Source organism: Bacillus methanolicus PB1 (assembly GCF_000262755.1).
Classification (GTDB): domain Bacteria; phylum Bacillota; class Bacilli; order Bacillales; family Cytobacillaceae; genus Bacillus_Z; species Bacillus_Z methanolicus.
The window spans coordinates 864,374-922,044 of the sequence record NZ_AFEU01000003.1 but is presented as its reverse complement, the minus strand read 5'-3'; the positions used below and the strand labels follow the sequence as shown (position 1 = coordinate 922,044).

At 38.3% G+C, this 57,671-nt stretch carries 55 protein-coding genes and 1 pseudogene (2 of these 56 running past the window's edge); 48 read left to right on the top strand and 8 right to left on the bottom strand.

The window, feature by feature from the left end:
* The 24 genes from dnaK to PB1_RS14160 all read left to right on the top strand — a co-directional run.
* Positions 1 to 231 carry the final stretch of a molecular chaperone DnaK gene (gene dnaK, locus PB1_RS14270; protein ID WP_004438012.1) on the top strand. The gene continues 1,602 nt to the left of window position 1, outside the view, so only the last 231 of its 1,833 coding nucleotides appear in the window; its start codon lies off the left edge, out of view; its stop codon occupies positions 229 to 231.
* Positions 232 to 422: 191 nt separating this feature from the next.
* Positions 423 to 1,559 carry a molecular chaperone DnaJ gene (dnaJ, locus tag PB1_RS14265; RefSeq protein WP_004438009.1) on the top strand — a complete coding sequence of 379 codons (1,137 nt, stop codon included), beginning with the start codon at positions 423 to 425 and terminating at the stop codon, positions 1,557 to 1,559.
* A gap of 20 nt (positions 1,560 to 1,579) precedes the next feature.
* Positions 1,580 to 2,518 (top strand): 50S ribosomal protein L11 methyltransferase, encoded by a 939-nt coding sequence (gene prmA / locus PB1_RS14260; RefSeq protein ID WP_004438007.1) that lies wholly within the window; start codon positions 1,580 to 1,582, stop codon positions 2,516 to 2,518.
* A gap of 93 nt (positions 2,519 to 2,611) precedes the next feature.
* Positions 2,612 to 3,361, top strand: a complete 750-nt coding sequence (locus tag PB1_RS14255; RefSeq protein WP_004438006.1) for a 16S rRNA (uracil(1498)-N(3))-methyltransferase — start codon at positions 2,612 to 2,614, stop codon at positions 3,359 to 3,361.
* Between the two features lie 8 nt (positions 3,362 to 3,369).
* On the top strand, positions 3,370 to 4,722 hold the full coding sequence (gene mtaB, locus PB1_RS14250; RefSeq protein ID WP_004438005.1) for a tRNA (N(6)-L-threonylcarbamoyladenosine(37)-C(2))-methylthiotransferase MtaB: 1,353 nt from the start codon (positions 3,370 to 3,372) through the stop codon (positions 4,720 to 4,722).
* Positions 4,723 to 4,884: 162 nt separating this feature from the next.
* Positions 4,885 to 5,550: a deoxyribose-phosphate aldolase gene (gene deoC / locus PB1_RS14245; RefSeq protein WP_004438004.1), complete on the top strand. Its 666-nt coding sequence runs from the start codon at positions 4,885 to 4,887 to the stop codon at positions 5,548 to 5,550.
* Positions 5,551 to 5,824: 274 nt separating this feature from the next.
* A complete protein-coding gene (gene rpsU / locus PB1_RS14240) occupies positions 5,825 to 5,998 on the top strand; it encodes a 30S ribosomal protein S21 (RefSeq protein ID WP_004435817.1) in 174 nt (57 codons plus the stop codon).
* Between the two features lie 15 nt (positions 5,999 to 6,013).
* Positions 6,014 to 6,460 carry a GatB/YqeY domain-containing protein gene (locus PB1_RS14235; RefSeq protein WP_004438003.1) on the top strand — a complete coding sequence of 149 codons (447 nt, stop codon included), beginning with the start codon at positions 6,014 to 6,016 and terminating at the stop codon, positions 6,458 to 6,460.
* Positions 6,461 to 6,606: 146 nt separating this feature from the next.
* On the top strand, positions 6,607 to 7,938 hold the full coding sequence (locus PB1_RS14230) for an NfeD family protein (RefSeq protein WP_004438002.1): 1,332 nt from the start codon (positions 6,607 to 6,609) through the stop codon (positions 7,936 to 7,938).
* 16 nt (positions 7,939 to 7,954) lie between these two features.
* Positions 7,955 to 8,953, top strand: coding sequence for a flotillin-like protein FloA (gene floA / locus PB1_RS14225; protein WP_004438001.1), 999 nt, complete (start codon positions 7,955 to 7,957; stop codon positions 8,951 to 8,953).
* Positions 8,954 to 8,995: 42 nt separating this feature from the next.
* Positions 8,996 to 9,478 carry a hypothetical protein gene (locus PB1_RS14220; protein WP_004438000.1) on the top strand — a complete coding sequence of 161 codons (483 nt, stop codon included), beginning with the start codon at positions 8,996 to 8,998 and terminating at the stop codon, positions 9,476 to 9,478.
* Between the two features lie 69 nt (positions 9,479 to 9,547).
* Positions 9,548 to 9,832 (top strand): sporulation protein YqfC, encoded by a 285-nt coding sequence (gene yqfC / locus PB1_RS14215; protein WP_004437998.1) that lies wholly within the window; start codon positions 9,548 to 9,550, stop codon positions 9,830 to 9,832.
* 15 nt (positions 9,833 to 9,847) lie between these two features.
* Positions 9,848 to 11,035 (top strand): sporulation protein YqfD, encoded by a 1,188-nt coding sequence (yqfD, locus tag PB1_RS14210; RefSeq protein ID WP_004437996.1) that lies wholly within the window; start codon positions 9,848 to 9,850, stop codon positions 11,033 to 11,035.
* A 2-nt stretch (positions 11,036 to 11,037) separates the two neighbouring features.
* The gene (locus PB1_RS14205) at positions 11,038 to 12,003 is read left to right on the top strand and encodes a PhoH family protein (RefSeq protein ID WP_004437994.1); all 966 of its coding nucleotides are present in this window, start codon (positions 11,038 to 11,040) and stop codon (positions 12,001 to 12,003) included.
* A 235-nt stretch (positions 12,004 to 12,238) separates the two neighbouring features.
* Complete coding sequence (locus PB1_RS14200; protein WP_004437992.1) at positions 12,239 to 14,431, top strand: HD family phosphohydrolase; 2,193 nt, start codon at positions 12,239 to 12,241, stop codon at positions 14,429 to 14,431.
* A complete protein-coding gene (gene ybeY / locus PB1_RS14195) occupies positions 14,428 to 14,898 on the top strand; it encodes an rRNA maturation RNase YbeY (RefSeq protein WP_004437990.1) in 471 nt (156 codons plus the stop codon). The genes PB1_RS14200 and ybeY overlap by 4 nt, the downstream gene beginning before the upstream one ends.
* A complete protein-coding gene (locus PB1_RS14190) occupies positions 14,876 to 15,265 on the top strand; it encodes a diacylglycerol kinase family protein (protein ID WP_004437988.1) in 390 nt (129 codons plus the stop codon). Before ybeY ends, PB1_RS14190 begins: the two co-directional genes overlap by 23 nt.
* Positions 15,266 to 15,506: 241 nt before the next feature.
* Positions 15,507 to 15,926 (top strand): cytidine deaminase, encoded by a 420-nt coding sequence (locus PB1_RS14185; protein WP_004437986.1) that lies wholly within the window; start codon positions 15,507 to 15,509, stop codon positions 15,924 to 15,926.
* The gene (era, locus tag PB1_RS14180) at positions 15,919 to 16,833 is read left to right on the top strand and encodes a GTPase Era (RefSeq protein WP_034645407.1); all 915 of its coding nucleotides are present in this window, start codon (positions 15,919 to 15,921) and stop codon (positions 16,831 to 16,833) included. The genes PB1_RS14185 and era overlap by 8 nt, the downstream gene beginning before the upstream one ends.
* 162 nt (positions 16,834 to 16,995) lie before the next feature.
* Complete coding sequence (locus tag PB1_RS17190) at positions 16,996 to 17,139, top strand: YqzL family protein (protein WP_004437981.1); 144 nt, start codon at positions 16,996 to 16,998, stop codon at positions 17,137 to 17,139.
* A gap of 31 nt (positions 17,140 to 17,170) precedes the next feature.
* Positions 17,171 to 17,926, top strand: a complete 756-nt coding sequence (gene recO, locus PB1_RS14175; RefSeq protein WP_004437976.1) for a DNA repair protein RecO — start codon at positions 17,171 to 17,173, stop codon at positions 17,924 to 17,926.
* Positions 17,927 to 18,216: 290 nt separating this feature from the next.
* Positions 18,217 to 19,599: a glycine--tRNA ligase gene (locus PB1_RS14170; protein WP_004437973.1), complete on the top strand. Its 1,383-nt coding sequence runs from the start codon at positions 18,217 to 18,219 to the stop codon at positions 19,597 to 19,599.
* 411 nt (positions 19,600 to 20,010) lie between these two features.
* Positions 20,011 to 20,643, top strand: a complete 633-nt coding sequence (gene ccpN, locus PB1_RS14165; RefSeq protein ID WP_162139929.1) for a transcriptional regulator CcpN — start codon at positions 20,011 to 20,013, stop codon at positions 20,641 to 20,643.
* Between the two features lie 37 nt (positions 20,644 to 20,680).
* Complete coding sequence (locus tag PB1_RS14160) at positions 20,681 to 21,499, top strand: pyruvate, water dikinase regulatory protein (RefSeq protein WP_034645676.1); 819 nt, start codon at positions 20,681 to 20,683, stop codon at positions 21,497 to 21,499.
* A 71-nt stretch (positions 21,500 to 21,570) separates the two neighbouring features.
* Here the strand turns inward: PB1_RS14160 and mprF are convergent, their stop codons facing one another.
* On the bottom strand, positions 21,571 to 24,153 hold the full coding sequence (gene mprF / locus PB1_RS14155; protein ID WP_004437967.1) for a bifunctional lysylphosphatidylglycerol flippase/synthetase MprF: 2,583 nt from the start codon (positions 24,151 to 24,153) through the stop codon (positions 21,571 to 21,573).
* 448 nt (positions 24,154 to 24,601) lie between these two features.
* On the opposite strand from mprF, the gene PB1_RS14150 reads away from it, so the two are divergent.
* The 8 genes from PB1_RS14150 to PB1_RS14115 all read left to right on the top strand — a co-directional run bounded on the left by PB1_RS14150 (position 24,602) and on the right by PB1_RS14115 (position 32,650).
* On the top strand, positions 24,602 to 25,036 hold the full coding sequence (locus tag PB1_RS14150; RefSeq protein WP_004437965.1) for a YaiI/YqxD family protein: 435 nt from the start codon (positions 24,602 to 24,604) through the stop codon (positions 25,034 to 25,036).
* Positions 25,037 to 25,081: 45 nt separating this feature from the next.
* Positions 25,082 to 26,884 carry a DNA primase gene (dnaG, locus tag PB1_RS14145; RefSeq protein WP_004437963.1) on the top strand — a complete coding sequence of 601 codons (1,803 nt, stop codon included), beginning with the start codon at positions 25,082 to 25,084 and terminating at the stop codon, positions 26,882 to 26,884.
* 40 nt (positions 26,885 to 26,924) lie between these two features.
* Positions 26,925 to 28,052, top strand: coding sequence for an RNA polymerase sigma factor RpoD (gene rpoD, locus PB1_RS14140; RefSeq protein WP_004437959.1), 1,128 nt, complete (start codon positions 26,925 to 26,927; stop codon positions 28,050 to 28,052).
* A gap of 90 nt (positions 28,053 to 28,142) precedes the next feature.
* Positions 28,143 to 28,673 (top strand): hypothetical protein, encoded by a 531-nt coding sequence (locus PB1_RS14135; RefSeq protein ID WP_004437957.1) that lies wholly within the window; start codon positions 28,143 to 28,145, stop codon positions 28,671 to 28,673.
* 96 nt (positions 28,674 to 28,769) lie between these two features.
* Positions 28,770 to 29,909: an acyl-CoA dehydrogenase family protein gene (locus PB1_RS14130; protein WP_004437954.1), complete on the top strand. Its 1,140-nt coding sequence runs from the start codon at positions 28,770 to 28,772 to the stop codon at positions 29,907 to 29,909.
* Positions 29,910 to 30,326: 417 nt separating this feature from the next.
* The gene (gene cccA / locus PB1_RS14125; protein ID WP_004437951.1) at positions 30,327 to 30,695 is read left to right on the top strand and encodes a cytochrome c550; all 369 of its coding nucleotides are present in this window, start codon (positions 30,327 to 30,329) and stop codon (positions 30,693 to 30,695) included.
* Between the two features lie 132 nt (positions 30,696 to 30,827).
* Positions 30,828 to 31,535: a tRNA (adenine(22)-N(1))-methyltransferase gene (locus tag PB1_RS14120; RefSeq protein WP_004437947.1), complete on the top strand. Its 708-nt coding sequence runs from the start codon at positions 30,828 to 30,830 to the stop codon at positions 31,533 to 31,535.
* Complete coding sequence (locus PB1_RS14115; protein WP_004437944.1) at positions 31,535 to 32,650, top strand: Nif3-like dinuclear metal center hexameric protein; 1,116 nt, start codon at positions 31,535 to 31,537, stop codon at positions 32,648 to 32,650. The genes PB1_RS14120 and PB1_RS14115 overlap by 1 nt, the downstream gene beginning before the upstream one ends.
* Before the next feature lie 92 nt (positions 32,651 to 32,742).
* Here the strand turns inward: PB1_RS14115 and PB1_RS14110 are convergent, their stop codons facing one another.
* Positions 32,743 to 33,696, bottom strand: a complete 954-nt coding sequence (locus tag PB1_RS14110) for a 4-hydroxy-3-methylbut-2-enyl diphosphate reductase (RefSeq protein ID WP_004437942.1) — start codon at positions 33,694 to 33,696, stop codon at positions 32,743 to 32,745.
* 131 nt (positions 33,697 to 33,827) lie between these two features.
* Complete coding sequence (gene vrrA, locus PB1_RS14105) at positions 33,828 to 34,409, bottom strand: VrrA/YqfQ family protein (protein WP_004437939.1); 582 nt, start codon at positions 34,407 to 34,409, stop codon at positions 33,828 to 33,830.
* Between the two features lie 208 nt (positions 34,410 to 34,617).
* Here vrrA and PB1_RS14100 point away from each other — a divergent pair, with 208 nt between their 5' ends.
* A complete protein-coding gene (locus PB1_RS14100; RefSeq protein ID WP_004437936.1) occupies positions 34,618 to 35,934 on the top strand; it encodes a DEAD/DEAH box helicase in 1,317 nt (438 codons plus the stop codon).
* Between the two features lie 14 nt (positions 35,935 to 35,948).
* A pseudogene (locus PB1_RS14095) lies at positions 35,949 to 36,843 on the top strand (deoxyribonuclease IV).
* Between the two features lie 84 nt (positions 36,844 to 36,927).
* Here PB1_RS14095 and PB1_RS14090 read toward each other — a convergent pair.
* Positions 36,928 to 37,182, bottom strand: a complete 255-nt coding sequence (locus PB1_RS14090; RefSeq protein WP_004437931.1) for a DUF2624 domain-containing protein — start codon at positions 37,180 to 37,182, stop codon at positions 36,928 to 36,930.
* Between the two features lie 153 nt (positions 37,183 to 37,335).
* Between PB1_RS14090 and PB1_RS14085 the strand changes: the two genes are divergently transcribed.
* From PB1_RS14085 to zur, 4 genes are all read left to right on the top strand, one after another.
* Positions 37,336 to 38,217: a YitT family protein gene (locus tag PB1_RS14085; protein WP_004437929.1), complete on the top strand. Its 882-nt coding sequence runs from the start codon at positions 37,336 to 37,338 to the stop codon at positions 38,215 to 38,217.
* A gap of 353 nt (positions 38,218 to 38,570) precedes the next feature.
* On the top strand, positions 38,571 to 39,362 hold the full coding sequence (locus PB1_RS14080; RefSeq protein ID WP_004437927.1) for a metal ABC transporter ATP-binding protein: 792 nt from the start codon (positions 38,571 to 38,573) through the stop codon (positions 39,360 to 39,362).
* Complete coding sequence (locus tag PB1_RS14075; protein ID WP_004437925.1) at positions 39,359 to 40,210, top strand: metal ABC transporter permease; 852 nt, start codon at positions 39,359 to 39,361, stop codon at positions 40,208 to 40,210. The genes PB1_RS14080 and PB1_RS14075 overlap by 4 nt, the downstream gene beginning before the upstream one ends.
* A gap of 5 nt (positions 40,211 to 40,215) precedes the next feature.
* Positions 40,216 to 40,644, top strand: coding sequence for a zinc uptake transcriptional repressor Zur (gene zur / locus PB1_RS14070; RefSeq protein WP_004437923.1), 429 nt, complete (start codon positions 40,216 to 40,218; stop codon positions 40,642 to 40,644).
* Positions 40,645 to 40,654: 10 nt separating this feature from the next.
* Here zur and PB1_RS14065 read toward each other — a convergent pair whose 3' ends face one another.
* On the bottom strand, positions 40,655 to 41,230 hold the full coding sequence (locus PB1_RS14065; protein ID WP_004437920.1) for a hypothetical protein: 576 nt from the start codon (positions 41,228 to 41,230) through the stop codon (positions 40,655 to 40,657).
* Positions 41,231 to 41,420: 190 nt separating this feature from the next.
* Here PB1_RS14065 and PB1_RS14060 point away from each other — a divergent pair, with 190 nt between their 5' ends.
* Positions 41,421 to 41,786, top strand: coding sequence for a YybS family protein (locus tag PB1_RS14060; protein ID WP_004437917.1), 366 nt, complete (start codon positions 41,421 to 41,423; stop codon positions 41,784 to 41,786).
* A 159-nt stretch (positions 41,787 to 41,945) separates the two neighbouring features.
* Here PB1_RS14060 and ispG read toward each other — a convergent pair whose 3' ends face one another.
* A complete protein-coding gene (ispG, locus tag PB1_RS14055) occupies positions 41,946 to 43,046 on the bottom strand; it encodes a flavodoxin-dependent (E)-4-hydroxy-3-methylbut-2-enyl-diphosphate synthase (protein WP_174269868.1) in 1,101 nt (366 codons plus the stop codon).
* A 133-nt stretch (positions 43,047 to 43,179) separates the two neighbouring features.
* Positions 43,180 to 43,497 carry a hypothetical protein gene (locus tag PB1_RS14050; RefSeq protein ID WP_004437911.1) on the bottom strand — a complete coding sequence of 106 codons (318 nt, stop codon included), beginning with the start codon at positions 43,495 to 43,497 and terminating at the stop codon, positions 43,180 to 43,182.
* Between the two features lie 89 nt (positions 43,498 to 43,586).
* Here PB1_RS14050 and PB1_RS14045 point away from each other — a divergent pair, with 89 nt between their 5' ends.
* Together PB1_RS14045 and PB1_RS14040 are read left to right on the top strand one after the other, a co-directional pair.
* On the top strand, positions 43,587 to 44,807 hold the full coding sequence (locus PB1_RS14045) for an MFS transporter (RefSeq protein ID WP_004437906.1): 1,221 nt from the start codon (positions 43,587 to 43,589) through the stop codon (positions 44,805 to 44,807).
* Positions 44,808 to 44,905: 98 nt separating this feature from the next.
* The gene (locus PB1_RS14040; protein ID WP_238533146.1) at positions 44,906 to 46,618 is read left to right on the top strand and encodes a methyl-accepting chemotaxis protein; all 1,713 of its coding nucleotides are present in this window, start codon (positions 44,906 to 44,908) and stop codon (positions 46,616 to 46,618) included.
* A gap of 18 nt (positions 46,619 to 46,636) precedes the next feature.
* On the opposite strand, the gene PB1_RS14035 is transcribed toward PB1_RS14040, so the two are convergent.
* On the bottom strand, positions 46,637 to 47,404 hold the full coding sequence (locus PB1_RS14035) for a DUF1189 domain-containing protein (protein WP_004437900.1): 768 nt from the start codon (positions 47,402 to 47,404) through the stop codon (positions 46,637 to 46,639).
* A 220-nt stretch (positions 47,405 to 47,624) separates the two neighbouring features.
* Between PB1_RS14035 and PB1_RS14030 the strand changes: the two genes are divergently transcribed.
* The 7 genes from PB1_RS14030 to PB1_RS14000 form a co-directional block, all read left to right on the top strand.
* On the top strand, positions 47,625 to 48,107 hold the full coding sequence (locus PB1_RS14030; RefSeq protein WP_004437898.1) for a DUF456 domain-containing protein: 483 nt from the start codon (positions 47,625 to 47,627) through the stop codon (positions 48,105 to 48,107).
* A 248-nt stretch (positions 48,108 to 48,355) separates the two neighbouring features.
* Complete coding sequence (locus PB1_RS14025) at positions 48,356 to 48,964, top strand: superoxide dismutase (protein ID WP_004437895.1); 609 nt, start codon at positions 48,356 to 48,358, stop codon at positions 48,962 to 48,964.
* Between the two features lie 208 nt (positions 48,965 to 49,172).
* Positions 49,173 to 50,714, top strand: a complete 1,542-nt coding sequence (locus PB1_RS14020; RefSeq protein ID WP_004437893.1) for a Ppx/GppA family phosphatase — start codon at positions 49,173 to 49,175, stop codon at positions 50,712 to 50,714.
* A gap of 36 nt (positions 50,715 to 50,750) precedes the next feature.
* On the top strand, positions 50,751 to 52,880 hold the full coding sequence (locus tag PB1_RS14015) for an RNA degradosome polyphosphate kinase (RefSeq protein ID WP_155816460.1): 2,130 nt from the start codon (positions 50,751 to 50,753) through the stop codon (positions 52,878 to 52,880).
* A 199-nt stretch (positions 52,881 to 53,079) separates the two neighbouring features.
* Positions 53,080 to 54,303, top strand: a complete 1,224-nt coding sequence (locus PB1_RS14010) for an MFS transporter (protein WP_004437888.1) — start codon at positions 53,080 to 53,082, stop codon at positions 54,301 to 54,303.
* A 245-nt stretch (positions 54,304 to 54,548) separates the two neighbouring features.
* Positions 54,549 to 56,678 carry a peptidoglycan D,D-transpeptidase FtsI family protein gene (locus PB1_RS14005; RefSeq protein WP_050979104.1) on the top strand — a complete coding sequence of 710 codons (2,130 nt, stop codon included), beginning with the start codon at positions 54,549 to 54,551 and terminating at the stop codon, positions 56,676 to 56,678.
* A 254-nt stretch (positions 56,679 to 56,932) separates the two neighbouring features.
* A protein-coding gene (locus PB1_RS14000; protein ID WP_004437885.1) for a PstS family phosphate ABC transporter substrate-binding protein crosses the window boundary here: on the top strand, positions 56,933 to 57,671 show its 5' portion. 239 nt of this gene lie beyond the right edge of the window; 739 of the gene's 978 nt are visible here — the first part of the coding sequence; the start codon lies at positions 56,933 to 56,935; its stop codon lies beyond the right edge, outside the window.

The following is a 57,671-nucleotide window of genomic DNA, read 5'->3' as shown; positions in this document are numbered from 1 at the left end:
GCAAATGAAGCGAAGGATGCCTTAAAACAAGCGTTCGAGAAAAACGATCTCGATGAAATCCGCGCTAAAAAGGATGCTCTGCAAGAAATCGTACAAAATTTAACAGTCAAGCTTTATGAAGAAGCAGCGAAACAAGCTCAAGCGGCGCAAAATACTCAGGGGCAAGATGGAATGAAAAAAGATGACAATGTTGTAGATGCTGAGTTTGAAGAGGTAAAAGACGACAAATAAAAAGTATCCTTTTTCCATTATTCTTCTGAAAAAGTCAAAGTCAGGTCATTCTTGGCTTTGGCTTTTTCTTGTATAAGCTTATTGTTGTCCAGATCCACAAAGGACGCTTTGCTTGCGCTTTTCTTGTTGCACCTTTTTGTTAAGAAGTGTTACAATTACCTTTATGTGAAAGGAATCGGGGAGTGGTAATCATGAGTAAAAGGGATTACTATGAAGTCCTAGGAGTAAGCAAAGATGCTTCTAAGGACGAAATAAAAAAAGCGTACCGAAAACTATCCAAAAAGTATCATCCTGATATAAACAAAGAGCCGGGTGCCGATGAAAAGTTCAAGGAAATCAAGGAAGCCTATGAAGTTTTAAGTGATGATCAAAAACGCACCCAATATGACCGGTTCGGCCATACCGATCCAAACCAAGGCTTTGGAGGCTTTGATGGATTTGGCGGGTCTGATTTCGGAGGTTTTGGAGGCTTTGAAGATATTTTCAGCGCATTTTTTGGAGGGGGGTCAAGACGAAGAAATCCAAATGCGCCGAGACAGGGTGCAGACTTGCAATATACGATGACCCTTGATTTTGAAGAAGCTGTTTTTGGAAAAGCGACTAATATTGAAATACCTCGAGAGGAAACTTGCGACACCTGTAACGGTTCTGGGGCAAAAAGAGGAACAAAACCTGAAGTTTGCAAACATTGCCATGGCACAGGCCAGTTAAGTACTGAACAAAATACACCTTTTGGCAAAATCGTCAATAAGCGGGTTTGCCATTACTGCAGCGGTACAGGTAAGGAAATTAAAGAAAAGTGTACAACATGCGGCGGATCCGGAAAGGTAAAAATACGCCGTAAGATTTCTGTGAAAATTCCTGCGGGTATTGATGACGGCCAGCAGATAAGAGTGGCAGGCGAGGGAGAACCAGGTATTAATGGCGGTCCTCCAGGGGATTTATATATAGTGGCTCATGTCAGACCTCACGAATTTTTCAAACGTGACGGAGATGACATTTATTGTGAAATGCCGATCACTTTCGTCCAAGCGGCATTAGGCGATGAGATTGAAGTGCCTACTTTGCACGGAAAGGTTAAGCAAAAAATACCTGCAGGTACCCAAACAGGCACAAGATTCAGACTGCGGGGCAAGGGAGTGCCAAATGTCAGGGGTTATGGCATAGGTGACCAGTATGTTAACGTTCGGATTATCACCCCTACAAAGCTAACAGAGAAACAAAAGCAGTTGCTCCAAGAATTTGCTGAAATAAGCGGTCAAGTCCCTCAGGGAGAACATGAAAAAAATTTCTTTTCGAAGGTAAAACGAGCCTTTAAAGGTGATTAAGGAAATGGAGTTGGCAGATCGTGAAATGGTCAGAAATTAGTATTCATACGACCAATGAGGCAATTGAACCAATTGCGAATATTTTGCATGAAGCAGGAGCAAGCGGTGTAGTGATTGAAGATCAGTATGATCTGATTAAAGAAAGAGAAGACCGATTCGGTGAAATCTACCAGCTCAATCCGGTTGATTATCCTGATGAAGGCGTAATTGTGAAAGCATACCTGCCGGTTAACAGCTTTTTAGGAGAAACGGTCGATGAAATAAAAGAAGCGATCAATAATCTTATTCTATACAACATCGACATCGGCTTAAATAAAATTACCATCAGTGAAATAAATGAAGAAGAATGGGCGACTGCCTGGAAAAAGTATTATAATCCAGTTAAAATATCAGAAAAATTTACGATTGTTCCTACTTGGGAAAATTATACTCCGGTGCACAGCGATGAACTTATAATAGAATTGGATCCGGGAATGGCGTTTGGAACAGGTACGCATCCAACTACTGTTATGTGCATTCAAGCCCTTGAGCGTACGGTTAAAAATGGGGACTGCGTCATTGATGTCGGTACCGGTTCAGGGGTGCTCGGAATCGCGGCAGCACTTCTTGGAGCAGAGAATGTTCAAGCGCTTGATCTAGATGATGTTGCTGTAAGTGCTGCGCGCCTGAATGTGAAATTAAATAAGGTTCAGAATATCGTAACTGTATTCCAAAACAACTTGCTTGATGGAATTGAAGGTCCAGCAGATGTTGTCGTAGCCAACATTTTGGCAGAAGTTATTCTTCGATTTACTAATGACGCAGCGAGGATAGTTAAAAAAGGCGGCTTTTTTATAGCATCAGGAATTATCCAGCAAAAAAAACAAGATGTTAAAGATGCGATCATCGAAGCCGGTTTTGAAATTGAAGAAACGATTCAGATGGAAGATTGGGTTGCAATTATTTCCCGAAGGAATTAATCGTTCTTCAAGGGATGAATCCTCCGGGATCTCCCTTTTTATGATGATGAAAATGACAGTGATAGAAATACTTTATGAAGGAAGGTAGAGCGTTTGCAAAGGTATTTTGTCAGTCATCCCGCAATCGAAAACCGCTTTTCAATTACTGGGGACGACCTTCATCATATTGCACGGGTTATGAGAATGAAAGAAGGCGACAGCATAATATGTGTTGATCCTGATGGAATCAGTGCGGTTTGCGAAATTGCAGAAATTACCGATGAACAAGCGATTGCAAACGTTGTAAAATGGATTGATGGAACATCTGAGTTACCCGTTCGAGTTGCAATCGCGAGCGGATTGCCTAAAGGGGATAAATTTGAATGGATTATCCAAAAAGGCACTGAACTCGGAGCATGGGAGTTTATTCCCTTAAATGCAACACGTTCGGTTGTAAAATGGGATAATAAGAAAGCTTTCAGGAAGATCGAAAGGTGGAAAAAAATTGCGAAAGAAGCTTCCGAGCAATCCCATCGGCATAAGATTCCTGAAGTTTTAAGTCCTGTTTCGTTAACTGAATTGATAAATTTAAGCAAGAATTATGACAAAAAATTAGTTGCTTTTGAGGAAGATGCGAAACAAAGAGAATCATCAGTCCTTTCAAAAACATTAAATAAATTGGAAAGAGGACAATCAATTCTTTTTGTTTTTGGCCCGGAAGGCGGTTTGACAGAGGAAGAGATTCTTCTTTTGAAGGAGAACGGATTTGAAAGCTGCGGGCTAGGGCCAAGAATATTGCGGACAGAAACGGCGCCATTATACGCATTATCAGCCGTTTCTTATCATTTTGAATTATTGGGGTGACCACAACTATGTCAACAGTGGCGTTTCATACATTAGGATGTAAAGTAAACCATTACGAAACGGAAGCTATATGGCAGCTGTTTAAACAGCAAGGCTATGAACGCGTTGATTTTGAAGCAATAGCAGATGTATATGTAATTAATACATGTACTGTTACGAATACTGGCGATAAAAAAAGCCGTCAAGTAATTCGCCGGGCAATTAGAAAAAATCCGGATGCTGTTATTTGTGTAACAGGCTGCTATGCGCAAACTTCACCAGCAGAAATTCTGGCAATTCCGGGTGTTGATATTGTCGTCGGTACACAAGATCGCGTGAAAATGCTTGAGCATATTGAACAGTATAAAAAAGAACGACAACCAATCAATGCTGTGGGCAATATTATGAAAAACCGAGTATACGAAGAACTTGATGTGCCTGCATTTACTGACAGGACTCGTGCTTCATTAAAGATTCAAGAAGGATGCAACAATTTCTGTACATTCTGTATTATTCCTTGGGCCCGCGGACTGATGAGATCCCGCGATCCTAAGGAGGTAATCCGCCAAGCCCAACAGCTTGTGGATGCCGGCTATAAAGAAATTGTTTTAACAGGCATTCATACAGGCGGATACGGAGAAGATATGAAAGATTATAATCTTGCTAAGTTGTTAAGAGATTTAGAAGCTCAAGTAAAAGGCTTAAAACGCCTTCGTATTTCATCTATCGAAGCGAGCCAGATTACCGATGAAGTGATTGAGGTATTGGACAAGTCCGAAGTAATCGTCAGACATTTGCATATACCGCTGCAATCTGGATCAAATACAGTCTTAAAAAGAATGCGCAGAAAGTATACAATGGAGTTTTTTGCTGAGCGGATAAACCGTCTCAAAGAAGCTCTTCCCGGATTAGCCGTCACATCTGACGTAATTGTCGGCTTCCCGGGTGAAACGGAAGAAGAATTTATGGAAACTTACAATTTTGTAAAAGAACATAAATTCTCCGAGCTTCACGTATTTCCATATTCTAAACGAACAGGTACCCCTGCTGCAAGAATGGAAAACCAAATTGATGAAGAGGTCAAAAATGAACGCGTCCACCGACTAATTGCTCTTTCTGATCAACTTGCCAAAGAATATGCTTCGCAATTTGAAGGCCAAGTTCTCGAAGTTATTCCGGAAGAGCGTTATAAAGAGGCGCCTGAAAGCGGGCTTTACGAAGGATATACAGATAACTATCTAAAACTTGTTTTCCCTGCTTCGGAAGATATGGTTGGAAAAATTGTAAAAGTAAAAATTACAAAAGCAGGATACCCGTATAATGAAGGTCAATTCGTAAAAGTTCTCGATGAGATTCACGAACAAGAAAAGGCTGTGATTTAAACAAGGAATTGTATTACGCAATTCCTTTTCCTTTTATCGAATTCTTTCAAGCAAAATGGGACAAATATAATTTGTAGTCAATTGTTGATTTTAGAATCCATAATGGTATGATTATAGAGGTACGTACAACTCATTGTTTTGAAAGGAGAACTACTTTTGAATATGGACATAGCTGGAATGATTGATCATACATTATTAAAAGCTGATGCAACAAAAGAACAAATAAGAAAACTTTGTGAAGAAGCAAAAGAATATAAATTTGCATCTGTTTGCGTAAATCCCGGCTGGGTTAGATTTGCCGGTGAACTATTGAAAGGCTCCGGGGTCAATGTTGTTACAGTTATTGGTTTTCCTCTCGGAGCAACGACGCTTGAGACAAAAGTATTTGAAGCGAAAAATGCGATTGAAAACGGAGCAGCGGAAATAGATATGGTTATCAATATCGGAGCTTTAAAAAGCGGCGATAACGATTTCGTTGAAAAGGAAATTCGTGCCGTTGTTGATGCGGTAAAAGGAAAAGCTTTGACAAAGGTTATCATTGAAACCTGCCTGTTAACCGATGAAGAAAAAGTCCGTGCATGTGAGCTTGCAGTAAAAGCAGGTGCGGACTATGTGAAAACTTCAACAGGCTTCTCAACCGGCGGCGCGACAGTTGAAGATGTCAAACTTATGCGTAAGACAGTTGGACCGGATATCGGAGTAAAAGCTTCTGGAGGAGTAAGAAGCGCGGAAGATGCTAAAAACATGATTGAAGCAGGAGCTTCTCGAATAGGTGCTAGTTCAGGCGTATCAATTGTAAAAGGATTAACAAGCGAATCCGATTATTAAAAGAAATAGCACAAGCAACATGCTTTATGCTTTCAATAGGCTGACCTAAAACTAAGTAACAGGGGCACCTTTAGTTAACTAAAGACATAAGCCTGGCACTTATGGATCAGCCTCTTTTACCTTTTCTGCTAAATTTTCTATTAGAAATATCCGAAGATTTTTATAAACGGGGCTAATGACAGTTGACCTTGTTTCAGCATTATATTATAATGGCATGGTACATGATTTTACATGTAGGATGTTAGTGTGCTGTGTTCGGAGGGAGGGAAAGAGAATGTCTAAAACAATCGTCCGTAAAAACGAATCGCTCGAAGATGCTCTTCGTCGCTTCAAACGTACTGTATCAAAAACCGGTACTTTGCAAGAAGCCAGAAAGCGCGAATTCTACGAAAAGCCTAGCGTAAGACGCAAGAAAAAGTCTGAAGCTGCAAGAAAACGTAAGTGGTAAGAGAGGGTGTAATTAATGAGTCTTCTCGAGCGTTTAAATGAAGACATGAAACAAGCGATGAAAAGCAAGGAAAAAGACAAACTCACCGTTATTCGGATGATTAAAGCTTCATTGCAAAATGAAACAATAAAGCTTGGGAAAAAAGAATTATCCGAAGAAGAAGAGTTGACCGTTCTTTCTCGCGAAGTAAAACAACCCAAGGACTCCCTCCAGGAATTCGAAAAAGCCGGTCGTGAAGACCTCGTTGAGAAAATACGCACTGAACTGCGGTTTGTAGAAGAATATATGCCAAAGCAGCTTTCTGAAGAGGAACTTTTAGAGATCGTTAAAGAAACAATCTCTCAAACAGGTGCCGCGTCAAAAGCAGATATGGGGAAAGTGATGGCTGCAATAATGCCTAAAGTTAAAGGCAGAGCAGATGGTTCACTTGTCAATAAACTTGTACAAAAACACCTTTCATAAAGTCAGAACTCGCCGCAAGCGTTGCTTGCGGCTTTTTTATGCTCGAAAATTGATCTTCAACCATAATTTTAATATATATTGGAACTTTTCTTAAAGAAAATCGTAAATAGGAATACAATAGATTTATATGGAAAGGAGGCGAAAGAGTGAAAAAGGTTCGAACCCTTGCCGTCCTCTTATTCGCAGCCGGATTATTTTTAATGTTGATCCCGTTTAACGGGTTTGCAAAAAATAAAATCGTCTATGTCGTTCCAATTGAGGAAACGGTAGAAAAAGGGTTGTATGCTTTTTTGAAAAGATCCGTTTCTGAGGCAGAAGAGGCAGGAGCAGATGCTGTGATCTTCGAAGTGAATTCTCCCGGGGGGGCTGTTGATGCGGCTGCTGAAATAGGAAAACTGCTGTCTTCTGCAAAAGTAAAAACAATAGCCTTTATTAACAACAAAGCGTTATCTGCCGGAGCTTACATCTCGTTGAATGCGGATGAAATTTACATGGTACCGGGTGCAACAATCGGTTCTGCGGCAGTTATCGACCAAAATGGAAATGCGGCAGGAAAAAAAGCGGAATCTTACTGGTTTGCCGCAATGCAGAGTGCTGCGAAAATAAATGGCCGGGATCCCATTTATGCTCTTGCAATGGCTGATGAAAAAATCGAATTGCCTCAGTATGGAGACGGAAAGGATGATTTGTTGACACTTACATCTGACCAGGCAATCGAAGCGGGATATGCTGAAGGAATTGTCAAAAATTTGGATGAATTGCTTAAAGTGCTCGGTCTTGATCAAGCAGATATTCGGACAATAAATGAAAGCTTTGCTGAGAAAGTTGCCCGATTCATTACCCACCCGATTGTTATTCCCATTTTATTAACTGTCGGAAGCCTTGGACTCGTTGTAGAACTGTTTTCTCCGGGATTTGGCCTTCCGGGATTTATAGGCTTATCGACTTTGCTGCTATTTTTCTACGGCCATTTAGTAGCAGGCCTCGCGGGATATGAAACGATCATTTTATTCGTAATCGGAGTCGGCCTCATCTTATTGGAATTTTTTATTGCCGGAGGAATTGCCGGCATACTTGGATTTGTTTTAATTATCGCCAGTCTGTTTTTGTCTGCTGAAAATGCCGTTCATATGGGAATTTCATTATTGATTGCAATTGGCGTTTCTATCCTTGCATTTATTTTATTGGTAAAGGTGTTTGGTAAAAAAATAAGACTTTTTAGGAAAATTATTTTAACAGATTCAACAAGTACGGAAAAGGGCTATGTCTCTAATAAAAGCCGTCCGGAATTAATTGGCCTCGAAGGTTATGCATTAACGGCCCTGCGTCCAGCCGGAACGATTGTAATTAATAATGAACGTCTAGATGTTGTCAGCGAGGGCAGTTTTATCCAAAAAAATACAAGAGTAAGAGTCATTAAAGCGGAAGGTCCGAGAATCGTTGTCAGAGAAATTCCTGACTTAAAAAATGAAGATTAACTAAGGAGGATTTCTAATGATTGATGCAGCAACTGCGTTGATATTAGTTTTCGTTGCACTTGGAATTATTTTACTTGCCATTTTGTTAACATTTGTTCCGGTTATGCTGTGGATTTCCGCGCTGGCTGCCGGAGTCCGTGTGGGTATTTTTACGCTAATAGGGATGAGGCTTCGCCGTGTAATCCCTAACAGGGTAATAAATCCGTTAATTAAAGCACATAAAGCCGGTTTAAATGTAACCACAAACCAGCTTGAAAGCCACTACCTGGCAGGGGGAAATGTCGACAGGGTCGTAAATGCATTAATTGCCGCCCAGCGGGCCAACATCGATTTATCCTTTGAAAGAGCAGCAGCCATTGACTTGGCTGGCCGGGATGTCCTCGAGGCTGTACAAATGAGTGTTAATCCAAAAGTAATTGAAACTCCTTTTATTGCCGGTGTAGCTATGGATGGAATTGAAGTAAAAGCTAAAGCTAGAATTACTGTTAGAGCGAATATTGACAGATTGGTCGGGGGAGCCGGAGAAGAAACGGTCATCGCCCGTGTTGGGGAAGGCATCGTTTCCACGATCGGTTCTTCTGATAACCATAAAAAAGTGCTGGAAAATCCCGATATGATTTCACAAACCGTTCTTACAAAAGGACTTGATGCGGGCACTGCTTTTGAAATTCTTTCAATTGATATCGCCGATGTGGATATCGGGAAAAATATCGGGGCAATGCTGCAGACGGATCAGGCGGAAGCTGATAAAAAAATTGCCCAGGCAAAAGCAGAAGAGAGAAGGGCGATGGCAGTTGCTCAAGAACAAGAAATGAAAGCACGTGTTCAGGAAATGAGAGCAAAAGTTGTGGAAGCAGAAGCCAAAGTGCCTCTTGCCATGGCAGAAGCACTGCGACAAGGTAATATCGGTGTTATGGATTATATGAATATTCAGAATATATCGGCCGATACTGAAATGAGAAATTCAATTGGAAAAATAACAGGCGATAAAAAAGACAGCAATAAAAATGATTAAGAGAAATACCAAATCCTCGGGAAGGGAGGAAGGGAGCCTCTAATGGAAACCATTATCATTGCCATTGTCATTGGCATCATTTCAAGTATTTATAACCAGTTTAAAAATCAAAGCAGAGAGCAAAAGAAACAGAGTCCTGCAAAACCATTTACTGCAGGCGGATTGCCTTACCCGAAGAGACAAGAAGCAACAATCCATAAAGAAAATAAAAGACCGGAGAGCGAAAAGAGAAAGCGTGAGCCAAAAGACATTTCAGATGAAATTGAAGCAAAATATGCTGATCAAAAGAGAAAAGTTGAAGAACAGGTTATTGCTTTAAAAAAACAGCAATCTGTGATTGAACAGAAGGCAAGGCAAATCCGAAATTCAGTTGAAAATAGTCACTTGAGTTTCAGTCCTGCCGGCAAAGATAATGCAAATGAATTATTTACTGCAGAAGAGGCAAATCTTCTTAATGGGATTATTTTTTCGGAAATTTTAGGGCCTCCGCGTACCAAAAGACCTCATAGCTATAAAAGAAGATAACCAATCATTTTAATGTGCTAGAACTTCCTTTTATTTCATACATATGAGATGAAAGGGGGTTCTTTTTTTATGGCAAAAAAATGGGGCCAGTCGATTAAAAATTGGATGACGAAAAAAATGGATCTACCTCAAGATGTCATGATGGATTTACCCCGAATAACCATGATCGGACAAATTCATATTTATATTGAGAACCACCAGGGGTTATTGGCCTTTTCAGATAAAGAGCTGCGCCTGTTGTTAAAGCAGGGGCAACTACTCGTAAAAGGAAATTCTTTTGTCATAAAAACGATCTTCCCGGAAGAAATTTTGTTGGAAGGAAAAATAGACCAGGTGATATATATTAATGAATAATTCAGGGGGAAAATGATGAAAAACCATTGGATTATGTTTTATTTCGGAATCGTAACAGTAAAGGCATCAGGCAAAGGAATTGAGAGGTTTATCAATCATTTAACAAAAAGCGGAATATTGGTTTGGAATGTAAAAAGGCATGGGACTGCCGCGCTTACCTTTAAAATGCGGCTCCCTGATGTGAACAAATTGCGGGTTGCGGCAAGAAAAAGCGAATGCAAGATTGAATTCTTACACGGTGGCGGATTTCCTTTTTTGCTGAAGCGGCTACAAAAAAACAGCGGTTTTATCATCGGTATCCTAATGTTTTTTATTCTCATCGTGTATTTATCGAATACGATTTGGGGGATCGAAATAAAAGGGGCAAGCCCTGCTACAGAACATCAAATCAGAAAAGAATTAAACAAAATGGGAATAAAAATAGGTAAACTGCAATTTTTTTTGGATGATGTAGAATCAATTCAGCGTGAATTAACGAATAATGTTCAGGCGATTACATGGGTTGGCGTGGAATTAAAAGGGACAACCTTCCATTTTCAAATTGTGGAAAAAAATGAACCGGAAAAACCTGAATATTTAAGCCCAAGACATTTAGTTGCGAAAAAAAAGGCTGTCATAGTGGACATGTTTGTTGAAAAAGGGGTTCCGATCGTCAAAGTCCATGACCTTGTACTGCCCGGACAGCTGCTTGTTTCCGGAACGTATGGAAAAGAAGGGCAAACGGTAAACGTTGCAGCTAAAGGTGAAATTTTAGGCGAAACATGGTACAAGTCCGAGGTAGAACTGCCTCTTAAAAGTACTTTCCAAGTATTTAATGGAAACGAGTATAGGAAATACTATTTAAAAATAGGAAGCTTGCGGCTTATTGTATGGGGCTTTAAAAACCCGGAATATTCAGTATATGAAAAAGAACGGAGCGAAAAAAAGATTCGTTTTTTAAAATGGACCCTGCCTCTATCAATTGAAACCGAGACAATTCGAGAAAGTGAAAAGGTAACTAGAATTTATTCAAATGAAGATGCAATTAAGATGGCAAAGATTGCGGCGAGAAATGACCTTAAAAACCGCCTCCCTGAAGATGCAGTGATTAAAGGCGAAAAAATTTTGCACCAATCTATAGAGAATGGTAAAGTAAATTTAGTAATCCACTTTCAAATTATAGAAAACATTGCACAAGGACAACCAATTATCCAAGGAGATTGAGAATGGCAGAAGAGTTGAAAACAATCGATATCCATTTACAAAATCCAAATGAAGCAATTGCTTTGTTTGGGAATTCCGACAACAATCTGAAAATAATTGAACAAGAACTTGATGTTTCAATTGTTACCCGCGGGGAAACAGTATTTGTTTCAGGTGATACCGAAAAAGTGGAAATGGTTAGCAGGATTCTCGAAAAATTAGTAACCGTTATTCGAAAAGGGATTACCGTTAGTCAAAGAGATGTGATGTATGCTCTACAATTGGGACAAAAAGGTGCACTTGATTATTTTGAAGATTTATATGAAGAAGAAATTACGAAAAATGCTAAAGGAAAATCGATTCGGGTGAAAACACTCGGTCAAAGTCAATATATTACTGCCATAAGAAAGCATGATTTAGTATTTGGAATTGGTCCTGCCGGAACGGGAAAAACATATTTGGCAGTTGTTATGGCAATCAATGCTCTGAAAAGCGGCAATGTGAAAAGGATTATTCTTACTCGGCCTGCAGTAGAAGCAGGCGAGAATCTTGGGTTTTTGCCGGGAGATTTAAAAGAAAAAGTTGATCCATATTTGCGCCCATTGTATGATGCCCTGCATGATATATTGGGTGTTGAACATACCCTTCGGCTGATTGAAAGGGGAACGATTGAGATCGCTCCGCTTGCCTATATGAGGGGAAGAACACTGGATGAAGCTTTTGTTATTTTAGACGAAGCGCAAAATACGACTCAAGCGCAAATGAAAATGTTTCTGACCCGATTGGGGTTCGGTTCTAAAATGGTAATTACCGGCGATAAATCACAAGTTGATTTGCCAAGAGGCGTAAAATCAGGTTTAATTGTTGCTGAAGAAATCTTGCAAAATGTGAGAGGAATTGCCTTTATCCATATGGAACAAAGCGACGTTGTTCGTCATCCCCTCGTTGGAAAAATTATTGAAGCATATGAAAAGTCAGAGAATAAATAGAGGCTGTCTCAAAGCCTAAGGGTCAGACCCCATAACACAGTATTTAGCACATAATATTAGATAAATGTGCTATATATTGATAAATACACATGGGGTCGGACCCTTATGAGACAGCCTCTATTTTTGAGGATGAAAGTTAAAGAAAAAACTGTTATCATTTTACATAATTAGATTTATATTTTTGTTGTTCGCTCAACTGGCAGATAATTTTCTCGCCTTGATAGGAGGGAGAGAGATGCAAAAACTCCAGCAACAATTGGTAAAAATAGGAAATTTGTTGGATATTACTTTTTTCAGAGTGCTTTTATTTGTTATTTTAGGAATCGTTCTCTATACGTCAATGTACAGCAATGTCAAACCGGAAAAACTTGATATCAAGCTTTTTTCAATTGCAGATCAAACAATCCGGTCTCCCATAACGATTGAGGACAAAGAGAGTACAGAAAAGAAGCGCAGAGAAGCGAGCGATCAAGTGCAGGATGTTTATACTCTAAAAAAAGAATATGCCGAAAACAGGGTTGATTTAATCTCTTCGATTTTTGATTCTGTATCGGAATTAAACGGGGAAATTAAAGAAGAAATGGATAATAAGAAAAAAGAATATGAAGAAGCGGTCAAAAAAGGTGAGAAACGGGATGCCGTATTGGAGCCGGGCTCTTCAGAAAAATTGGCGAGGTTAAAAGAAAAACTGACCGAAAGTGTTACAAAAGAATTATCAGATCAAGTGTTTATATCGCTATTACAGGCATCGAAAGACGAATTATCCATTGCCAAGGATTTAACAGTAACTGCAATTAATAACGTCATGAGCCAGAGGATTCCGGCAGATGAAGTCGAAAATGCAAAAAAACGACTGGAAGAAGAATTAAAATTTACAAGCCTTTCAGGAAATATTAAAAGTGCAGCCATAGAGCTGGGGAGATATGCCATAATTCAGAATGAATTTTATGATCCAATTGCGACCGAGGAACTACGCCGGCAGGCGATAGAAGATATAGAACCTGTAAAAATTCTTCAGGGGCAAATTATAGTAGAAGAAGGGCAATTGATAAACCGGGATATTTACCGGCAACTTGAGCTTGTCGGCATGCTCGATAATGATAAATCGATTCAGCCGTTTCTTGGCCTGGCCATTATTATAACTGTTATTTTATCTGCTCTCTACTATTATTTTCATGAGCTTGGTGTTGAAACTGTCAGAAAACGAACATATTTGCTCATGCTTAGCCTGATTTTTATGCTATCTATTATTATAATGAAAATTATCAGCTTGTTCCAAGAGTTCGAATTTTCTGAAATAGGTTATTTATTTCCTGCAGCGATGGCGCCAATGCTTATTAAAATATTAATTGACGAAAGATTGGCCGTGTTTATGACAATTACTATGGCCATATGCGGAAGCATTATTTTTAATGAGGGAATTACCGGATCCCTTCATATTTCCATTGGCATTTATATTTTATGCAGCGGGATTAGCGGGATTCTATTTTTAAGCAAACATAACCACCGCTCGAAAATCCTGCAAGCCGGGCTGTTTGCCGCTGCGGTAAATATTGTAATTATCTTGTCGTTAATGTTTTTAAGAAACGGTCATTATTCAGGACTGGAATTCAGCTTTTACTTTATTTCGGCTCTAGTTTCCGGGATCTCTTCTGCTGTATTGACAATAGGACTGATTCCGTTTTTTGAAGCAGGGTTTGGAATTTTGTCGACAATGAAATTAATTGAATTGTCGAACCCTAATCATTCGCTGCTTCGAAAAATTTTAACCGAAGCCCCGGGTACGTATCATCACAGTCTAATGGTCGCGAATCTGGCAGAATCAGCATGTGAAGCAATTGGAGCCAACGGTTTGCTTGCCAGAGTTGGCTGCTATTATCATGATATCGGTAAAACGAAACGGCCACAATTTTTTATTGAGAACCAGATGAATATTGAAAACCCGCATGACCGATTGTCGCCTCATACAAGCAAAAATATTATTATTGCTCATTCCACGGACGGCGCTGGGACATTAAGAAAGCATCGAATGCCAAAAGAAATCGTAGATATAGCAGAACAGCATCACGGTACAACATTATTGAAATATTTTTTTCACAAAGCAAAACAAAATGGTTTAGAAGTGAATGAGGAAGAATTTCGTTACCCTGGTCCAAAAGCCCAGACGAAGGAAGCTGCTGTTATTGGAATTGCTGATAGTGTTGAAGCAGCTGTAAGGTCGATGACTAACCCGACAAATGAACAGATCGAGTCAATCGTTCGCAATATTATTTCTGACCGTCTGCAGGATGGCCAGTTGAATGAATGTGACATTACGATCAAAGAACTTGAAACAGTTGCACATACATTGTGTGAAACGTTAAAAGGGATTTTTCACTCCAGGATCGAATATCCTGAATCAACAAAACAGAAGGTGAAACAAGCATGAGATTAATTATTGACACTATTGATGAAACAAACAGTCTTAATGAACAGGAAATAATTCGTATTGAAGAATTATTGCTTTTTGCTGCAAGAAATGAACAATTGGAAGGAGACTGTGAGCTGTCGGTAACCTTCGTTTCAAATGAACGAATCCGGGAGATAAATCGGGAATATCGGGATAAGGACAGACCGACAGATGTCATCTCTTTTGCCATGGAGGAATTAGGTAATGGAGAGGTGGAACTTATTGGCGCAGACATACCAAGAGTGCTCGGGGATATCATTATTTCTGTACCAAAGGCTAGAGAGCAGGCAGAGGAATATGGACATTCATTCATGCGGGAACTCGGTTTTTTATCTGTACACGGATTTCTACATCTCTTGGGATATGATCATGAAACCGAGGAACAAGAAAAAGAAATGTTTTCCAGGCAAAGGAAAATTTTAGATGAGTTTGGGCTCGGACGATAAAAAAGCCTTTTCCTGCAGTGTATTCCGGCCGTTTGTCTTTGCACTTGAAGGCATTGTTTCATCAATAAAGAAAGAAAAGAATTTGAAAATCCATCTTGTGATTGCTGCAGGAGTCATCATTGCTGGAATTACTTTTTCACTGTCCGCTATTGAATGGGTGGCAGTGATTATCGCGATAGGCGGAATGCTCGCACTGGAACTTGTTAATACAGCTATTGAGCGCGCAGTTGATCTTGTAACCGATGAGTTTCATCCATTGGCAAAACATGCGAAAGATGCAGCGGCCGGAGCAGTCCTTATTTATGCAGTCATGTCAGCAATCATCGGGTTGATCGTGTTTGTGCCTAAATTCCTGAATCTTTTATAAAGTTGTAAAGAGTCTGACTCAAAAGGGTTTGAATCCTTCCGATGGGGCTGATGCTTACTTATGAGCCAGCCCCTTTTTTCTCCTAAATTTGAATTCGCTCCTTGTTTTCGATAAAATGACAGAGCATAATACTCCATCTTGAAATATATTTAGAAAATTCAAAATTTTTTATCGCGATTTTGCTACAAACGATGAAATGAAAGAAAAAATAAGGTAAAATAGAGATGTAACATTCTTCTTTATGAGAAAGGAAGAAATTGTTTTGATTATCGAACAATTGGTTGCAGAAGCAAAAAAAGCACGAGAAAAAGCATATGTTCCTTACTCTAAATTTGCTGTGGGAGCAGCGTTGCTAACAGATGATGGGAAGATTTACCATGGGTGCAATATCGAAAATGCAGCATACAGCATGACAAATTGTGCAGAAAGAACTGCGCTATTTAAAGCACTTTCAGAAGGAGACCGAAACTTTAAGGCTTTAGCGGTCATTGCGGACACGAAACGTCCGGTGCCGCCGTGCGGAGCATGCCGCCAAGTTATTTCCGAGCTTTGCCCTCAAGATATGAAAGTAGTTTTAACAAATTTAAATGGTGATATAAAAGAATTAACTGCTAAAGAATTATTGCCAGGAGCATTTTCACCGGAGGATTTAAATGAATAACAGAGAAAAAGTGTTTAAATCAGGGTTTATTTCTATTATCGGCAGGCCGAATGTTGGAAAGTCAACGTTTCTTAACCGTGTAATCGGCCAAAAGATTGCCATTATGAGCAATAAACCGCAAACAACAAGAAACAAAATTCAAGGTGTACTCACTTTACATGATTCACAGCTCATATTTATAGATACACCAGGTATCCATAAACCGAAGCATAAATTAGGCGATTTTATGATAAAGGTTGCAATTAATGCTTTAAAAGAAGTCGATCTCGTCTTATTTATGGTTAATGCCGAAGAAGGTTTCGGAAAGGGTGAAGAATTCATCATCGAGAAATTTCAACAAATAAAAACGCCTGTTTTCCTGGTTATCAATAAAATTGACAATATTCATCCTGATGAGCTTCTTCCTATAATTGAGTCTTACAAAGAAAAGTACACATTCAGTGAAATCATTCCAATATCGGCACTTCAAGGGAATAACATTGATACGCTTCTTGAAATTATTAAGAAATATTTGCCTGAAGGGCCGCAGTATTACCCGGCTGATCAGGTAACCGATCATCCGGAAAGATTTATTGTTTCCGAATTGATTCGAGAAAAAGCCCTTCATCTAACCCGTGAAGAAGTGCCTCACTCTTTGGCAGTTGTCATTGACAAGATGGAGAGGCGCGAAGGCAGTAATGTTATCCATGTAATGGCATCAGTGATCGTTGAACGGGATTCCCAAAAAGGAATCATCATCGGCAAACAAGGAAAAATGCTGAAAGAAATCGGCCAAAGAGCAAGGGTGGATATTGAAAACCTACTTGGATCAAAAGTATTTCTCGAATTGTGGGTAAAAGTTCAAAAAGATTGGCGCAATAAGATTTCACAGCTTCGCGATTATGGTTTTCGTGAAGATGAGTACTGAATGCTTCCGCATTTTATCAACCTTAATTAAATTATTAACGGGATTCTCCGTTTATGCATGATTTAAATTAACAATTTTTTCGTCTTATGATTTTTGGATGTCGGGCTATGATAACTGTAGAGGACTTGGGATAGAAAAATTGCTCGAAAGGTGGGGTTTTCAATGTTGGAATTTACCTGGAAAATTTTTTTGCAAACAGGTGACATTGACACATATCTTCTCTTCAAAGAACTGGAGAAGGAAAGACAAGAAACACCCGTAAGTATAGAAGACGAGCGAACTGAAGTTGATTTTCCCATCTCATAAGTTTGTCCCGAACAATGGATGGTGACTTGTGATGCTTCAAAAATGTGAGGGCATCGTCTTAAGGACAATAGATTATGGAGAAACGAATAAAGTTGTAACTTTATTTACCCGTGAATGGGGAAAGATTGGTGTGATGGCGAGAGGGGCAAAAAAGACGAACAGCCGCCTTTCTGCTGTCACCCAAATTTTTACATACGGCTATTTTTTAATCCAAAAAAGCAGGGGTCTTGGCAGCTTGCAGCAAGGCGAAATAATTTCCTCAATGCGTTCAATTCGAGAGGATATCTTTTTAACTGCGTATGCAAGCTGCATTGTGGAACTAACGGATAAAAGCACAGAAGATAATAAACCAAATTCTTATCATTTTGAATTGCTGCTTGAAATTTTGAAATTTATAAATGAGGGGTATGACCTTGATATTTTAATGAATATATATGAAATGAAAATGCTCAACTCATTGGGGCTCTATCCTGAATTAAATCATTGTGCCATTTGCGGCAGCACAGACGGGCATTTTTCTTTTTCAATTCGGGAAGGAGGATTTATTTGCCACCGGTGTCTTGAAAAAGATCCTTATGCGTTTAAAATTTCCGCCGCAACTGCAAAATTACTGAGGCTTTTCTATTATTTTGACATTTCCAGGCTTGGGAATATATCTGTAAAACCGGAAACAAAAGTCGAATTGAAAAAAGTTATTTCTGCTTATTATGACGAATATTCAGGATTGCAATTAAAGACAAAAAAGTTTTTGCATCAAATTGATAAAATGCGCAAGTTTCTGTCATAATATTGACAAGTTAAGATCTATCCGCTAAGATTCATAATAAATTAATACGTTGCTGAGATGGAAAGGAGTACTTAACCGCTTCTATAAAAGCGAACCCGGGGCGGTGTGAGCCGGGGTATAGAAAGTTAAGGAAGGCGTTCCTGAGCAATGGTGGTGCCAGCTCGGCACATAAGGTGGCTGTTTTTACAGCAAATAGGGTGGAACCGCGGGTAACTCTCGTCCCTATGCAAAAGGCATAGGAACGGGAGTTTTTTTATTTACGTTAATTTTATAAAAAAGGAGCGATATTTATGGATGTTTCAATGGATCAAATCGTTTCACATGCAAAGCACAGGGGTTTTATTTTTCCGGGCTCAGAAATTTACGGCGGTCTTGCAAATACGTGGGACTACGGCCCGCTTGGCGTTGAATTGAAAAACAACATTAAGCAGGCCTGGTGGAAAAAGTTTGTCCAACAGTCCCCTTATAACGTAGGCCTGGATGCTGCTATCTTGATGAATCCCCGTACGTGGGAAGCTTCAGGACATATCGGCAACTTTAATGATCCTATGATTGACTGCAAAAATTGTAAAGCGAGACATCGGGCTGATAAATTAATCGAAAGTGCCCTTGATGAGCAAGGAATTGAAATGGTTGTTGACGGACTGCCATTTGAAAAAATGGAGTCTTTGATCAAGGAATATGATATTGCATGTCCTGACTGCGGCAGTAAAGAGTTTACAGGCATCCGCCAATTTAATTTAATGTTTAAAACTTTTCAAGGGGTTACAGAAACGAGTGCAAATGAAATTTACCTTCGTCCCGAAACGGCTCAAGGGATTTTCGTGAATTTTAAAAATGTTCAACGCACAATGAGAAAGAAGCTTCCATTTGGTATTGCTCAAATTGGGAAAAGTTTCAGAAATGAAATCACACCAGGCAACTTCACTTTCCGTACAAGAGAATTTGAACAAATGGAACTGGAATTTTTCTGCAAGCCGGGTGAAGAGCTGAAATGGCATGAATATTGGAAGGAGTTTTCTGAAAACTGGCTGCTTTCTTTAGGAATGAAAAGAGAAAATCTCCGCTTGCGTGATCACTCTGAAGATGAGTTATCCCATTACAGCAATGCAACGACAGATATTGAATATAAATTCCCATTTGGCTGGGGGGAACTTTGGGGGATTGCTTCAAGAACAGACTACGATTTAAAACAGCATATGGAGTATTCCGGCGAAGATTTCCATTATTTAGATCAGGAAGCTAATGAAAAATTCATCCCGTACTGTATTGAGCCGTCACTGGGAGCTGACAGGGTAACACTTGCATTCTTGATAGATTCTTACGAAGAGGAAAAGCTTGAAGACGGCACAACAAGAACAGTGATGCATTTACATCCGGCACTTGCACCATATAAAGCGGCCGTTCTTCCGTTGTCTAAAAAGCTTTCTGAGGAAGCTAAACAAATTTTTGAAGAGTTATCAAAGCATTTTCTTGTTGATTACGATGAATCAGGTTCGATTGGCAAGCGCTACCGGCGACATGATGAAATCGGAACGCCGTTTTGCATCACGTACGATTTTGATTCTCAAGAAGATAAGATGGTTACAGTCAGAGACAGGGACACGATGGAACAAAAACGTGTGCCTATAGCAGAATTGGCAAGCTTTATTCAGGAAAAAATACATTTTTAACAAAAAGGGGCTGACTCATTAGCAAAGGGTCAAGACCCTCCAATACAATATATAGACAAACTCTAAAAAAACAATTTTAAATATTGTTATTTCCGGAGGGAGTCAGACCCTTATAAGTCATTTCAATTTTTCAATTATGTTGGAAAAAATAGTTGGTTCGTTGAATCAAGACTCTTTTCAAAATAAAGAATTAGTATATAATATTATTGTAATAGTATAACTTTTTAGGCACTTTTTCTTTAATATCCAGCTGCAGCGCCCGGGCGCTTCAGCTTTTCTGTTTGTCCAACTTCAGCGCAGTCCCTCGTGGTCGTTTCGGTTCTGCCAGGGAAGCAAAAAACTTCTTCTCTGCCAGCCTCCGCAACCAGCTGTCGGGCCTAAGCGGGGCGCTTCAGCTTTTCTATTAAGGTGGTGAGTACAATCGAACTGAACAAACGCCAGGAACAAATTTTGCAGATTGTAAAAGAAAAAGGCCCGATTACCGGTGAACAAATAGCAGAGCAGTTAAATCTTACAAGGGCTACGCTTCGTCCGGATTTGGCAATCTTAACGATGGCCGGTTACCTTGATGCAAGACCCAGGGTCGGGTATTTTTATACAGGCAAATCAGGGGCACAGCTTCTTACTGAAAATTTGAAAAAAATTTATGTAAAGGATTATCAATCCATTCCCGTAGTCGTCCCTGAGAATGTTTCTGTATATGATGCGATTGTGACAATGTTTCTTGAGGACGTCGGAATATTATTTGTCGTCGACAAGTCGTCTATATTAGTTGGCGTTCTGTCGAGGAAAGATTTACTTAGGGCAAGCATCGGAAAACAGGAGTTAACTACTTTGCCGGTCAATATTATTATGACAAGAATGCCGAACATTACGATGTGCCAGAAGGATGATTTGTTAATTGATGTAGCAATAAAGCTGATTGAAAAACAAATTGATGCTATGCCTGTTGTGAAAGAAACTGAAAAAGGATTTGAAGTAATAGGTAGAGTTACAAAAACGAATATAACAGAAGCATTTGTGTCGCTTGCAAAAGATCAATAAAGAATAGAATTTCGGTCAGAGGGGATTGTTTTGAGTGATGAACAAATTGCCTATCATTTATGTTGTATCTGACTCTGCTGGAGAAACGGCTGAATTGGTTACAAAGGCCGCACTCAGCCAGTTTAACGGTGCAGATCCCACAATCAAAAGGTTTCCTTACATAGAAGATAAAGAAAACATAGATGAAGTCATTGCCTTTGCGAAATTAGACCAAGGAATGATTACATACTCACTTGTTAAGCCTGAAATGCGAAGTTATTTAAAAAAAAGGGCTGATGAGGAAGGGCTTTATGCATGCGATATAATTGGCCCGCTAATGGATCAGCTTCAAATGTTGTACGGAAAAACTCCTCTCTTCGAACCGGGACTTGTCAGAAAACTGGATGAAGATTATTTTAAGAAAATAGAAGCGATTGAGTTTGCTGTTAAATATGACGATGGCCGTGATCCACGAGGGATACTCAAGGCGGATATTATCCTTATTGGTGTTTCGAGAACATCGAAAACTCCTTTATCTCAATATTTAGCCCATAAACGGCTAAAGGTGGCGAACGTGTCGCTTGTTCCTGAAGTAGATCCGCCCGAAGAGCTTTTACTTGTAAAGCCGGAAAAATGCTTTGGACTTAAAATTAATCCGGAAACCTTAAACGAGATACGACGTGAACGATTAAAATCATTAGGGTTAAACGACAAGGCAAACTATGCGAATATCGAACGGATTAAAGAGGAACTTGCGTATTTCGAGAAAGTTGTTGATAAAATAGGGTGTTCAGTTATTGACGTAACAAACAAAGCAGTTGAAGAAACTGCGAATGTGATTTTTAACATTTACCAGAAAAAATCACTAGGTAGATAGGGTCAAACCCCTCCAATATAACATATAGACAACTAAAAATACATTCTGTATATTGTCTTTGTCGGAGGGAGTCAGATCCTTTGCTTTTTGTGTTTCATTTCGCTTGGCCGCGGTCCTTTCGGCTTATTGATTAATCGGCCAACAGCAATCATTTTTAAAGGCAGTGACTGATATTTACTGTACACCATATATCTTGGTTCCCATTGCGGGCCATACTTTTCCTTAAATTTTCGTAAACCTGCAAAACTATACATATATTGAATATTTTCAAATACATTTGCCGCAATCCGCTCACGGAGAAACGAATTTCTTGTCTCTCCTACCTTTGAGAGTGGAGCCATCCCCATGTTAAACGTATGATAACCTTTCTCTTTCGCCCAATCAAACAAATGAATGAAGAGCGCATCCATTAAACCGCCCGGACCGTTAGGTAAATATCTCATAAGATCAATGGACAGCACTCCATTTTGATACGCAGGCATAATGGATGCAAACGCCATCAGCCGCTCATCTTTGTCTCTTAAAATAGCAACGGGGGCTTTACTTAAGTATTCGCGGTCAAAAAAACCGACTGAAAAGCCTTTCTCTCTTCTCTTCCCAAGCCATTTCTTTGATACTTCTTCCAGTTCCTGAAATAATTTGTCCGTGTAGGGCGGATCTATTACGCTAAATTGATAGCCTTCCCTTTTATATTTATTGATCGTTGCTCTAAGGCCGGCATTTTTCTTCCCGGAAAGGTTGAATTTTTCAAGGTCAATTATCGCCTCTTCCCCAAGTTTAAAGAAAATATTTCCGAAATCATGATACATTCCCATATATTTTTGATGAGTTTGATAAAATATTATTTCATATCCTAAAGTATCAGCCTTTTCGTAAAACTCAGATAATAACGGATAAAAAGATTCAGGTCTTCCGGCAGGGTCACCCAGCACAACCGCTGTATGTCCAATTGTTGAAAACTGCAGGAACGCTCTCTTGTCCATGCCTAAAAAGAAAGACAACTGATGAGAAAATGCCAAATGGCTCAAATAGGTTCCGCCATATGTATGTAGAATATCTTTTAACAGTTCTTCATTGACTTCCATTTCCAACTTTTCATGCTGATGCCGTTCAAAGAAAATGTAAATGGCCGTTCCTGCGATCGTCAAAATAACTATACTTAAAAAAAATGTAGCATACATAGCATTTTTATCAACGACAAGATCACTTTTATTTGCATATTCAATGGCAGTTTGTATAAAAACATAATAAACATAATAGACAGCTACAACAAATAAAGTACTGAACATTTTTTTATACAGTGTGATTGGTGTTCTAATTCTTTTAAGCTTTTTATATATGCTATAAAGAATAATAAATACAATCGTAAGCCATCCAATTTCAAAGATCGTTCCGTCTGTTATCGTCAGTGAAACAATCAGTCCCGCTAAAGAAATAAGTATACTGAAGAAGGATCTTTTTGTTTCTTTGATGACTGCTTTCACTTGCAAAAGAATGATGATTGAAAACGAAATTGTACAAGATGAGAAAAACAATTCCAGTCCCAGCAGAAATTGATTTCCTTGAAGTTCAGATGCATAATAAAAGCTGTTAAAACCCGCAACCAAGCAGTAAAAACCAGTAATCGCAATGACGATACTAATTGAGAAAAAAGGGATTTTTGAGATCCATCCTTTTTGAAGGGAGAGGATCACGTTGGAAGTTTCAATTGCAGGTCCAATGATTGGTTTATCTTCAAACATTTTAATGGCGTTTTCTCCGAATTCAATTATGGATAAAAGAAGACCCAGTCCGAACGGAATAAAATAGTATACAATCCGATAAAGGAGAAGGCTGGATAGGACCAGTTCTTCGGATAATCCATGAGAAGTCATTCCGATTAAATACATTAAATCAAAAGTTCCAAATCCGCCTGGAATCATACTAACGAGACCTGCAATGGCCGAACTGAAAAACACTCCGAAGACAATTGGCAATGATACATTTTGGCCCATCAAATGCAATGTATAATAGGCGGTGAAAGCGGCCCCTATCCATTCGATTGTGGAGATAACCGTAAATTTTAAGCCGAGAAAACGATCATCATTTTCTTTTTTCATTCTGAATGTCGTAAATAAATAAAATGGTAAAAATAATAGAACACCGAACAGTGCAATGTAAAGCCATTTTTTTGTCTCTAGTAATGGTTTGGCATGAAACACATTCAGCAGAACAAAAATTGACAACAGAGATAGCCCGCTTAGCATAGAAAAAGCCATGAATGTTACGCCTTGAATAACTTTTTCTTGTTCGTCAGTATGTTGTTTATAAAAGAAGACTCTTAACCAGGCACCAATTACTCCCCCGAATCCGAGTAATCCGTTCAAAGTGTTCGCCATCCAGGAAATTTTAAATGTTTTTTTTATCGAAATCGGCAATCGAAGGGATCTTGTCAGAATCAAGTCATAAAAAAACATAAAAGATACTGCCAAAAGTCCGACAGTGATCGCCGATCCGATCTCAAAGCTTGAAAGCGATTTGAATAGTAAAAAAGCATTTTTTATTGAAATTCCTTCTATTTCTTTTTTTGCCTGAAACAGTATGAAAACTAAAATTGTAATGGAGACTACGACTTTTAGCCCTGTTTTTAGCGACTTTCGTTGAAATGTATTCAATAAAATTCAGCCCCCGTCCAAATGTAAATGGTACCTATTATCTTTTTAGCATTTCATCCTATCAACTGTAAATCATTTTCACCATTCACAGTAAATTGACCATAATTATTTCACGCTTCTTATAGAGTTGTACGAACGAAAAGTTCTATATTGCAAAGAACGATAACATCTTTGGTAAACGATTGGATCACCCGAAATGCTGCAAGCGAATAGTAAAAAATATTGGCATAATCAATTTTTTATACTATAATAAAAAATTGTGATAAAAATGTATCAGAAAAGGTTTAGACTTTCATCTGAACGAATAAACTATTTATTGTCAGATGTCAAGGAAACGGCAGGAAAAAAATTCGACATATCTCAAATTCGAAAAGTTATCTTTTGAAAGAAGGAATATACGGAGGGATGTAGAATTAGTAGTAATAAAACAGGCCTTCCAACAATACTTGTGGATGCGGATTCATGTCCTGTAGAAAAAGAAATTGTCGAAATTGCGTCTTTATATTCAATCAGACCGATCTTTATTGCATCCTACGACCATTATAAAGCTGATACGGCAGGTTCTTTTTGGGAATATGTTGACTCCGGAAAAGAAGCGGTAGATTTATTTATTATGAATCGGGCGAAGTCCGGTGATATCATCGTTACCCAGGATATTGGATTAGCCTCTGCCCTTTTAGTAAAAGGGGTTTATGCCCTGTCGCCGAGGGGAACTTTATATGAAGAAAAAAATATTAATACGGCACTCGATTTGAGATATCTTTCTGCAAAAGCCCGCCGCCGAGGGATCTATGCAAAAGGTCCAAAACCTTTCACACAGAATGACAGATTAAATTTTGTGAAACAATTGACGAAAATTTTGTCGAAATATGAAGGATTTTAGTAATGTTTATAGAATACCATTTTGTAAAATGGAGTTGTCCTCATTATGGCAGAGCGAATCGCTGAAGAAAAAATAGATGCCATAAGACAATCAGTTGATATAGTTGATGTTATTAGTGACTATGTTCAATTGAAAAAGCAGGGGCGAAATTATTTTGGCTTATGCCCGTTTCACGGTGAGAATACACCTTCATTTTCTGTTTCTCCTGACAAACAACTTTATCACTGTTTTGGATGCGGTGCAGGAGGAAATGTGTTCTCTTTTTTAATGGAAGTGGAAGGATTATCATTCTTGGAATCAGCCATAAAGCTTGCCGAGAGGGCGGATATTGACCTTCAAATTGAAGCTTCTGACGTTGCCAAAGAAAAATCTATTCCAAAAGAATTTCAACAAATGATGGAAGCTCATGAGCTCTTACGAAAATTTTACCATCATTTGCTTGTAAACACAAAAGAAGGCCAGCACGCATTGGAATACTTGTTAAGCAGAGGTTTTACAAGAGAGTCTATAGATAAATTTCAAATCGGTTATTCTTTAAATTCCTGGGATTTTGTCTATAAGTTTTTGACAAAAAGAGGATTTTCACCTTCTTTATTGGAGAAAGCCGGTTTGATCATCAGGCGGGAACATGACGGAAGCTATTTTGACCGCTTTCGTGATCGAATCATGTTTCCGATATTTGATCCTAATGGAAATACGATTGCTTTTTCCGGGAGATCATTAGGGGCTGATGAGCCCAAATATTTAAATAGTCCCGAGACAGCAATCTTTAATAAAAGCAAAATATTATATAATTTTCACTTGGCACGTCGAAGTATCCGAAAGCAACAGCAAGCTGTTCTTTTTGAAGGGTTTGCTGATGTAATTGCTGCGGATCATTCTGGGGTTGCAAACGGCATAGCAACAATGGGAACTTCTTTAACAGAAGATCACGTTGCACTTATCCGCCGTCATGTCCAATCAGTGACCATTTGTTTTGATTCAGATCATGCTGGTATTGAAGCTGCTTACCGGGCAGCTGCTATGCTATCAGAAGCAGGATGCCAAATAAAAGTTGCTCTCATGCCCGAAGGTTTGGACCCTGATGACTACATCAAGACATACGGCGTTGATAAATTTCGTAATGATGTAATAGGGGCAAGCATGACCTTCATGTCATTTAAGCTTCTTTACTACCGAAGAGGGAAAAACCTTCAAATTGAAGGAGAACGGCTCCAATACATCGAAGAAGTATTGAAAGAGATCAGTATGCTTGATAAAGCGGTTGAAAAAGACTATTATCTGAGGCAGCTGGCAGCCGAATTTTCTCTTTCTTTAGAAGCGTTAAAACAGCAGGTTTCTATTACTGAAAAGCGGATTAAACAGGGAAAAAGCAGAAACATGCAAAAAATGCACTCTATTTCCGCTATTAAAAAAGATCAGTTAAGGCCTGCCTATCATGCAGCAGAGAGGTGCCTAATAGCACACATGCTTAAAAATAGCGATGTTGCGTACAAAGTTCAGGAGATGCTTCAAGGAAATACCTTTAACATTGATGAACATCAGGCTATCATAACTTATTTATTTGAATTTTACGAAGATGGACATCCGCCTGATTCAAGTGCCTTCATTAACTATTTAAAAGATGAAAAATTAAAAAGGATCGCTACCGACATCGCCATGATGTCACTTAACGATGAAATCAGTGATCAGGAAATGACAGATTATATCAAACAGGTGTTGAATTTTCAAAAAATGTTAAAGATAAAAGAAAAAGAACTTGAAGAAAAGGAAGCTGAACGTAAGAAGGATTTTGCCAGAGCAGCAGAAATTGCAATGGAAATTGTCCAATTACGCAAATCGCTATAGATTGGATGTGATAGCCTTGATTTTGGAAGGAGGGGGACATATGGCTGAAAAATCAGCCCGTTCAAAAGAGGTCGAATCAGATTTGACCCTAGAACAAGTAAAAGAACAATTAACAGAGCAGGGGAAGAAAACCGGTGTCCTTACGTATGATGATATTGCCGAAAAATTGTCCAATTTTGAACTTGATTCTGACCAAATGGACGAATTTTATGAGTTCCTGGGAGATCAAGGGGTGGAACTTGTCGGCGATAATGAGGAATCCGATCCAAACCTGCAGGATTTAGAGAAAGAAGAAGATGAGGAATTTGATTTAAATGACTTAAGTGTTCCTCCCGGAGTAAAAATTAACGACCCTGTCCGAATGTACCTAAAGGAAATCGGGCGTGTTGATCTCTTATCAGCAGAAGAAGAAATCGAACTGGCCAAACGAATCGAACAAGGAGATGAAGAGGCTAAACGTCGCCTTGCTGAAGCAAACCTACGCCTTGTTGTAAGTATTGCAAAACGATACGTTGGCCGCGGAATGCTTTTTTTGGATTTAATTCAAGAAGGAAACATGGGCTTAATCAAAGCAGTTGAAAAATTTGATTATCGTAAAGGTTATAAATTTAGCACTTATGCAACTTGGTGGATCCGCCAGGCAATTACACGCGCTATTGCTGATCAGGCAAGAACAATCCGAATTCCTGTCCACATGGTTGAAACGATCAACAAATTAATTCGTGTACAACGGCAGCTTTTGCAGGATCTTGGCCGCGAACCAACACCGGAAGAGATTGCGGAAGATATGGATCTAACTCCGGAAAAAGTCCGCGAGATCTTAAAAATAGCGCAAGAACCTGTTTCTTTAGAAACACCGATCGGTGAAGAAGATGATTCACACCTCGGCGATTTTATTGAAGACCAGGATGCGACATCACCATCTGATCATGCAGCATATGAATTGTTAAAAGAACAGCTGGAAGATGTGCTTGATACATTAACAGACCGGGAAGAAAACGTTTTGCGGCTTCGCTTTGGCCTTGATGATGGACGTACACGAACTTTAGAAGAAGTTGGAAAAGTATTTGGCGTTACAAGAGAGCGGATTCGCCAAATTGAAGCGAAGGCACTGCGCAAACTCAGACACCCTTCCCGCAGTAAACGGCTGAAAGATTTCCTTGAATAAAAAGATTGTCATGAAATAGTTTACTTCTTACAATAGAAGTAAACTATTTTTTTAAAATTTACCAATCGATACATAGTGAGTGTGAACGAAATGAATGAACACCGTAAAAATATCATAGTGAAAGAAATCTTATATTGGAAGGAAAATCGAATGCTTCCCGAACAATACTGTGATTTTTTATTAACGGTTTATACCGAAGGAAATCGGCCGAACGTAAGAGAAAATAGGCTTTCCAAAAAAAGAATCCGTTTTCACAATGTCGTTTATTTCCTATCCATTCTTTTTTCTTTATTCGTCATATATTTTACTGAATTGTCTTTCATTTTGCAAATGGGTTTTGCGGCAATACTTATTCTTTTTAGTCTCGCAGGAATTTATTATTTTTCTCTAAAAAAAATGCCTTATCAATTCCCTTTAATCGCAACAGCTCTAATTTTGTTATTTTCCTCTGTTGAAATCATCTCGGGAGTATTCCCAGAAAATCAGCTGCCGCTCGTTGTTGGCGTTATCGTAAACTGCTTTATTTGGTTTTTAGCCGGTTGGAAACTAAAGCTTCCGTACTTTACGATTTCAGGTTATTTAGGACTAATCATATTAATAATTCTTATTTTAATAAAATAAACGAATTTTAAAATTTCAAATGTTATGAAAATTTATTCTCCCTTATATTATAATATTATGAAAACGATTTCAATAATATGTTTGCGGGGGATGATGATGAACTTTGATTTCACAGCCGAACAGGAAATGATCCGTCGTACAATAAGGGAATTTGCTGAAGAAGAGGTAGCTCCTGGTGCACTTGAAAGAGATAGGAAAAAGGAATTTCCTTTGGAAGTTTTTAGAAAGCTTGCCGATATGGGAATGATGGGACTTCCTTTTCCTGAGAAATACGGAGGCGGCGGTGCGGATACGATCAGTTTTGCGATTGTAACAGAAGAGTTAAGCCGTGCTTGCGCATCGACGGGAATAACATATTCTGCCCATATTTCTCTTGGAGGTGCACCATTACACCTTTTTGGAACAGAAGAGCAAAAACAGAAATTTCTTGTACCGATCTGTACAGGAGAAACGTTCGGTGCATTTGGACTAACTGAACCAAGTGCCGGATCGGACGCAGGAGGTACGAGAACAACTGCAGTCGAAGAGAACGGTGAATTTGTGATAAATGGGAACAAATGTTTTATTACAAATGCCAGCTATGCAAAACATTTAGCATTGACAGCTGTAACAGGCGAAAAAGACGGAAAAAAAGAAATTAGTGCAATCATTGTTCCAACGAATTCCAATGGTTTTACTGTCATTAATAATTATGAAAAGATGGGCCTGAATGCATCGAACACAACGGAACTTGTCCTCGAAGACGTGCGCGTTCCGATTGAGCATATGCTTGGAAAAAGAGGGGAAGGATTTAAACAGTTTTTAGTGACATTAGATGGAGGACGCATTGGCATCGGGGCAATGGCCGTAGGGATCGCCCGGGCGGCGTATGAAAAAGCATTGCAATACGCCAAAGAACGAAAACAATTCGGAAAATCGATTTCTCAATTCCAGGCAATACAATTTAAACTTGCAGATATGGCGATGAAGATAGAACTGGCACGAAATATGGTTTATAAGGCTGCATGGCTCAAGGATCAGGGAAGGCCGTTTTCGAAGGAAGCCTCAATGTGTAAATTATATGCATCGGAAATCAGCATGGAAGTAACAGACCAAGCCGTTCAGATCCACGGCGGCTATGGATACATGAAAGATTACCATGTAGAGAGATACATGAGAGACGCAAAGTTGACTGAAATCGGAGAAGGAACTTCTGAAGTACAGCGGATGGTTATTGCACGTCTGATTGGCTGTTAATGGTGATCCACGATCCATTAAAGTTTTTTATGATAGGGGCTGTCTCATAAGGGTCTGATCCCATGTGCATTATCAATATATAGCATATTTATCTAACATTATGTCCTATATATTGTGTTATGGGGTCTGACCCTTAGGCTTTTTATACGAAAATGTCCGGTAAAAAGCAAAAAAAGCAACGACCTTTGACCCGCTAATTTCATAATAAATTGCAAGTCAAAGGTCGAAAACATTTTCATTCATCGCGGTGGCTGATATGCCATGGAGGTTTGAGACAGCCCCTTTGTATATTTTCTGAACATACTATGACAAAGTTCACATTAGGGCTTTTCCTCGAAAGATTCTTAATGTACAATATAAATTGTTTGTATTTTATATTTATATTCGTAAATGTTCTTACATAAGGGAGGTTAAATCATGAATCGAAATCCGATCATACCGTTTGTTTTGATCATGGTTTTCGGTATCGGTCTCATGTTCCTGCTATCTTTTAAAGGCCTTGGTGATGCTAAGGAAATCGCGAAAGAAGCTGAGGGCGGAGATAAGGAAAAAACAGAGGAAGTTGCAGATGCAAAACCGGAAGATATTTATAAGAAAAGCTGTGTCGGCTGCCACGGTGACCAGTATCAAGGCGGGGTAGGACCAGCACTTAAAGGTGTAGGAGAAAGACGTTCAAAAGAAGAAATTGCTAATATTGTTGTAAATGGAAAAGGTTCTATGCCTCCGGGGCTGGTGCCTCAAGAGAAAGCAGCTGAAATGGCCGAATGGCTTGCAGGATTAAAATAATAATATGTTTGTTATGAGAAGTCCTTTGCAAATGTAAAGGACTTTTTCTATACTTATGAAAAGAAAAAGGAAGATAGACGTTTTATGTGAAAAAAGTGTTAAAGGACTGAACGATGTTAAAGTGGTGAAATAATGAATTCAGATCATCTTTCAAAACGATTACAAACCGTTGTTCGTTTTATCCCTATAGGGTCAAGAATTGCGGATATCGGCTCTGACCATGCCTACCTTCCTTGCCATGCAGTGAAAAAGGGGATCGCAACGTTTGCGATTGCAGGGGAAGTCGCGGAAGGCCCTTATCGGTCAGCATTAAAGCAAGTACAGATAGAAGGATTGACGAAAAATATTTCTGTTCGCAAAGGTGATGGACTGGAAGTGGTCGAACCTGGTGAAGTGGATTGTGTCACGATCGCCGGGATGGGAGGAACACTTATTGCTGACATTTTGGAAAGAGGCAAAGAAAAACTGTCCGATGTTAAAAGACTGATTCTTCAGCCGAATATAGGAGCTATCTCCATACGCAAATGGTTTCTTGAAAATGGCTGGATGCTGATTTCTGAAGAAATCCTTGAAGAGGACGAGAAAATTTATGAGGTTTTGGTAGCAGAAAAAGGCGACCCATATACTAGTTATGAAGAGAATTTAGAAAGCGGATTGCTGCTCGGGCCATTGTTGCAAACAAAGCAAAACGAATCATTCAGGAAAAAATGGACGATCGAAAAAGCCAAGTGGGAACGTATTTTACATCAGCTAGAACAAGCGGCCGGCAAGCCGGAAATTTTACAAAAAAAAGAGGATCTTCTAAATAAGATCAGTTTAGTTGAGGAGGCCTTAAAATAATGAAAAAAGTAAACGGTTATCAAATCATTGAATTGTTTGAACAGTTTGCTCCAAAAAGCTATGCAATGGAAGGAGACAAAGTGGGCTTACAAATCGGCAATTTAAATAAGCCTGTTGAAAATGTCTTAATCGCTCTTGATGTACTTGATGAAGTTGTTGACGAAGCGATTCAAAATAATGTTCAGCTCATTATTGCCCATCATCCATTAATTTACTGGCCGCTTCAAAAAATAACCGGGGAAACATATCAGGGCAGGTTAATTGAAAAATTAATTAAACACGATATTGCCGTATATGCAGCCCATACGAACCTTGATATTGCAAAAGGCGGGGTCAATGATATGCTGGCCGAAGCAATCGGCCTCCAAAATACAGAAATTCTACATCCGACTTTTGAAACAAAACTGAAAAAACTAGTGGTTTTCGTTCCGGAAGAAAATGCAGACGAGCTTAGAGATGCGCTGGGCAGAGCCGGAGCAGGAGCAATTGGAAATTACAGCTATTGCTCATTTTCCGCAAGCGGAACAGGGAGATTTTTGCCGGGAGAAAACACAAATCCCCATATTGGGCAGCAAGGAAAACTTGAAGCGGTGAATGAAGTCAGAATCGAGACCGTTTATCCAGAAAACATTGAGAAGAAACTATTGAATGCAATGATAAAAGCCCATCCTTACGAGGAAGTTGCATATGATATTTATCCTTTAGAAAATAAAGGAGAAATTTTGGGACTAGGGAAAATCGGGCATATCGAAGAAATGACGTTAAAGGAATTTGCTGAACACATCAAAAATGCTCTGGAAGTTGAAACGGTCCGGGTTGTCGGGAATTTGAACGCGAAAATCAGAAAGGTCGCCGTCGTTGGCGGTGACGGGAACAAATATTTATCCCACACTATATTTAAGGGAGCCGACGTCTATGTAACCGGTGATATGTACTATCACACCGCCCATGATGCCATGATGATGGGGGTAAACATCGTTGACCCTGGCCATAATGTTGAAAAAGTGATGAAAAAAGGCGTTGCGAATATACTCGCTAAAATGTGCGAACAAAACGGCTGGAAAGTTTCTATTTTACCTTCGATGGTTCATACTGATCCTTTTCAATTTATTTAAAAAGGGTCTGACACATTCCAACAATGACAATATATAGAAAGGTTTATTAATGATTGTCTTTACATTGTTGGAGGGGTCTGACCCTTAGCCTTTTAGTTTTTCGCCTCAGCCTTTTTTACTTTTGGCAATATTTTATGAAGAGGAACTTTCTTTTCTCTTTTCCAAGTAGATGGATCTTCCTGATCAAATTGTTCTAAAAACGCAATGACTTCTTTAGTTATTGGTGTAGGAGTGGAAGCACCAGCTGTAACGGCAACGGTTGAAGCATTTCGGATCCATTCAATATCCAATTCTGTAATATCAGCAATCCGATAAGCTTTCGTGCCGGCAATTTCTTCTGAAACCTGCGCCAGACGGTTCGAATTGTTGCTCTTTGGATCGCCTACGACAATAAGGACATCTGCGTCTTTAGCCTGCTCGGCAACTGCTTCTTGTCTTACTTGGGTAGCAAGACAAATTTCCTTGTGCATTTCGACATGCGGATATTTTTCTTTCACTTTTTCCATAATGTCTGCTACATCCCACTGGCTCATCGTCGTCTGGTTAGTAACAATAATTTTTTCGGTTGATATTGTTAAGTTTTCAACATCTTTAATCGATTCGACAAGGTGTACATTTTCGGGTGCAACTCCGACAGCACCTTCTGGTTCGGGATGCCCTTTTTTGCCGATATAAATAATTTGATAACCTTCAGCCGATTTCTGCCGTATTAAATCGTGAGTCTTTGTTACATCGGGACAAGTCGCATCAATTGTAACCAGCCCTTTTTTTGCTGCAATTTCGCGGACTTCGGGAGAAATTCCATGTGCAGTAAAAATAACGGTTCCTTTATCCACCTTTTCGATTATCTCTTTTCTGTTATTTCCGTCGAGTGTGATGATGCCTTCTTCTTCAAAAGCATCGGTAACATGCTTATTATGGACAATCATTCCTAATATATATATCGGTCTTGGCAACGATTTATCCAATGCCGCATTTCGTGCGATAACCATTGCATCTACTACACCATAGCAATATCCGCGCGGTGATATTTTTATCACATTCATTTTTTTCCTCCCCTAAAAGGACAAAATAAGTTCCTTAGTTTTATTATATAAGAGTTGGGGAGATATTACAAAAACATCAGTGCAAAGAGCGATGAGAATAAAAAAAGAAACCGGTGGCAGCATTTTGTTCATTAAATATAAAGTTTCGGAACAGATTCTTTTTTGCGTTGTGCATTAGCTGAAGAAACTGTTTTCATTTTCAAAGCTGTTTTTTTATTTTTTACACCTTTTTCTGATTTATTATCCGTACTTTTTTCCAAGTTCTCATTTGGATCGGCATTTTTATGTTCGGATGTATCTGTTTCAGATGTTGCATTCTTTAAACCTTTATAAAGCTTCCACATTGCCGGCAAATTTCTGGCTATAGGTCCGTATTGCTGAATCATCGGTCCAATAGACTGGGCGGCTTTTAGTACTTGTTGCGTGTTATTCAAAAATCCGTTTATGGCTTGGGGATTGGTCAATGTTTTTAACAAGGATCCCCCGCCAGCGCTCGAAGATCTTGAAGCAGGATTCATACCTGGAAATCCCCCTGATTGTAAACCTTGAAACGGGCCGTTGCGGTTTCCGCGTCCAAATAATTTTTCCAGAAGCCCTCCTCTTTTTATTTGCCGGGCTCTTCCGCGCATTGGACCAAAGGGTGAAACAGGAGAAGAATGAAAGTGGCGAGGTCCTATTCCCATCGAAAAAGGTCCTCTAGGTCTTGGTGGCATAAAATCAGCCTCCCTTCTAAATGTCTTTCTTTGTTAACATATGCTCATGTTCAGTTTTGGTTTAAGCAGATGCGGATTAACGAGAAGCAAAGAAAAATCATTGATGCGAAGAAATTATGAAAATAATTAAAAAACAGCCTCAGTGGAGATTTGCAAGAATCTTTATTATAATTAAAGGATGTAATGAAACAACAAAGGAGTACACAAAATGAAAGAAACGAAATTCGATCGTTTTCAGTTTAAACCGTTTATTATAGATGCTGTAAACGACCTTGGATTTTATGAACCTACGGAAATTCAGGAGCGCCTTATTCCTGTAGTGTTAAAAGGGGAAAGCGCAGTCGGGCAATCACAAACAGGAACGGGAAAAACCCATTCTTATATTTTGCCGATTCTCGAAAAAATTGATCCGGAGAAAAAAGAAGTCCAAGCTGTTATTACAGCTCCTACTCGTGAACTGGCAAACCAAATCTACCATGAAATTTTAAAAATAACTGAATATTGCGATGAGAATGAAAGAATATCAGCAAAATGTTTTATTGGAGGGACGGACAAGCAGCGGACAATTGAAAGACTAAAAAATCAGCCTCATATTGTTGTCGGGACACCCGGAAGAATCAATGACCTTGTAAATGAGCAGGCTTTATTTGTCCATACTGCTACAGTCCTTGTCATTGATGAAGCAGATCTGATGCTTGATATGGGATTCATTGAAGATGTTGATAAAGTTGCTGCGAGAATGCCAAAAGAATTGCAGATGCTTGTTTTTTCTGCCACCATTCCCGAGAGATTGAAACCTTTCATAAAAAAATATATGGAAAATCCGAAAATTATTCATATTGAACCAAAACAAATTGCTGCGGGAAAAATTGACCATTACCTCATTCCGTCCAGGCACAGGCCGAAAATTGGTATTGTATATGAAGCATTAAAGTTATTTAATCCTTACTTGGCGATCGTTTTTGCCAATACAAAAAAAATGGCAGATGAAGCAGCGGATGCATTAATTGAAAGAGGGTTAAAGGTCGGACGGATTCATGGAGACTTATCTCCAAGGGAACGAAAAAAGGTAATGAAGCAAATTAGAGACCTTGAATTTCAATACATTGTAGCGACAGACCTTGCGGCAAGAGGAATTGATATTGAGGGAGTAAGCCATGTCATTAATCTTGAATTGCCACAAGATTTGGATTTTTATATACACAGGGTTGGCCGTACTGCAAGAGCAGGCTATTCCGGAACCGCTCTAACCGTTTATGATCCATCCGATGAAGATGCGTTGAACCGGCTTGAAAAAATGGGGATTACTTTTAAAAATGTTGATATTCAAAGAGGCGAACTTATTGAAATTGGGGACCGGAATAAACGAAAGAACCGTCAAAAGCAGGAAGATGCAGCAGAACTTAAGGCAAAATTGCTTGTCCGAAAGCCGAAAAAAGTGAAGCCCGGCTATAAAAAGAAAATACTAGCAGAAATAGAAAAAATAAAGAAGCGCCAGAGAAAACTTCAAAGAAAAAATAAATAAAGAGGAGAAAAAGGATGTTAAAAATAGGATCACATGTCTCAATGAGCGGAAAAAAGATGCTTCTCGCTGCAAGTGAAGAGGCAGTTTCATACGGTGCCAATACATTTATGATTTATACAGGTGCACCGCAAAATACGAGAAGAAAAAAAATTGAAGACTTAAATATTGAGGCTGGAAGAAAGCATATGGAAGAGAACGGGATCGAGGAAATTATCGTTCATGCTCCATATATCATTAATATTGGAAACGCAGTTAATCGTGATACATTTGAGCTCGGCGTAACGTTTTTGCGTTCTGAAATTGAAAGAACAGAAGCGATCGGCGCAAAACAAATTGTTCTCCATCCAGGTGCGCACGTTGGAAAAGGAACCGAAGTTGGAATTAAAAAAATCGTTGAAGGTTTAAATGAAGTGTTGACCGGAAAAGAAAATGTCCAAATTGCTCTTGAAACAATGGCAGGCAAAGGCTCGGAATGCGGGAAATCGTTTGAGGAACTGGCGATGATAATTGACGGCGTCACTTACAGCGATAAACTGTCTGTTTGCTTTGATACTTGCCATACGCATGATGCCGGCTATAATATAGTCGATGATTTCGACGGAGTTTTAGAAGAGTTTGATAAAATTATCGGGCTGGACCGTTTAAAGGTTTTGCATATTAATGACAGCAAGAATGAAAAGGGAATGAGAAAAGACCGCCATGAAAATATTGGATTTGGACATATTGGATTTAAAGCATTAAATTACATCGTTCATCACCCTCAACTGAAGGACATACCAAAAAATTCTCGAAACTCCTTATGTCGGAGAAGATAAAAATAATAAAAAACCTCCTTACAAGCATGAAATTGAAATGCTCCGCAAACAAGTTTTTGATGAAAATCTTCTCGATCTTATCATGCAAGGGTAACTTGAAGCAGGGCCAACCCCTCCAACACAAATTAAGACCATACAATATATAGTCATTGTTGGAGGGAGTCAGCCCCTTGCCTTCCTATTTTGTAAATTGAACAAAGAGTTTGTTCAGTTCTTTCGCGGTTTCAGGACCGGCAATTTTGGCAATTTCCTTAATGACTGTTTTCCGCCCGGAATGATCAAAGATATTTATATTGCTTCCGTGTAAGTAGTTTGCAATGTCATGAGCCTGCTGCCTCGTGATCTTAATATGAAATTGTTTAGCATACTTAAGTAATTCATCAGTTGTTATAGTGTTAATTTTGTGATTAATTATATTTTCAAAAATTTTCATATATATCACTCCTTCATAGTAACTTATGAAGGTGTTTACGGAATCGTGCCTTTCAATTAGTTTTTGTATATGTACATTCGAAAAAATCATATTAAGCTTCCTCTAATATGTAGATAAAGAGCCGCATCTATTTTAAATGAAAAGGAGAAGAATATGATCAAGAAAAAACATAAGAAGGAAACGTTTATTCATCTGTTTTATCGTTTCGTATGGATCGTTATCGGTGCTTCGCTAGCTGCAACTTCCATTGAACTGTTTTTAATCCCGAATAACATTATTGATGGAGGAATCATCGGTGTTTCATTGATCCTCAATTCCCTGTTATCGGAACGTGTCCCCTTCCTTAACTTTGGAACAATAGTGGTCATTCTTAACCTCCCTTTTATGTATTATGGTTATAAGCAAATAGGGAAAACATTTATGGTTTCATCTTTATTCGGAATCATTTGCTTAGCAGTAGTTGAATCGCTCCTTCACCACATTGAGCCATTTACAGATCAGGCAATTTTGGCTGCCGTTTTTGGCGGCTTAATACTCGGTGTAGGGGTAGGGCTTGTGATCAGGCATGGCGGTTCTTTAGACGGAACAGAGATTTTGGGAATATTACTGACGAAAAATCTCCCTTTTTCAGTTGGTGAATTTATCATGTTGATTAATATCTTTATCTTTGGATGGGCATCATTTGTTTTCGGTATCGAAGAAGCAATGTATTCCGTAATGGCCTACTATATTGCATTTAAAACGATTGACACGGTTATTCAAGGTTTGGATGAAACAAAAGCTGTCATTATTGTTTCCGATTACTATGAGGAAGTATCTGAGGCGATTCTTAACCGTTTAGGAAGGGGGACGACAAAGCTTAAAGGAAAGGGCGGTTTTACTGATAACGAAAAAGACGTGATTTATGCTGTCGTTACTCGCCTTGAAGTGACTAAATTGAAATCGATTGTTGATGATATAGACCCAAACGCTTTTTTAACAATCATGGATACTCATGAAACAAAAGGTGCGAGATTTAAATCAGCTATTCATTAACAATTCGGGGCTGTCTCAAACCTCCATGGCATATCAGCCACCGCGATGAATGAAAATGTTTTCGACCTTTGACTTGCAATTTATTATGAAATTAGCGGGTCAAAGGTCGTTGCTTTTTTTGTTTTTTACCGGACATTTTCGTATAAAAAGCCTAAGGATCAGACCCTAAAACACAATATTTAGGACATAATGTTGGATAAATATGCTATATAATTGATAATGCACATGGGGTCAGACTCTTATGAGACAGCCCCTTTTTGATTGGTAAATTCTTGTTTGTTTACAATTAGTCAATAATCATGTATACTTCATTTTGTTAAATCGGAATGATTCTTAATTTGAAGGTGGTCCTGATGGAAACTCTTGAACCAATTGTGAAGATAAAAAATCTTTCCTATCGTTATGAAAAGGTAAATGTTCTCGAAAATATAAATCTTTCAATCCCGAAAGGATCATTTCTCGGGATTGTCGGTCCGAACGGATCAGGAAAATCAACGCTTTTAAAGCTCCTTCTTGGACTTTTGAAGCTGCAGCAAGGTGAAATCACGATTTTTGGGCAGGATATAAGCCGATTTAAAGACTGGCAGAAAATCGGATTTGTCTCTCAAAAGGCTAATTCATTCAACACCGGTTTTCCTGCAACCGTGTTTGAAGTTGCGGCAAGCGGACTGACAAAGAAGATCGGCATGTTTAAATTTTTGAACAAACAATATCATAATCAGGTGATTCACGCACTGCAGTCTGTCGGAATGGAATCATTTATTAAGAAAAACATAGGAGAACTGTCAGGCGGGCAGCAACAGCGTGTTTTTATCGCTAGAGCACTTGTAAGTGAACCGGAGCTTCTTATTCTGGATGAACCGACTGTCGGGGTAGATTCTCAAAATGTTTATTCGTTTTATGAGATGTTGGATGAATTAAACAAAAAAAAGGGCATTACACTTCTTCTTGTCACCCATGATATCGGTACTATTTCTGATAAAGTAACGCACGTCGCCTGTTTAAACAAGCATCTCCATTTTCATGGCAAAACAAGTGAATTTGAACAGTTGAGTCTGAATGACTTTTCCGACTTTTACGGCCATGACGTTCATGTTTTGACCCATAATCATGAACAACATCTTTACGGGGGAGCAATACAATGATCTCAGGAATTCTAAAATATGATTTTTTGCAAAATGCCTTTTTTACGGGCATGATTATTGGTGTAATCGCACCGCTTTTAGGAGTGTTTATCGTTGTCAGGCGCTTGTCTTTAATAGCTGATGCATTAAGCCATGTGACACTGGCCGGAATTGCAGCCAGTTTATTCCTTGAGAAGAAGTTCAATATTTTTAACGGCTTAAACCCTTTGTACATTGGAATGGGCTTTTCTGTAGCCGGCTCTTTAATTATTGAGAAACTGAGGTCTGTTTATAAACACTACCAGGAACTTGCAATTCCGATTATTTTGTCGGGAGGAATCGGGCTGGGAGTCATATTTATTTCCCTTGCTGATGGTTTTAATACCGACCTTTTCAGCTATTTATTCGGAAGTGTAAGCGCCGTAAGCAAGACGGATCTTTGGATTATTGGAGCCATTAGTATTATTGTATTGTCTGCCATCATTCTCCTTTATAAAGAGTTATTCTTGCTTTCGTTTGATGAAGAATACGCAAAAGCATCAGGAATAGCAGCAAAAAGCGTCCATTTTATTTTCATCATCATGGTTGCACTTGTTATAGCGGTTTCCATGAGAATTGTCGGCATCCTTTTAGTTTCCTCTTTAATGACATTGCCGGTCGCTGCGAGCATACGGATTGCAAAAGGATTTAAGCAGGCGATACTGTATTCCGTACTTTTTGGAGAAATTTCGGTTCTTGGCGGTTTAACAATTTCATATTATCTTGATCTTGCTCCGGGAGGAACAATTGTAATAATTGCCGTATTAATATTGATTATATCGATCTTAATAAAAAAATTTGCCGTTGTTCGACCTGTTTTAACGAGGTGAGAGGAATGAATGTAGAACAAGCTTTACAGCTGTTAAAGGAGAATGGATATAAATATACGGGAAAAAGAGAAGATATGCTTCAGCTATTTTCTGAAAGCGATAAATATTTGACCGCAAAAGATGTTTTAGAAGGATTGAAAGACCGATACCCGGGACTTAGCTTTGACACGATTTACCGGAATTTATCTTTGTTTGCCGACCTTGGTATTTTGGAAACAACAGAGCTGTCAGGTGAAAAAAATTTTCGATTTACATGTTCCCGCAATGAACACCACCACCATTTTATTTGCCTCGATTGCGGAAAGACAAAAGAAATTGATACGTGTCCAATGAACAGTTTGAATGAGAATTTAAAAGGATACGATGTATCCGGGCATAAATTCGAAATATATGGTCGATGTCCGGAATGTTTGCAAGTTTTGGGGCTGACTTGAAAGCAAAAGGTCAGACCCCGCCCTTATTCAGCCAATTTTGGACCCACGTGTATGCCTCAAACCAATTGCTGACCCGGATAACTCCTTTCGGGATCGGTTCCCGGTTATAAGGTGTATCAAATAAAATAACTGGGATTTTACATTCTTCATGGATCATGACTGCATTGTCATGTTTATCTTCAAAAAATATATCCAATTTGTATTTTTTTGCTGCATCAATTTTATCATGTGTACCAATTAATTCAATATGGTCATAGATGATTCCTTGTTTTGTAAACCATTGTTTTGTGATATCGAGAAGATGATTTCCCCGTGCACTGATAAAATAAAGATCATGTTTCCCTTGCCATTTTTCTAAAATTGATTTTGCTCCTTCGGCTAATGGCGATTCGGAATAAATGACGGGCTCCATAGAAAGAAACCATTCTGCAAATTCTTCTTCCGGCAAATCGACAAGAGGTGTAAGATCATATTGTTTAATATCATCAAGCGTGATGTTCATGTTAAATGCTTCATTTAAAAAAGGAATTATGGAAGTTGGGTGTGTGACAGTACCGTCAATATCAATACCAAACCGTTTCTTCATTTTGCATTTCTCCTTATGAGGGCCAAACGCCTATTTCATTACTATTATCTTAACAGATTAGATAAAATGGCCAAAGTATTATTTTGTTAATATTCCTTTTAGAAACAACGATATGAAAAAATTGACATATTGAAACAGAGGTGATTCGCAAACAATATAAATGCTCCACATCTGAAAGCGAGGGATCAACATGGAAGACGAGAAACAAATGACCGATAATCGCTACCGTAACCAAATAGGCGAGGGGAATCGCCTCGGGGATACAGATTATACCGAAGAAACCGCTGCTGAAATTGCTGAAACTGCCGCGATAAGACGTGACTGGGATAATGATGAACAGAGGGATGAAGAAACTGCAAGCGGACAAGGGATTGGATTTGCTGCCTTGGCACTTTCGATCATTTCTTTGTTCGTGTGGCCGGTATTATTCGGGGCTGCAGGGATTATTCTCGGTTTTATCGCACGCAGAAGAGGAGCAGAAAGCTTAGGCAGCTGGGCAATAGGCATTGGTGTTGTCTCAATTATTTTCGGTATTTTTATAAGGCCGTTTTTCTAAGCTTTTCAAAAATAGGAGCATGCAAAAAGGGGCTGACTCAAAGCAAAGGGTCAGACCCCTTCATATAACATATAGACAAACACTGATTAAACCATACAATAATATATTTATCGTTGAGGGAGTCAGACCCATATAAGTCAGCTCCTGTTCAAGTTATTGCTACACCTTTTCGACAGTCTCTTTTGCTTGCTTTGCAAAATATTCTTCAGCAATTTGGTCAATTTCTTTCTTTAATTCCTCTACCATTGTTTCTTCAGGTACTTTACGGACAATTTTTCCTTTGCGGAAAAGCAGTCCTTCACCACGGGCTCCCGCTATGCCGATATCTGCCTCGCGGGCTTCTCCGGGACCGTTTACTGCACAGCCAAGCACCGCAACTTTAATCGGAGCTTTTATTTTTTCAATATATTCTTCGACTTCATTTGCAATGCTGATTAAATCAATTTCAATTCGTCCGCATGTTGGACAGGAAATAAGAGTTGCGGCATTTGATGAAAGTCCAAACGCTTTTAACAGCTCTCTGGCGACTTTTACTTCTTGAACAGGATCTGCACTTAAAGAAATTCTGAGAGTATTTCCGATCCCTTTGCTTAATATGGCACCTAACCCTGCAGCGCTTTTCACGGTACCGGCAAATAATGTTCCCGATTCGGTGATGCCTAGATGAAGAGGATAATCAAAAGTTCTTGCTGCCTTTTCATAAGCCTCAATGGCAAGGTTTACGTCAGAGGCTTTCATTGACACGATAATATCATGGAAGTCGAGATCCTCTAAAATTTTAATATGGTGAAGTGCGCTTTCAACCATTCCGTCAGCTGTAGGGTATCCATATTTTTCTAAAATGCGCTTTTCAAGTGAGCCGGCATTTACTCCGATACGAATCGGAATTCCCCGTTCTTTCGCTGCTTTTACGACTGCTTCCACTTTTTCGCGCTTTCCGATATTTCCTGGATTAATCCTGATTTTGTCTGCCCCGCCTTCGATTGCTTTTAAGGCTAATTTATAATCAAAATGAATATCGGCAACAAGCGGAATATTGATGCGTTTTTTAATTTCTGGAATTGCATTTGCGGCTATTTCGTCCGGACATGCAACACGGACAATCTGGCATCCCGCGTCTTCAAGGCGTTTTATTTCCGCAACTGTTGATTCCACATCGTGCGTTTTCGTTGTTGTCATACTCTGGATAACAAGTTCATTATTACCGCCAATTGTTAAATTTCCAACCTTTATCGGCCGGGTTTTTGTACGATGTATAATTTCACTCAATGGTGATTCGCTCCTTTATAATTAATGGATTCAAAATAATTAAGCGAGTCCACATAAAATCATTGTATCAGTGAACAACTTGCATTGACAAGAATCATCGTCTTTTTGAATAGTTATCACGTCTTTATTTATTATAATCAGGAAATCTGTATGTTTTCCCTATTTGAATATCTTCCGGTCTCTTCCCATCATTTAGCAATTGAAAATGTTGTATTACTTCGGAAATAGAAACAGGGAGGGGCCCATTAATTTTTTTTTCAACAATTGATAATACAGTATCTCCAGGTTCAACATGTTTTTCAAAATATGGTATGGATGGCTGCACTGTATTGTATGCTTCAATTTTTTGTTCTTTAACGGAGGGTAGAGTACCATGATTTAAGTCATAATAAATCACATATATCACTAATAATCCAGCAAGTAATCCAATTAAACGCTTCATATTGCAATCCTCCAAAAAGGGGTTTTGCCAATATGTATGCTTGTCCATGTATTAATAGACCTTCTTTTCAATAATTGGAGGGAGAATCAATGAAAAAGGAAAGTTTGTTAACTTTTTATATCGGTCTTTTGCCCTTTGTTATGGTACTTGGGAATTCGATGCTTATACCAATACTTCCGGAAATCCAAAGAAGTCTCAATCTTTCAGGTTTTGAAGCGGGTCTTATTTTAAGTATGTTCAGCATCCCTGCAGCAATTATCATCCCATTTATCGGATTTCTTTCCGATCGGTGGGGGAGAAGGCTTATTATCCTTTTGTCGCTGCTTCTTGTAATATTAGGAAGTTTAATTTGCGGATTAAGCGGGCTGATTCCATCAAACAGAACAAGTTTTTCAGTGTTGTTAACAGGGAGAATCATTCAAGGATTCGGGGCAGCAGGCACAACACCGCTTGCCATGGCTCTCGTTGGAGATATTTTCAACGAAAATCGCAGCAAAGTACTTGGTGTATTGGAAGTTTATAACGGAGCTAGCAAGGTGATAGCGCCCGTGCTCGGCGCTTTGGCTGCATTAAAGTTCTGGTTTCTGGCATTTTTTTTGTTTCCTGTTACGGCCATAGTTTCCTATTGGGGCATAAAAAAATATGTTCCAAAAGTTGAAAGCGGAAAGGATTTCTTTTCGCTTAAAAAATATTCGATCAAAATTGTAAAAATTTTTAATAAGAAAAGGAACTTCCTTATTCCTCTGTATCTTTCGGGAGGGATCAGCATGTTTGTCATGTTCGGTATGCTATATTATCTATCTTTTTTAATTGAAGAAACGTATAACATTGATGGATTTTTTAAAGGCATCACTTTTTTGTTTCCGCTTGGGGCTATGACTATTGTCTCTTATTGGACAGGAAAACGGCTTAAAGCAAACCGGGAAGAATTGAATAAGCTTCATTTTCTTGGAAACATATTGATGGTTGGTTGTTTTATTGTCTTAATTTTGTTTCACTCATTTTCACTTTTATTATTTTTCATAACATTAGCATTCGGAAGTATGGGGTTTATTTTGCCGTCCATCAATACGGCTGTTACTTCTTCTGTTCAGGACTCGGAACGGGGATTTGTCGTCAGCCTGTATGGAACATTTCGATTTCTTGGCGTAGCGTTAGGGCCGGTTGTTTTCGAGGGCTGGATGGATGAGGCTGAAAGAATTTTTATATATCCCGCTTTAATCCTTTTGGCAAGTTTTCTCTATTTCGTTTTTCGTAATCGAAAAGAATATTTTTCCATGATTCAATTATTGCGCAATGGCCAAAAGTAATGTTTTATGAAAATCTTATTGTTTCTTTACAATTTCTTAACATTTTTTTGCGATAATGTTTTTGATTATTATGGGAGGGGTGCATTTTTTTGCCTTGGATGAACATTCAGATTATTAAAGAAAATTGGATTAACAAAATATTAACCAAGATTACTTTGCAGGCCCGTTTGTTAATCTTAATTTTAAGCCTACTGCTTCTAACGGTTTCTTCCGTTGCTTACATATCGTTTATGAAATCAAAGCAGACAACAATTTTATTGATGGAACAAAGATTAGAACGAGAAGTTAAGACTGTATATGCAATCGCACAAAATTTGATGATGATATATGTAGGCGATGAAGAGAAGTTTTTCAAAAGGATGAATCAAGTCATAAAGGGGCAGGATTCGGAACTAGCCAAAGATGGATTAAAGGGAGAGTATTTTGTTCTTGACGATAAAGAAATAAACCCTTTTAACATAAATAAAAACACAAAATTAAAATTCGATGAACCGCTGCTTGAAAAGATCCGTAAAAAACAAAATGGAATTCTTCACGAGAATATCAATGGTGAACTTTATACGATCTCTTTTCATAAGGTGCAAGAGTTAAAAGGGATTTATGTCATTGCAATCCCGCAAGAGAACTATATGAAAAACATTCTCGAGATGGCAAAATACATATTTATTTTGGTTATCATAAGCCTTTCGCTAACTTCGCTTGCTATAGTCCTGCTTGTTAGAAGTTTAACAAAACCTCTTTCCGATCTTCGGGAGGTCATGAGAAAAGCAAGGGAAGGCAATTTAGATTTACATGTTGAAGTCAAAACGACAACACCTGAAATCACATCACTAGTGAAAAGCTTCTATGCGATGATTGGCCAGATGAAAGAGCTCTTATCCAATATTTCAAATACAACGAAAAATCTCTCAACAACAGGTAAAGAACTCAGGGAAGTGTCCGATCAAGTTCTTGAAGAAAATGAACAGCTTCTTGAAGCAATCCATGTTGTTAAAATAGGGGCGGAACAAACTGCTGGAAGTTCTGAAGAAAGTATTCAAAGATTTCAAGAAATGAAAAATTCTATTTACACAATCTTTAACCACATGAATCAAATTATCGAAAAAACTCGAGTAATGAACAAGTCCGCTGAAAACGGAGAAAAGAGCGTTGGAAAAATGGTAAATACGATTACCGGGTTTGAGAATGAATTTACAGGAGTTAAGTCTGCAGTTGAGGAAGTAAAAAATTATTCAGCTTCCATTGCCAACGTAGTGACATTAATTCAGAAAATTGCCGAGCAAACAAAACTTCTTGCCTTAAATGCGACGATTGAAGCCGCAAGAGCAGGTGAAGCAGGGAAAGGATTTGCCGTGGTTGCTAATGAAGTCAGGAAACTTGCCGAGCAATCGACCGAAGCTACTGAGCATATTACAAAAACCATTTCAGAGATGGAATCCATTTCATATCATGCAACATACGAATTCCAAAAACTGGTAACAAATGTAAAAAGTTATATCGATACAGCAACCACCAGCCAGAAAGCTTTTGATTCTTTAATGCTGGAGATAGAACATGTCAGCGGAATGATTATGGGGGTTCAAGAGGAATTGAATGTCTTAAATGAATCTTTGCCGAAAATGGAAAAGACTTCGGAAAATTTTGCCTCAGTATCTCAAGAAACGCTGGCAAGTGCTGAAGAAATGATGGCTGCATCACATGAACAAATGGAAAAAGTAAAGAAAAGCCATGCTGCGGGCGAGCAATTAACAAAACTATCGGAGTCACTTGAGAAAATTACAAGACAATTTCAATTTTCGAAACAAAAATGAAACGCGCTTTTGGCGCGTTTAAATTTGTTTTTGCTTTGGAACCTCCTTTATTGTCAGGATCAGTACAATAAGTGAGGCAAACCAGTTAATAAGAAATCCATTTAATACGGAAGTTTGCAATGCTGCCATAATCGTGAAAAAGATCGTCGGCAATGTTACAGAGTACGCTGACATTCTCCATAATTGACCGTACTGCAAATTTTTTTCTGTCATATTTTTAAACAAAAGCCCAAATAAAGCATAAATGGAAATTTCAATAAATTTCATACCGGCTGAAAAAATGTAAATGAAGATTGCCATAATCACGAGCATAATCCATGTTACCGAGTCAATCGTATCCAAAAATTCTTGAAGGTCTGAACTAGTTATTGGAAAAGTAAACATTGAATACGGATATGATTGAGTATTTCCACCTGCGATAAAAAATATTTCATTCTGCAAAAAAGCGATTGCATTATCTTCCTTGGAAAAATCGTCTTCGTTAATTTTTCCGGTACTGTCAAAAATAATTGCAAAATCGTCACGATTGATAATGATAGGTTCATCTTGTCGAGCCTCAAGCTTCCCATTTTCAATTGTAAACTCGGGAAACTGATCTTTTACTGCAGTTTGGGCTGCATTTAATCCGTTTATGACAGCAGCTGAGAAATAATAGACATTCGGGATCACTGATAACAAAGTTAAAAAGAAAACATAAAGAATCGTCTTTCCAATGCCCTGATAGCGGTAAAGAGCAATATCCTTTGGAGAATACAGGCTCTTAAACAATTGCTTAAAAAGATTCATAACATGACACGCCTTTACAAAAGTTTTACGGTTTTATTTTAGCTTTATCTTCGCTATTGTACAACATGTTAACAACTTGATGGAAACAGTTAGGAAAATTAAAAAAAGTTCATACTTTAAATATTGCCAAGGTTGTTAAAAAGAAGCAAGATTATGGTAAAATATTTTTTATAGAGGAAACTCTTCTTACTTTTCACTATATTAATGAAGGAAGTTATGTATGGGGTACATTTATTGGACAATTATTATTTTAATGTTTGCTATTGCTTTTATTGGCTTAGTCTATCCCTTCATTCCGGGCGTACTTTTTATTGCGGGCGGATTTTTGCTGTATGGGATTTTCTTTTCGTTCGAACCGTTCAACTGGATATTTTGGCTAATACAAGGGCTGTTCGTGATTCTTCTTTTTATTGCAGATTATATTGCAAATTTAATTGGGGTAAAAAAGTACGGCGGTTCAAAAGCAGGGGTTTGGGGAAGCACAATCGGGATTCTTGCCGGACCATTTATCATTCCGATCTTTGGCATTTTAATCGGCCCGTTTTTGGGAGCGATCATCGCTGAGTGGCTCGTAAATAAAAAAGATTTTAAAGATGCCGTAAAAATCGGTTTTGGGTCTGTTGTCGGATTTATAAGCAGTGTCTTTGTAAAAGGTATCATTCAAGCAATTATGATTATCTATTTTGTGTTTGCAGTCGTCTAGAAAGATGATTGGAGCCGTATAGTTTTTTCCTGTATAATTTTTTTAGCGAGGGGGGGAAATGTAAATTTGTCTATGTTTTACCTTTAACAAAAAACATGATTCTTGAATGAGCATTTTATTTGAAACGATTCCCCAACTTTGGTAATCTTAACATAAAGAGCTTTAGAATCATATTGTTTTTCGGAATTTTACAAATAAAAAGTGTTCTAAAGCAAAAAACAATTTTTTACATAAGGAGGAAATAAAAAATGGCATTTGAATTACCACAATTACCTTATGCTTATGATGCACTGGAGCCTCATATCGACAAAGAGACAATGAACATCCACCACACAAAACACCATAACACTTACGTTACAAACTTAAACAATGCTTTAGAAGGAAACGAAGAGCTTCTTTCAAAAACTGTCGAAGAGGTTATTTCCAACCTCGATGCAGTACCTGAGGCTGTTCGTACAGCTGTTCGCAATAACGGAGGAGGTCATGCAAACCATTCTTTATTCTGGCAAATCCTTTCTCCAAACGGCGGCGGTGAGCCGACTGGTGAATTAGCTGATGCGATTAGCAGCAAATTTGAAAGCTTTGAAGGCTTTAAAGAGGAATTTACAAAAGCAGCTGCAACCCGTTTCGGTTCAGGCTGGGCATGGCTTGTTGTTAATAATGGTGAACTTGAAGTGACCAGCACTCCAAATCAGGATTCTCCTTTAATGGAAGGCAAAACGCCAATTTTAGGTTTGGATGTATGGGAACATGCTTACTACTTAAAATACCAAAATCGTCGTCCTGAGTATATCAGCGCATTCTTCAATTTGATTAACTGGGCTGAAGTTGCTAAGCGTTACAGCGATGCAAAATAATAACCTAAGAAAAAAGGCAGAGGGTATTTTGTCAAATTAATAATATTATGCAATCAGTGAAATAAGTACATCACTTATTTAAAAGTGGTGTACTTTTTCTTTCATAAATTTTATTAAAGCCGATTTGTTTCATACCAACTTCAACAATAAATAATATAATATAGATAAGCACATACCTTCTTCAGCCAGAAGGAAATAAATAACAAGGATGAAAAACGTGGAAAAGAAATTAGCCATTATTGATATAGGATCTAACACGATTAGATTAGTTATTTACCTGCATATTGAGGAATACGTTTTAAAGGAAATCGAAAATATAAAAGTTTCAGCGCGTCTTCAAAATTATCTGAATAATGAACACATTTTAACTTCCGAGGGTCAGGGAATCCTGAAAAACACTTTAAAGTCATTTAAAGAGATTGTGTCTTTGCATAAAGGAACATTGATTAAAGTTGTTGCTACAGCTGCGATTAGGCAGGCAAAAAATAGAGAAGAAATTAAGAAATCGACAAGGGACGAAATTGGGCTTTCTGTTGATATTTTATCCGGCGAAAAAGAAGCGTTTTATGGATTTCTTGGTATTATTAACTCAACTTGGATACAAGATGGAATAACAATTGATATTGGCGGAGGAAGCACGGAAATAACCAAATTCTTAAATCGAAAAATGGTTCATTCTCATAGTTTTCCGTTTGGGGCATTAACATTAAAAAAACAATTTATTAAAGATAAAGTTCCTACTAGTGATGAGATGAACAATTTAGCAGCATTTTTACGATCTAAATTTCTGGAAATTGATTGGCTGGAAAATTGCCGGCTGCCGATTGTTGGAATTGGCGGGAGTGCCAGAAATTTGGGGAAGATTGACCAGGCAATGAAGAGCTATCCAATTGATTCGATCCATCAATATGAAATGAATTTGAAAGATATTTTGAATGTAAAAGAAAAATTAACATCGTTATCCTTTTCGGAACTTCAAAACGTCGAGGGACTATCAAAAGAACGAGCAGATATAATTATTCCTGCTATTGAAGTTTTTTTGACAATTTATCAGATTGTGAATGCACCGTTTTTTCAATTCAGTCAAAAAGGGATTAGAGAAGGTATTTTATTTAATGAAATAAGGGACGATATTATTAATGAATACAATAACCAGCACCCGTTGGAAAAAAGTCTGCGTCAATTGGCTATTGAATTCGAAATAGATATGGAAAAAAGGTCAGCCGTTACTAAAACAGTGATGATGTTTTTGGATTCAATACGTAAAACTGGGATATTTGAAGTTAATGAAAATGATATACATGATTTGCGATGCGCCAGTTATATTTACAATTTAGGAGAGTTTATCGAAAGAGATTCTGCAAGCCAGCATACATTTTATATTTTATCGAATAGAAATATCGATGGAGTTTCCCACCGTGATCGTATAAAAATTGCTTTATTAGCTTCTTATCATTCAAAGACTTCTTTTAAACAATATGTTCAGCCATTTAAAGAATGGTTTACGAAACAAGAAAAACATAAATTAAGGGTCTTTGGTGCACTATTAAAATTTTCATTTATTCTAAACAGCACCAAAAGAGAGATTGTACAGGATATACGATTTTCAGAAGGAAAAGATAATTTACATCTGGAGCTTTATTGCAATAAGAGCTGGAAAGTGGAACAACAGGAAGCTGAAAAACAGATCAAGCACTTAGAAAATGCTCTTGGAAAATCGATAATCTTAGATTTTAAATGGCTAAGTTAATTTTTTTAATAAATATAAATCCCAGTGGTGAAAGAAGTGAGATGGAATTTGACAGAGTATAATGATTTCAATCAACCGGCTTACTTTAATAACCGGGAACTTAGCTGGCTAGCTTTTAATAAACGAGTCTTAGAAGAAGCACTTGATGAACGAAATCCTTTACTTGAAAGGCTTAAATTCCTGGCCATTTTTAGTTCAAATTTGGACGAGTTTTTTATGGTTAGAGTGGCAGGTCTTAAAGACCAGATAAAAGCAGGGTTTACAAAACCTGAAAATAAAGCCGGATTAACTCCGAAACAACAAATAACTGAAATTGCGAAAATTACCCATGACTTGGTGCATACACAATACGAAACGTTTAAACAGCTATTATCCTTGTTGGAAAAAGAAAATGTTTTCTTTCTTCCAATTAGAGAACTTCCGGAAGAAGCATTAATTGACCTGGAAAAACATTTTGATCAAGTTATTTTTCCTGTTTTAACACCAATGGCTATTGATGCTTACCGGCCTTTTCCTTTGCTGGCTAACAAAAGTATGAATCTTGCAGTAGTTTTATCCGATGAGAGGGAAGAATCAACTCTCCAAAAAAAATTGGCAATTGTACAAATACCAAGAGGATTTGAACGGTTCGTAGAAGTTCCAAATGAAATCGAAAGCGATAAAAAAATATTTGTCTTAATTGAGGATCTCATTATCCACTTTGTCCATAAATTGTTTCGCGGGTTGCACGTTGAATCCGTGACACAATTTCGCATTACTAGGAATGCAGATTTAGAAATACATGAAGAGGGTGCGAGAGACCTATTAAAAGAAATCGAAGTAGAGCTAAAAAAGAGAAATTGGGGAGCAGCTGTCCGGTTGGAAATATCAAATAATTTCATTGATCAGGAAATTCTTGCTTACTTATTAAGTGAATTGGAAATACACGAGAAGGATACATATTTCTTAAACGGTCCTCTTGACTTATCTTTTTTATTTAGTTTTTATAAACAAATTGCTCCATTAAAGGAACATCTGACTTTTGAAACATTAATTCCCCAGCCATCAAAGGATCTAATCAATGAAATAAGCGGGAAGAAGGAGAATATTTTTGATGTTGCCGCTGAAAAAGATATCCTTCTTCACCATCCTTATGAATCTTTTGAACCTGTTATTGATTTTATACGGTGTGCTGCCGAGGATCCTAATGTTATGGCCATTAAACAAACTCTTTACCGAGTCAGTGAAAATTCTCCAATCATTGAAAATCTAAAAAAGGCAGCAGAAAAAGGAAAGCAAGTACTTGTCCTTGTTGAACTGAAAGCACGATTTGATGAAGAACATAATGTACATTGGGCAAAAGAGCTTGAAAAATCAGGCTGCCATGTTATATATGGGAAAACATTATTAAAGACCCATAGCAAAATCACACTCATTGTTCGCAAAATGAATGGCAATATCCAACGTTTTGTTCATTTGGGAACTGGAAATTATAATGAAGAAACAGCAAAAGTCTATACCGATTTAGGATTCATTACCTCAAATCCTGAATTCGGAATCGATGCAACAAATTTTTTTAATTATTTAAGCGGATTCATGGAAAAACCAGACTTTTACCATTTTTCTGTGTCTCCTTTCGATATTCGTGATGAATTCATCCGGCTGATTGACAAAGAAATTGAGTATCATAAACAATTTGGAAATGGCAGGATTATAGCGAAAATGAATTCATTAACAGATAAGCAAATAATTTTGAAGTTTTATGAAGCTTCACAGGCTGGAGTAAAAATTGACCTTATCGTTCGAGGAATATGCTGCCTTCGTCCGGGTATCGAAGGGGTTAGTGAGAATATCCGGGTCCGCAGTATTGTTGGACGGTTTTTAGAGCATAGCCGTATTTATTATTTTCATCAAAACGGTGAAGAAAAAATCCTCCTTTCCTCAGCGGATTTAATGACACGAAATATGGAAAAGCGGGTTGAAATTGCTTTCCCTGTTTATAATCAAGAACTTAAGGAGAGGCTAAAACGAATATTAACCGTTCTCTTAAGTGAAAATGTGAAAGCCCGCGAACAAGACCAATATGGATGTTATTATTATGTAAAGAAAAATCCAGATGACGAAGATATAGACAGCCAAATGATTTTTTTTGAATGGGCATACGAAGTAGCTGATGATGAAGAATAATCGGTTTAAAAATTTAAAAATGGTCTCAAGGAATGATTTTCATTAAGTTTGTTCAACCGCTTACATTATTTTGGGATTTTTTAAAATTTAAACTAAAGATTGAGGCTGACCCATAATAAGTATTTAGTTTTACGAAAAGTGCATATGTATTTGGGTTTTGTCAGAAACTACCCTTTAGAGTAAAAAGGGGAGTTTTTTTATGAGTAAGTTAAAATTTTTGATTGGAGATGTTGAGCTAAATAGGGATTTGACATTGCTATTATTGATCGGAGGGTTATACTCTTTAAGCATATCGCTTTCCAATACGTTTGTTAATATTTATCTATGGAAACAATCGGGACAATTTTCCGATATTGGACTGTATAACCTTGCCATCGTTGTTTTACAACCGATCACCTTTATCATTGCCGGTGGTTGGGCAAAAAAAGTGGACCGTGTTATAGTTCTTCGAATAGGAGTTATTTTTTTAGCTTTATTTTATATTTTTGTTTTAGTTATTGGGTCCAATGCCCCGGATTTTATTTTATTGCTCGGAGGGCTCTTAGGGATCGGATATGGGTTTTACTGGCTTGCATTTAACGTATTGACATTTGAAATAACAGAACCGGAAACAAGGGATTTTTTTAATGGATTTCTCGGAATTCTAACATCTGCCGGCGGGATGATCGGACCAATTGCTGCAGGTTACATCATTTCCCGTTTAAAAAATTTTACAGGTTATTCAGTAGTGTTTGGACTTTCGTTAACATTGTTTTCTGCGGCAGTGTTGCTGAGCTTTTTTTTAGAACGAAGACCTTCAAAGGGGCGTTATTGGTTTCAACGCATACTATACGAGAGAAAATACAATAAGAATTGGCGCCTAATCACGGATGCACATTTTTTTCAAGGTTTAAGAGAGGGTACGTTCGTATTTGTCATTTCAATGTATGTTTTTATTTCAACGGGGAGCGAATTTGCTCTCGGAACATTCGGCCTCATTAACTCAGGAATTGCGTTTATTGGATATTACAGCGTTTCAAGAGTAATAAAAAAAGAAAATCGGAAAAAAGCAATCTTATTGGGCGGGATTCTTCTTTATGCAGCCATATTCTTAATTGTTATTGATGTTACGTATCCGAAGCTTTTGCTTTATGCAGCCACGATTGCCATCGCTTATCCGATTTTGCTTGTTCCGTACATGTCTCTTACATATGATGTGATCGGCAAAGGATGGAAAGCAGCTGAAATGAGAATCGAGTATATTGTTGTCAGGGAAATTTTTTTAAACGCGGGGAGAATTGTTTCCATCCTACTATTTTTGCTGGCGGTTACTTTTTTTAATGAAGAGAAGAGCATACCGGTACTGCTAATGCTGCTGGGCGCAGGGCATACATGCATTTATTTTTTTGTGCGGAACATCAATTTATCCCGCATTAACGGATAGCAAGAACCATACTGTGGGGAGTTTTACTTGAATTTCAACTTGAGCGGGAGTATCCATCTCCCGTTTTTTTCTTTCTATTTTTCAGCAACCGGATTGTGAAAAATTTCCGTAATAGAAAATTACTTTTAATTTATATACAATAAGGGTTGAGCGAAAATTGTCGAGAGCGAGCATCATAATAAGGAAGTGTGGGATAAATTGAATAAAAAGAAAAAAAGAAGACACATGTTCCGTTTCGGTTAAATATGTTGTTTTTTGCTGTATTTCTCTTGTTTTCATTGCTGATTTTAAGACTTGGAGTTGTTCAAATTGTATATGGCGATGATTTTAAACGCGAAATTGAACGAACGGAAGATATTACGGTAAACAATCCGGTTCCGCGCGGCAAAATATTCGACCGCAATGGGAAAGTGATTGTTGACAACATTCCTCTCAATGCAATCACTTTTACAAAAAGTCAGGGAACAAGCCAAAAAGAGATGCTGAAAGTGGCAGAGAAGCTTGCAAAGTTTATTCACAAGGATTATTCCAAAGTACAGGAGCGGGATAAAAAGGATTATTGGATTTTGAAGAATCCTGAAAAAGCGAAAGCAAAAATTACGGATAAAGAATGGAAACTGTTTGAAGAAAAAAAGCTTGACGATAAAGACATATATAAACTTCAGCTTGAACGGATAACAGACGAAGAACTGAACCAATTATCAAAAGATGATTTAGAAGTCCTTGCCATTTACAGTGAATTTAATAGCGGCTATGCATTGACTCCTCAGATTGTGAAAAATAAAGATGTGTCACCTGAAGAATTTGCGGTCGTCAGTGAAAACCTTGAAAAGCTGCCGGGTGTGGATACAACGACAGACTGGGACCGTTATTATGCTTTTGGCAAAACATTGAGATCCGTTCTCGGTGATGTGTCTACATCGGACGAAGGGCTTCCAAAGGAGCAATTGGATTACTATTTATCAAAAGACTATAACCGTAATGATCGTGTAGGGAAAAGCTATATTGAAATGCAGTATGAAGACGTTCTTCATGGACAAAAAGCAAAAGTGAAGAAAATAACGGATAAAGCCGGCAATGTATTAAAAACAGAAGTTATTTCAGAGGGGCAAAGGGGAAAAGATCTCGTCTTAACGATCGATATGGACCTTCAGCTTGCTGTTGAAAAAATTATTGAAGAAGAATTATGGAAGGCAAAGAGCTACCCGGGAACTTCATTGCTTGACAGGGCATATGTAGTCTTAATGGATCCGAATACCGGTGAAATTTTGACAATGGCCGGAAAACGCATCGTAAAAGATCAAAAAACCGGAAAAAGAGAATTGCAGGATGATGCCCTTGGAAATATTACCACTTCTTACAACGTTGGCTCTGCCGTGAAAGGGGCCACTGTATTAACAGGATACAAAACAGGTGCGATTCAGCCAGGAACATATCTTTTGGATGCTCCAATGAAAATCAAGGGGACGCCGTTAAAGAAATCATGGCAAACGATGGGGCTTATTGATGATTTGTATGCGCTAAGAAGATCATCAAACGTCTATATGTTCAAAATTGCCGTGGAAATCGGGGAAGGGCGGTATGAATATGATCAGCCGCTGCCTCTTAAAGAAGAAGCCTTTGATACGATACGCCAATCCTTTAGCCAATTTGGGCTCGGAGTAAGAACAGGAATTGATTTGCCAAATGAAATGGTGGGTTTTAAAGGAGTAGACAAAAAACCCGGTTTCCTTCTTGACTTAGTCATCGGTCAGTATGATACGTATACAAACATGCAATTGGCCCAGTATGTATCAACCATTGCCAATAGCGGTTACCGCATTCAGCCTCATATTGTTAAGGAAATTAGAGAGCCTGTTATGGATAAAGATGAACTCGGTCCAATTATTGAAGAAATTGAGCCAAGGGTTTTAAATCGGATTGACATGAAAACAGAATGGATTGAGCGCGTTCAAGAAGGATTCAGGCAAGTCATGCAGGAGCCAAAAGGTACAGCTGTGGGGTACTTTGGCGGTAAAAATTATTATCCAGCAGGCAAAACCGGTACTGCGGAAGCATTTTATGACGGGCCGGACCGGAAAAAATTCGGAAAAGAACCGCCTGAAGTAATGAATTTGAGCTTAGTCGGTTATGCACCATCCGATAACCCGGAAATTGCCATGGCTGTTTTAGTGCCATGGGCTTTTCAAGGGAATTATGACCATAAGGCAAATTTAAAAATTGGCGAAAGAGTAATGGATGCTTATTTTGATCTAAAGAAAAAACGCCAGGAAGAAAATAAAAATTCTGAAAACACGGTTCAAAAAGTAGAAAACATTGAAGATGTCCAGGAAGGACAGGAAGTGATCCGCAAAGAAAATGAACACGGGGAATAATTGCTTGTTTACAATAAAAACTGTCTCAAATCATGAGTCAGTTTTTAAATTTGGAAATATTAATCATAAATTTCTTCATAGAAAATAAATATTTATATATCCAAAAAGATTTACCCCTTTTTTTCGACACAATTTTTCATTATTCACCCTTAATTTACAAAACCTTAACAATTTGTTAAAACCGAATTAATAGTTTAACATTATGCTATTACATGTAGGACAAAACAACGAAATCTCTTAGGGGGAATAAAGGAATGAAAAGCTTAAAGTTCTTAGCACTTTCGGCGATGATAAGCGGAGTGCTAGCATTCACAGCAGCTTGTGGAAATGCTGACCAAAACCAAAACAACGGAAACGGCGGCGCAACTGAAGAACAAGCTGGTGAAGAAAATAAGCAGCTTCAAGGTGAAATTAAAATCGACGGTTCATCTACAGTTTATCCAATTATGGAAGCTGTTGTTGAAGAATATCAAATGGAACAGCCTGGAGTTAAAGTTTCTGTTGGATCCTCCGGTACAGGCGGCGGTTTTGAAGCTTTTATCGCAGGTGAAACACAACTAAGCAATGCTTCCCGCCCAATTAAAGACGAAGAAAAAGCACAGCTTGAAGAAAAAGGAATTGAATACACTGAATTTAAATTAGCATATGACGGTCTTTCTGTAGTAGTAAACAAAGATAATGATTGGGTTGACCACTTAACACTTGAAGAATTAAAGAAAATGTGGACTGGCCAAGCTACAAAATGGTCAGATGTCCGCCAAGGATGGCCTGATGAGGAAATCAAATTCTATTCTCCTGGTACAGATTCCGGTACTTACGATTACTTCGATGAAGTAGTACTTGGCGGTGCGCCTATCGTTAAGGGTGCTACACTTTCAGAAGATGACAACGTACTAGTGCAAGGTGTAGCAGGTGACAAAAATGCGATCGGATACTTCGGTTATGCTTACTATGTAGAAAATAAAGATAAGTTAAAAGTTGTTCCGATTGATG

Excerpts from the sequence above, each read along its gene's own strand:
- PB1_RS14085 (WP_004437929.1), top strand. The coding sequence starts at position 37,336 with ATGATCAAGAAAAAACATAAGAAGGAAACGTTTATTCATCTGTTTTAT.
- PB1_RS14025 (WP_004437895.1), top strand. The coding sequence starts at position 48,356 with ATGGCATTTGAATTACCACAATTACCTTATGCTTATGATGCACTGGAG.
- PB1_RS14060 (WP_004437917.1), top strand. The coding sequence starts at position 41,421 with ATGGAAGACGAGAAACAAATGACCGATAATCGCTACCGTAACCAAATA.
- rpoD (WP_004437959.1), top strand. The coding sequence starts at position 26,925 with ATGGCTGAAAAATCAGCCCGTTCAAAAGAGGTCGAATCAGATTTGACC.
- zur (WP_004437923.1), top strand. The coding sequence starts at position 40,216 with ATGAATGTAGAACAAGCTTTACAGCTGTTAAAGGAGAATGGATATAAA.
- PB1_RS14005 (WP_050979104.1), top strand. The coding sequence starts at position 54,549 with ATGTTGTTTTTTGCTGTATTTCTCTTGTTTTCATTGCTGATTTTAAGA.
- deoC (WP_004438004.1), top strand. The coding sequence starts at position 4,885 with ATGGACATAGCTGGAATGATTGATCATACATTATTAAAAGCTGATGCA.
- cccA (WP_004437951.1), top strand. The coding sequence starts at position 30,327 with ATGAATCGAAATCCGATCATACCGTTTGTTTTGATCATGGTTTTCGGT.
- PB1_RS14135 (WP_004437957.1), top strand. The coding sequence starts at position 28,143 with ATGAATGAACACCGTAAAAATATCATAGTGAAAGAAATCTTATATTGG.
- PB1_RS14120 (WP_004437947.1), top strand. The coding sequence starts at position 30,828 with ATGAATTCAGATCATCTTTCAAAACGATTACAAACCGTTGTTCGTTTT.
- dnaG (WP_004437963.1), top strand. The coding sequence starts at position 25,082 with ATGGCAGAGCGAATCGCTGAAGAAAAAATAGATGCCATAAGACAATCA.
- yqfD (WP_004437996.1), top strand. The coding sequence starts at position 9,848 with ATGAAAAACCATTGGATTATGTTTTATTTCGGAATCGTAACAGTAAAG.
- PB1_RS14035 (WP_004437900.1), bottom strand. The coding sequence starts at position 47,404 with ATGAATCTTTTTAAGCAATTGTTTAAGAGCCTGTATTCTCCAAAGGAT.
- vrrA (WP_004437939.1), bottom strand. The coding sequence starts at position 34,409 with ATGCCACCAAGACCTAGAGGACCTTTTTCGATGGGAATAGGACCTCGC.
- recO (WP_004437976.1), top strand. The coding sequence starts at position 17,171 with ATGCTTCAAAAATGTGAGGGCATCGTCTTAAGGACAATAGATTATGGA.
- PB1_RS14160 (WP_034645676.1), top strand. The coding sequence starts at position 20,681 with ATGAACAAATTGCCTATCATTTATGTTGTATCTGACTCTGCTGGAGAA.
- PB1_RS14220 (WP_004438000.1), top strand. The coding sequence starts at position 8,996 with ATGGAAACCATTATCATTGCCATTGTCATTGGCATCATTTCAAGTATT.
- PB1_RS14235 (WP_004438003.1), top strand. The coding sequence starts at position 6,014 with ATGAGTCTTCTCGAGCGTTTAAATGAAGACATGAAACAAGCGATGAAA.
- floA (WP_004438001.1), top strand. The coding sequence starts at position 7,955 with ATGATTGATGCAGCAACTGCGTTGATATTAGTTTTCGTTGCACTTGGA.
- mtaB (WP_004438005.1), top strand. The coding sequence starts at position 3,370 with ATGTCAACAGTGGCGTTTCATACATTAGGATGTAAAGTAAACCATTAC.
- PB1_RS14200 (WP_004437992.1), top strand. The coding sequence starts at position 12,239 with ATGCAAAAACTCCAGCAACAATTGGTAAAAATAGGAAATTTGTTGGAT.
- PB1_RS14050 (WP_004437911.1), bottom strand. The coding sequence starts at position 43,497 with ATGAAGCGTTTAATTGGATTACTTGCTGGATTATTAGTGATATATGTG.
- PB1_RS14020 (WP_004437893.1), top strand. The coding sequence starts at position 49,173 with ATGAAAAACGTGGAAAAGAAATTAGCCATTATTGATATAGGATCTAAC.
- PB1_RS14100 (WP_004437936.1), top strand. The coding sequence starts at position 34,618 with ATGAAAGAAACGAAATTCGATCGTTTTCAGTTTAAACCGTTTATTATA.
- PB1_RS14115 (WP_004437944.1), top strand. The coding sequence starts at position 31,535 with ATGAAAAAAGTAAACGGTTATCAAATCATTGAATTGTTTGAACAGTTT.
- PB1_RS14130 (WP_004437954.1), top strand. The coding sequence starts at position 28,770 with ATGAACTTTGATTTCACAGCCGAACAGGAAATGATCCGTCGTACAATA.
- PB1_RS14205 (WP_004437994.1), top strand. The coding sequence starts at position 11,038 with ATGGCAGAAGAGTTGAAAACAATCGATATCCATTTACAAAATCCAAAT.
- PB1_RS14040 (WP_238533146.1), top strand. The coding sequence starts at position 44,906 with ATGAACATTCAGATTATTAAAGAAAATTGGATTAACAAAATATTAACC.
- ybeY (WP_004437990.1), top strand. The coding sequence starts at position 14,428 with ATGAGATTAATTATTGACACTATTGATGAAACAAACAGTCTTAATGAA.
- era (WP_034645407.1), top strand. The coding sequence starts at position 15,919 with ATGAATAACAGAGAAAAAGTGTTTAAATCAGGGTTTATTTCTATTATC.
- PB1_RS14065 (WP_004437920.1), bottom strand. The coding sequence starts at position 41,230 with ATGAAGAAACGGTTTGGTATTGATATTGACGGTACTGTCACACACCCA.
- PB1_RS14110 (WP_004437942.1), bottom strand. The coding sequence starts at position 33,696 with ATGAATGTGATAAAAATATCACCGCGCGGATATTGCTATGGTGTAGTA.
- rpsU (WP_004435817.1), top strand. The coding sequence starts at position 5,825 with ATGTCTAAAACAATCGTCCGTAAAAACGAATCGCTCGAAGATGCTCTT.
- PB1_RS14010 (WP_004437888.1), top strand. The coding sequence starts at position 53,080 with ATGAGTAAGTTAAAATTTTTGATTGGAGATGTTGAGCTAAATAGGGAT.
- PB1_RS14030 (WP_004437898.1), top strand. The coding sequence starts at position 47,625 with ATGGGGTACATTTATTGGACAATTATTATTTTAATGTTTGCTATTGCT.
- dnaJ (WP_004438009.1), top strand. The coding sequence starts at position 423 with ATGAGTAAAAGGGATTACTATGAAGTCCTAGGAGTAAGCAAAGATGCT.
- yqfC (WP_004437998.1), top strand. The coding sequence starts at position 9,548 with ATGGCAAAAAAATGGGGCCAGTCGATTAAAAATTGGATGACGAAAAAA.
- PB1_RS14075 (WP_004437925.1), top strand. The coding sequence starts at position 39,359 with ATGATCTCAGGAATTCTAAAATATGATTTTTTGCAAAATGCCTTTTTT.
- PB1_RS17190 (WP_004437981.1), top strand. The coding sequence starts at position 16,996 with ATGTTGGAATTTACCTGGAAAATTTTTTTGCAAACAGGTGACATTGAC.
- PB1_RS14170 (WP_004437973.1), top strand. The coding sequence starts at position 18,217 with ATGGATGTTTCAATGGATCAAATCGTTTCACATGCAAAGCACAGGGGT.
- PB1_RS14185 (WP_004437986.1), top strand. The coding sequence starts at position 15,507 with ATGAGAAAGGAAGAAATTGTTTTGATTATCGAACAATTGGTTGCAGAA.
- PB1_RS14080 (WP_004437927.1), top strand. The coding sequence starts at position 38,571 with ATGGAAACTCTTGAACCAATTGTGAAGATAAAAAATCTTTCCTATCGT.
- PB1_RS14090 (WP_004437931.1), bottom strand. The coding sequence starts at position 37,182 with ATGAAAATTTTTGAAAATATAATTAATCACAAAATTAACACTATAACA.
- PB1_RS14190 (WP_004437988.1), top strand. The coding sequence starts at position 14,876 with ATGAGTTTGGGCTCGGACGATAAAAAAGCCTTTTCCTGCAGTGTATTC.
- PB1_RS14045 (WP_004437906.1), top strand. The coding sequence starts at position 43,587 with ATGAAAAAGGAAAGTTTGTTAACTTTTTATATCGGTCTTTTGCCCTTT.